Origin of the sequence: Leclercia adecarboxylata, from assembly GCF_023639785.1 — a bacterium.
Classification (GTDB): domain Bacteria; phylum Pseudomonadota; class Gammaproteobacteria; order Enterobacterales; family Enterobacteriaceae; genus Enterobacter; species Enterobacter adecarboxylatus_D.
Map to the genome: position 1 here is coordinate 1,777,789 of NZ_CP098325.1, position 54,014 is coordinate 1,831,802.

Sequence of the window (54,014 nt, forward strand, 5' to 3'; positions counted from 1 at the left end):
GGCGATGCCGCGTTTCAGAACAACCGGACGCTTTTGCCAGTAACGTTCGATAAAGTCGGGCCAGTTAAGGGCTAATTGATAATCCATATTTATATTCCGCAGGCTTTTACTAGCTCGGATTATAACGGAAGCACGGCCGCCTGCGTGTGAGAATCACGCTTTTTTCACCTGAGGGCTCAACTATCGTCGCTTGTCAGGTGCTGGCGGCCAAATATCGCCTCCATTCGGGCGCCGCCCAGCAGGCTGTCGCTGGTCTCGATCCGGCCGTCATACTGCTCCACAATGTCGCGGGCGACCGAGAGACCAACCCCCTGACCGGGGCGCAACGTATCGGCGCGCTGGCCGCGGTCGAAGACCTGGTCGCGTTTACCCTGCGGGATCCCGGGACCATCATCCTCAACAATAATGTACAGCCGATCTTCCCCCTGGCGGGCCGACACTTCGACAAACTCCAGGCAGTATTTACAGGCGTTATCGAGCAGGTTGCCCATCACTTCCATAAAATCGTTTTTCTCGCCCACGAAGCTGATTTCGGGCGAGATATCGAGGGTGATGTTCACCCCTTTGCGCTGATATACCTTATTCAGGGCAGAGGTCAGGCTGTCGAGCAGCGGGGCAACGGGATGCAGCTCCCGGCTCAGCAGCGTGCTGCCGGTTCGCATGCTGGCCCGGTGCAGGTAGTAACCGATCTGCTGGGAAATACGGCTGATCTGCTCCAGCATCACCGGCTCTGCTTCATCGGCGCTGAGCTTAGCGCTACGCAGGGATCGCATAGTGCTCTGCATCACCGCCAGCGGGGTTTTCAGGCTATGGGTCAGATCCGTGAGGGTGGTGCGGTACTTATCGTAACGTTCGCGCTCGCTTTTCAGCAGGCGGTTCAGGTTGCTCACCAGGCTGGTAAGCTCCCGGGTGGTGTTCGGGTCGAGTTTTTCCCGGTGATGTTCTTCCAGTTCACGCACCTCTTTCGCCAGCGACTCGATAGGGCGCAGGCTCCACCAGGCGGCCAGCCAGAGCAGGGGGATCACCAGCAGCAGGTTCGCGGCCAGCACGTACACGAACCAGTTCCACACCATATAAGAGCGTTTTAGCTCCACCGGAATAGTGTCGATGACCACAATCGTCAACTGGGGCATCTCTATCGTGGCGGGGTAGATGTTTACCGCCACCGAGTGGGTCAGCTCGCTGTCGTCATCATCCTCGCGGATCTCGGCCAGCTCCTGCTGCATATTGTGGTTGTCACCCACCAGCACGCTGGTGGCATCGACATTGGCCTCCAGTTCGTGAAAACCGTTGGTCCGTAGCCACTCGGGACGAATGCTTTTTATCAGCCAGGGGACGTCGCGCTGGGCCCACAGCAGTTTGCCTTTTTCATCGTAAATCAGGGACATGGTCGGGCTCTGGCGATCCAGATGCTCCGGCATATCAATGCTGATTTTACCGTCTTCCCATTTCGCGAGGGTATAGAACAGATTGCTCTCCCCGCGCAGCAGGCGGAAGGTGGTTTTGTCGAAGCTGACGCTGTAGCCCACCAGCGCCACCATCCCATAGGCCAGTGAAAGCACCAGCACCACGACCGCCGTCGCCAGCAGGAAACGAAACCGCAGCGACAGAGGCAGAATGTGACGCAGGAATTTTTTCATTTAGCGTAATTCGAAAAGGTAGCCCTGTCCGCGCACGGTGGTGATGACATCCTCCGGGTACTGGGCCTGAATTTTCTTGCGCAGACGTCCCATCAGAACGTCGATGGTGTGGCTTTCGCGCAGCTCCGCGTCAGGGTAGAGCTGGAGCATCAGGGAATCTTTGCTCACCACCTTGCCGCTGTTGCGGATCAGCGTCTCCATAATGGTGTACTCAAAGGCCGTCAGCCTGATCACTTCGTCATTGATCGAAAGTTCGCGACGGGAGAGATCGACCTGAAACGGCGGAATGGTGATCACCTGCGAGGCCAGACCGCTGTTGCGGCGCATCAACGCCTGCATGCGGGCGGCCACCTCTTCGATATGGAAAGGTTTCGTCACGTAGTCATCAGCACCGGCGCTGAGCACTTCTACCTTATCCTGCCAGCCTTCGCGGGCGGTTAAGACCAGCACTGGCAAAGAGACATCGTGGCTGCGCCAGCGGCGGATCAGCGACAGGCCATCTTCATCAGGCAGACCCAGGTCAACGATGGCGATATCGGGAAGGTGTTCATTGAGATAGTAATCGGCTTCTTTGGCATCTTCGGCATCATCCACCTGATGCCCCATTTCCTGAAGCTGAACTTTCAGGTGATGGCGTAGCAACGCATTATCCTCAACAACCAGAACGCGCATCATCGCTTCTCCCTAATATTAATGGTCAGAGTAGTTTAACGCTGATTATGTTGTGGCGGGGATAAACATTTCGTAAACCGGAGGGGAGGAACCCTCTTTCCGGGCGGAAAGAGGGTCAAAAGCGTTATTTCAGCTCATCAACCATCGTAATGGCGCGACCGATGTAGTTTGCAGGGGTCATCGCCTTCAGACGGGTTTTCTCTTCTTCTGGCAGGGCCAGACCGTCGATAAACTGCTTCATGCCTTCGGCGTCAACGCGTTTGCCGCGGGTCAGCTCTTTCAGTTTTTCGTACGGCTTTTCGATACCATAGCGGCGCATCACGGTCTGGATTGGCTCCGCCAGCACTTCCCAGTTGTGATCCAGCTCGTCAAGCAGACGCTCGCGGTTGACTTCCAGCTTGCTCACGCCTTTCAGGGTGGATTGATAGGCGATCAGCGCGTAGCCGATGCCCACGCCCAGGTTACGCAGCACGGTGGAGTCGGTCAGGTCACGCTGCCAGCGGGAAACCGGCAGTTTGCTGGCCATGTGTTGCAGCAGCGCGTTCGCCAGACCCAGGTTGCCTTCGGAGTTTTCGAAGTCGATTGGGTTGACCTTGTGCGGCATGGTGGACGAACCGATTTCGCCGGCGATGGTCTTCTGCTTGAAGTGGTTCAGGGCGATATAGCCCCACACATCGCGGTCGAAGTCGATCAGAATGGTGTTGAAACGCGCGATGCAGTCGAACAGCTCGGCAATATAGTCGTGCGGCTCGATCTGGGTGGTGTACGGGTTCCACTGAATACCCAGAGAGGTCACAAACTCCTCGCTGAACTGGTGCCAGTCCACTTCCGGGTAGGCGGCGATGTGCGCGTTGTAGTTACCTACGGCGCCGTTGATTTTACCGAGGATCTCCACCTGCTCCAGCTGGCGGTACTGACGCTCCATACGGTAAGCGACGTTAGCCATCTCTTTACCAATGGTGGACGGGGTCGCTGGCTGACCGTGGGTACGGGAGAGCAGCGGGATATCGCGATACTCCACCGCCAGGGCTTTCACCGCGTCGATGATTTTGCGCCAGTACGGCAGGACCACTTCTTCACGTGCGGTTGAGAGCATCAGCGCATGGGAAAGGTTATTGATATCTTCTGAGGTGCAGGCGAAGTGAATGAATTCAGACACCGCGTGCAGCGCCGGGATGCTGGCCACTTTCTCTTTCAGGAAATACTCAACGGCTTTAACGTCGTGGTTAGTGGTGCGCTCAATGGTTTTGATGCGCGCGGCATCTTCTTCATTGAATTCTGCGACGATTTTATCGAGGTAATCGTTTGCCTGGCTGTCAAAAGCAGGAACTTCCTTGATTGCTGCCTGCGCGGCCAGCTTTTGCAGCCAGCGTACTTCAACCTGTACACGGAATTTCAGCAGACCATATTCGCTGAAGATCCCGCGCAGCGCGCTGACTTTATCGCCGTAGCGTCCATCGACAGGGGAAACGGCGGTCAGTGAGGATAATTCCATAGTTCGCAACTCCGGGAGGTTAACAATGAGCAAGAATTTGTTTTGCCTGAGTCGTCAGGCGATTACGATAAAACATTAACTGCAAACGGCCACCGCCGACCTGCTGCCACAGCACCGCGGCACGAATACCGGCCAGCAGGGAGGCGCGCACTTTGGCCTGCACCTGTGGGCTTTGCAGAATGGCAGGGGAGCCTGTGACCTGGATACGCGGCCCCAGTGGACTGATAACATCCACATAAATGCCCGCCATGGCGCTGAGTAAGGTATCGGATTGCAGCTCAAAATGGTCGAGCTGGCGCTGCAGGCCGGTAATGCGATCGCCGAGGGTGTCCATCGCCCCTTTGGCGGCATTCAGCTTGCGCTCCAGCACCATCATGCTGAGGGTATAACGCGTCAGTTCGGCGTTCAGCCCCTGACGGCTGCTGGCATTTAACACGCCGAGCAAGGTTTCCAGGCCAAGGCGAAGATTCGCTTCGCTACCACCGAAAACGCCGAGGGTTGAACTGGGGTTCAGATCGACGACGCTGTTGAGCGAAACGTGCAGCGCGTCAGCATCACAGTGACCCTGATGTGCCAGCTGTTGCACCAGACGGGCAGACTGGCAAATTCCCGCCAGCGCCAGGGTGATGTCATAAAAGTTCTTCGCCACACTTGCTCCTTTCTGTGTGTTATCGCATTACACCGCGGTCAGCGGCAGGCGTTGTTCGATGATGCCGCCGCCAAGGCAGATCTCGCCGCTGTAAAAGACGGCTGACTGACCCGGGGTCACGGCGGCAACCGGCTCGTCAAAACGCACTTCGATGCGTTCGTCGTCCAGCGCGGTAACGGTGCAGGGAATATCAGTCTGACGGTAGCGGGTTTTCACCGTGCAACGCAGCGTGCCTTTCAGCGGCTCGCGATCGACCCAGTGCAGCTGTTGTGCGATCAGGCCGACGGACATCAGGCGTGGATGGTCATGCCCCTGCGCCACAATCAGAATATTGTTTTCAACATCTTTATCGACGACGTACCACGGATCTTCGCTACCCTCTTTGATGCCGCCGATACCCAGGCCCTTACGCTGGCCGAGAGTGTGATACATCAGACCCTGGTGCTCGCCGATGGCATCGCCATCCACAGTGATAATTTTACCCGGCTGGGCAGGGAGGTAGCGGCCAAGGAATTCACGGAATTTGCGCTCACCAATAAAGCAGATGCCGGTTGAGTCTTTTTTCTTCGCGGTGATCAGATCCAGCTCTTCGGCGATTTTACGCACTTCCGGTTTTTCCAGCTCGCCCACCGGGAACAGGCTTTGGGCAATCTGTTCGTGGCCGAGGGTATAGAGGAAGTAGCTCTGGTCTTTATTGCCATCGAGCCCGCGCAGCAGCTGGCTTTTGCCGTCGACATCCGCGCGGCGCACGTAATGGCCGGTGGCGATGTAGTCAGCATCCAGATCTTCAGCGGCGAATTCGAGGAAGGCTTTAAATTTGATCTCTTTGTTGCACAGAATATCCGGGTTCGGCGTGCGGCCGGCTTTGTATTCTTCGAGGAAATGCTCGAAGACGTTATCCCAGTACTCTGCGGCAAAATTGACGGTGTGCAGTTCAATGCCAAGTTTGTCGCAGACCGCCTGGGCATCAGCCAGATCCGCGGCAGCCGTGCAGTATTCCTCGCCATCGTCCTCTTCCCAGTTCTTCATGAACAGGCCTTCAACCTTATAGCCCTGTTGCAGCAACAGCCAGGCAGAGACGGAAGAATCGACGCCGCCGGACATGCCGACGATCACTTTTTTTTGGCTTTCAGACATTGGAATACTCACGACATTGAACTTCAAGGCGGCGTATTCTATCACGCGCCCCCGGCATTGACACCCTCTGTAAACGGCCAGTTAAATTCGCCGATGGTCTCCAGCGGCAGACGCTGGCCGGAAAGGTAGCTGCGGATACTCTCCGCCACCAGCGGCGAGCGCAGATTTGTCGCGGCCAGAATGGTGTCGGCATCTACCCACAGGCAACGGTCGATGTCGCTGTCATGGGGCTCGGTGGCGCACGTTTCGCTAAGCTCGATGGCAAACAGAAAACGGATAAACGGCGTTTTGTCCGGGGCAATCCACTGATGCACCCGGATGAAATGCTGGGGCTTAGCCTGAATGCCGGTCTCTTCCCACAGCTCGCGCTCTGCCGCCTGAACCAGGGTCTCATCGGCTTCAAGGTGACCAGCAGGCTGGTTCCACAGCGCTTTGCCGTTGATGGTCTCTTCCACCACCAGGAATTTGCCCCCGGCGTGAACGATGGTGGCCACGGTGACATGCGGCTTAAACATAAGGCTCTCCTTGTTAAGTAACGTCCCGCCACTCACCGTTGACGAGGCTATCCAGCGTATAACTGCCCATGGCGTAGCGGATCAGGCGCAGTGTCGGATGGCCGACATGGGCCGTCATGCGACGCACCTGGCGGTTGCGGCCTTCATAAAGGGTAACTTTGATCCACGAAACGGGAATAGATTTACGCTCGCGGATGGGCGGGTTGCGCGGCCAGAGCCACTCTGGTTCATTGACCAGCTCAATGCCTGCGGGCAGGGTAGGACCGTCGTTCAGCGTCACGCCATTACGCAACGCCGTCAGCGCCGCCTCGTCCGGCACGCCTTCAACCTGCACATAGTATATTTTGCCGGTGCGCTTACCGGGCTGGGTTAGCCTGGCCTGCAGTTCACCGTCATTGGTGAGCACCATCAGCCCTTCGCTGTCGCGATCGAGTCGGCCTGCGGCATAGACCCCTTCTACAGGGATGTAATCTTTCAACGTGCTGCGCCCGGCTTCGTCGGTAAACTGCGGCAGGACATCGTAGGGTTTATTGAACAGAATGACGCGTGTCGGCGCGCGTTGCTTGCGCGGTCTGGACGCTTGTCGTGTGCTGAATCGTTCAACCCGGTGATTTCTAAAAGAAGTTTTCTGCATGGTATTTTCAGACGTTATCAATTGCCGCATTATAGCCTAATAACGAATACCTTTCATGGCGCCAGACATTCAGGTACTATCGATAGGCTCATTACAAATTATTAACATAAGATCAGTAACAACCAGAAGCGCTCGAAGGAGAGGTTAATGGAAAGCAAAGTAGTAGTTCCGGCGGAAGGTAAAAAGATCACCCTGCAAGACGGTAAGCTGAACGTCCCACACAATCCGATTATCCCGTTCATTGAAGGCGACGGTATCGGTGTTGACGTAACCCCAGCGATGCTTAAAGTGGTGGATGCCGCCGTTGAGAAAGCCTATAAAGGCGAGCGTAAAATTTCCTGGATGGAAATTTACACCGGTGAAAAATCTACCCACGTTTACGGCCAGGACGTCTGGCTGCCAGCGGAGACGCTGGACCTGATTCGTGACTACCGCGTTGCCATTAAAGGCCCGCTGACTACCCCAGTCGGTGGCGGTATTCGCTCCCTGAACGTTGCTCTGCGTCAGGAACTCGATCTGTACGTTTGTCTGCGCCCGGTACGCTACTACCAGGGTACGCCGAGCCCGGTTAAACACCCTGAACTGACCGATATGGTTATCTTCCGTGAGAACTCCGAAGATATCTATGCCGGTATCGAGTGGAAAGCAGACTCCGCAGAAGCAGAGAAAGTGATCAAATTCCTGCGCGAAGAGATGGGCGTGAAGAAAATTCGCTTCCCTGAACATTGCGGTATCGGCATCAAGCCGTGCTCCGAAGAAGGCACCAAGCGTCTGGTTCGTGCAGCGATTGAGTACGCCATCACCAACGACCGTGACTCTGTGACTATCGTTCACAAAGGCAACATCATGAAGTTCACCGAAGGCTCGTTCAAAGACTGGGGTTACCAGTTGGCGGCAGAAGAGTTCGGTGGTGAACTGATCGACGGCGGCCCATGGCAGAAGATCAAGAACCCGAACACCGGCAAAGAGATCATCATTAAAGATGTGATCGCTGATGCGTTCCTGCAGCAGATCCTGCTGCGTCCGGCTGAATATGACGTTATCGCCTGTATGAACCTGAACGGTGACTACATCTCCGACGCCCTGGCAGCGCAGGTTGGTGGTATTGGTATCGCCCCTGGCGCGAACATCGGTGACGAGTGCGCGCTGTTCGAAGCGACCCACGGTACGGCGCCTAAGTACGCTGGCCAGGATAAAGTGAACCCAGGTTCTATCATCCTGTCCGCAGAAATGATGCTGCGTCACATGGAATGGTTCGAAGCCGCAGACCTGATCGTTAAAGGTATGGAAGGCGCGATCAACAACAAGACCGTGACCTATGACTTCGAACGTCTGATGGAAGGCGCTAAGCTGCTGAAATGTTCAGAGTTTGGTGACGCGATCATCGAAAACATGTAATCCAGATTCTGGGTTGTATGCGAACGGGAGCCTGTTGGTTCCCGTTTTTATTATTAGCTTTCGAACGGTTATCAAAAATTTATCAAAATTAGTTATCAAAATAATTGAACATCAGTGCTGTAGCACGCACAATGAGAAGACATAAGTTCTGAAATGGAATTTTCATTAAGGAAAGCTCATGCTATGAATACTAATGATATCCCACGTTTAAAAAAAATAAAAACCCCTGGTTCTACAGAACGCAAGCGCCTTAAAAACATAATATGGTTATTAACTTGTATTATTATTGGATTAATAATCTATACACTTTCTGATAAAATAGTGTTTAATAGTGAAGGTTTTTTGTTTTCAATTTTAGGGAACGTTAAATATGCAGTTGCTGTTAGCGCATTAGGAGTCATAGGTACAATTTTAATTACTTATGTTAATAAGGATATTGGCAGCGTCAGATCTGATATCGATAAATTAGACCAATTGTTTGACCTAAGAAATGAAGTGAATTCATTGAAATCGAAAGTTGATGAATTGGCACAGTTTGGTTCGAATGAAATTCAGAAGATTGATTTGGAACCTATTGAAAAAACTGAATTAATTGAAAGCGCAAAAAAGCGGATTATAGGGAATACGCTGTTATTAGCTGATGCTAGCCTAAAAGATGAAATAAACTCATTAAGACATCAAGTTGATATAAATCAGCATTACTCTGATATTGTATACCGGCTTGAAAATGAGATAGCACGCCTTAATCGTCGTGGTGGCGTTAACTTAGTAATTGGTGCAATTATTGCTTTAGTAGGTATTTTGTATTTGGGCTATACAGTAACTAATCAGGTGGCAATGAATGATAAACTAGATTACATACTTCATATGGCTCCAAGGTTATCATTTGTAATTGTAATAGAGTTATTTGCATATTTTTTCCTTAAGCTCTATAAAAATGGTTTTGATGAGGTTAAATATTTCCAAAATGAGTTGACCAACGTTGATTCTAAAGTGTTAGGAATTAAGTTTTTAAAAGATGTCAGAAACGAAGAGTTAATGAGTGAGGTAATTAAAAGTTTAATGGCCACTGAGAGGAATTTCATCTTGGAAAAAGGTCAGTCTACCGTGTCATTAGAGCAGCAAAAACTAAAAAGTGCGGAAGGGAAAAATGTATCTGAAGTCTTAAAGGAAATAACAAAAATTAGAAGGTAATTGGTTAACTTTTAAATCAAATGAAAGAAAGCATAGTGGGATATGCTTTCTTATAATCATTATGACAATGACTACTCTTGCTATGAGATATAGAGTTTAGAAAAATAATCATATAGCAATTGTCGTCCAGTCTTTACCCCGGTCATCATGATAGCGTGCAGTTTGGTTCGGAGATTTGTGGCCCAGCAGTTTTTGCGTATCGATTCCTTGAGCCTCATAAAGACGTTCTGCCAGTGATCTCTGTTCGTGAAACGTTGCAGGTGTGCCATCCCCCCATACTATTCCAGTCTTATCCCGCGCTTTGCTGAAATTCATCGTTATAGTATTCGATTTAACCTGCGCTCCTCGTTCAGATTGCGAATTTGCCCTGAAAAAATGAACCAAGTAAGGGCTGACTGCATAATCCCGACAGCGCGCTATAACATCTCGCAAACTCCAGTTTATTGCGTTCATACGAAGTGAAAGCGGTATCGCGATTTTGCTTCCGGTTTTCTCCTGAATTATGTGTAGGTGATCATCCCAGACATCGCTGAACTTCATATTGGAAATATCACCGAGGCGCTGGCCCGTTACCAATGCCAGCAGCATTGCATTCCCCATATATTGATGGGTGCTGTCTGCAATATCGAAAATCCTCTGCCATTCCTCTAGGCTAAGGCGCTGGCGGGTGATTTTTCGGCGGGGTTTTTTGGTCGCTGAGGCAGGATCGTAACCCGGAGGAACCTCACCCGCATGCTGCGCTTCTTTAAAAATATCAACCAAAACTGTCCGAACTACTTGTGCCATTCGCGGCTGGCCGGCTGTAACGTACTCATCGAGCAATTGGGCGATATCGCGGACATCAACTGATGGTAGCAACTTCATTCCGACACGCTCTCGCAACAACGAAACCGGCTTTCTTTTCTGTTTGAACGTGTTCAGCTTGATATCGCCCGTCGCCAGACGCTCTTCCTGAATCTTCCAGTAACGGTCGAGCCATGTTGAAACCGTGATCGCTTTGCCTTTGCTTGTGGCGATCCTGTCACTGATCGCCAAAATCTGCCGGGTTCTCTGTTCTGCCAGGCGCGCGTTTGCCTCAGTAGCAATCGCAATGGCCTCCATTTCGTCAGTGCCCAGCGCATGGAACTTGCCGGTGATTGGATGTTTATAGCGCCAGTAAACCTTATTCACCTTCCTGCTATAGAGAGGGTAAAGGTTCGGAACAGAAACATTGTTTTTACGTGGTCGAGCTGCCATCAGCTAGAATCCTCTGAAGTATTGGAGAGTCACTCTTTTGAATATTCGGCTTAGCCAATTCGCCTACAAGTTCTGCATCTTCCCTTACTCGCCACTTGCGACCCTGTTTCATGGCTGGTGGGGAAAAAAGATTTTGCTTAGCGTATCGGCGCAGAGTATTCAAAGCTGGCGGACTGCTCCGGTATTTCTCTGCTGCCCATTCCTCAAGCGTGAGCATTTGCTTCATGGCTTATTCTCCACTTTACCGGCTGCAACCGGTCACTCTTTAAAAATACAGGTCCCACAACCATTGCGGGCCCAGTTACAACAGTTAACATACAGATTTAATTATTTGGCTGAGAACCCTCTATCAGATAGGATGATGTGCCGTGAACAGAGCAGGAAATAATTACATTTCGGGCATGTTCCACATCACTATCGCCATATACGTTGTTTTTCAGCGCCGTATTCTCTGCAACCAACGCTTCGGCAATGTCACGAGTACGACGAAGTTCCATGACAGCTACCTGAACTGCATAAGCGAAGTTTGCAGAAGGGAAGTTGCGATCAACTTCAGCATCGCGCTGCATACGAACTGCAACTGCCATCAATTCATCCAACTGTTCACCGGTCATTGGTTTACTGCTAGTCATTATTCGCTTCCTGCTGAAGTTTATGCTGCTTAACGAAGTGGGCCACTGCTTTTGACTGGCTGGTAACCACACCGTTGAGGTTCACGTTCTTGCCGCGATAGATAGGGGCCGACCCGATCTCTTCACCACCGAGTGAAACGTGAAGGATTTTCCCGCGCACCTCAGCGGAAGGGATTGGCTGAGACAGTCGGTATGTTTCACGCGCTTCAGCAATCGCTTTGTGTTCGTCGATAATGGACAGCGCTTCAGCCAGCGCAGTACCCTGGATGGTAAATACCCCTTCGTCACTGATCTCAGCCTGGGCCATCAGTTCCACGAAACGACGCGCATTCTTGATGCTGAGTTCTGGAGCGATAGCGCTACGGGTAACTTTCGTTTTACCCTGGGCTGCTGCAACTGCTTTATCGTGCTGCAGAACCTCGCCAGCCTTTTCGCCGAACTCTCTTACTCGATCAACAGCAACATCGACGGATACCGCGCCGGATTTAACTTCCTGCTGAACGTCATAATTCGCGGTGCTGAGCGTCAGTAACTTTTCAACAGTACCGACTGACTTATTGACCAGCTTCGCAATCTCGCTAGTGGTCTGGTTGAAGGCGTTGTGCAGCTCCTGAATAACCGCAGCCTGCTCAATATCGGAAAGTGACAATTGGTTATTGCTGGTCATGATCCGCGCCAGGCGCTGAACATCGTTACCGTTAAACGGCATGATGTGAATGCGGTCTACTGGCTTGCCGGCTGCACGGCAGCGCTCATAACAGCGGCGGCGGCGGTGACCTTCAACGACCCAGACCCCACCTTCATCACGTGCGATAACTTCCAGTGGAGGAACCGAACCACCGTTCATCAGGTAGGTGAACAGTTCGTCATCAGCCTGGATGGTGCGTTCATCGTCGTCATGACGCTTGTTGAATCCTGCGCGAACGTGGATATCGTCGAGGCTGATGAACATGCCGGTATCAGTGCGCTTGATAGTCCCGTCGCGGGACATCTGCTTGAATGAGTTAGCCATTAGAGCGCCACCTCGTTATTGAGGCAAACGACCACCGAAGGCAATTCACGTAACTCACGCTGCGCTTCCAGTAAGTGCATATTGGTGGGCGTTTTGGTGTGGCGTTCTTCGATGCGGTCACACTCTTTGGCCCAGCTGGTTACGTCTTCACGAAGAGTAGCGTTCTGCGTGGCCAGCTCTTTACGCTGTGACATGGCTTCGCAAAGAGCGACGCTGGTATAGTCCAGACGGTTAGCCAGTTCAGTCATGATCCCGCGATAAGCCGGGGGAAGGAGAGGTGCCGCTTTACGGGCCGCGTCGATCAACTGCTCTCTGGTCATGCGTGGTTGTAACTCGTTGACGGTCTGTGCGTTCGTCATTGTTAGTTTCTCCGTTATATAAGCGTCCTGCACGACGCTGAATTTTGGTTGCACGAATCCCGCGCCTTACGGCGAGAAAAAAATTATTTGGGTTCGCTTTAATAAGCACCCAAGGTAGGGCGCTTAATGAAGCGGGCGACTGCCATCGCCGGTTAGTTCTCCACACAACTGGAAGCGCACTCCAGCGTTTTACACCTGTCACCCATAACTGGTTCGAAGGTATGCGTTACTATGTTGTGTTCATAACAATCTTTGATTTAATCTAAAATAACTTAGAAATCAGGTCAAGCAGAAAAGCTAAATTAATTTAGATTTTCTGTGGGGGAAGTGGCTACTTGCGGCGCATCATGCGTCGATGTTCAACAACTACTCCAATAACGTGAATCTTTTCTTTTGCAGAATTGCGAATGGCGTAGTCGTCATTGAGAGGCACGAGTTCAAAAATTTCATCGCCGGTTTCACTAACACCACGTGCTCGGTATTTTTTGAAGGTAGCTTCGTCACCGCCGTTTTTTGCGACAACGTAATCACCAGGTCCAGGATGCAGCTCAGGGTCAATGATGATTACATCGTCTTCGACAAACTCAGGTTCCATTGATTTTCCTTTAACCTTCAAGGCAAAAGTCGAATGAGAGTGAAACTCTGACGTCAAAATATATTCCACCGTTCCATCAAGATTCCTGGCATCGCACTCTGGTGACCAGGCCCCAGCCTGAACATAACTGATGATAGGGACTTGCTGAGCTGCTACTGGTGCAGCTCCCACGTTCGCTTCATCTTCCCGACCATATAAAAGAAACCCTTCGGTTACGCCGAGGTATTGAGCGAGCTTTGTAAGCGATTTCCCGCCCGGCACATTCAGATCTCTTTCCCAATATCCAATTGTCACATCAGAAACACCAAGCGCTTTGCCAAGTTGGCCTTGAGTTAGCTTTCTTTGTTTCCGTAATTCCTTTAACCGCGTGCCAAGTGTTCCCACGATTCAAACCCTTAGAAATGAAAACCTAAGTAATCTTAGTTTTTATTGACCTAAAAAAGATTAGATAATAATATCTAAATATTCTTAGGAGGACATCATGACTACGACTGAACTTGAGCAGTTTTTCGGTTCGCCAAACAAGGCGGCTGAATTTTTTGGGGTTTCGCCAGAAGCCTTCTATCAATGGCGTACTCGCCCAGGGCAACTAATTCCTAAAGGTCGCGCAGCAGAGGCGGCAGCACGCACTAAAGGAAAGCTTATGTTCGACGCTTCGCTTTACCAGAAGCGTAACGAGAAAGCGGCGTAGCGAAAACCACAGAATCAAGGAGTTAACCGTGGGTAATCAACACTGGCAAGTAGAGAAACAACCGGCCTGGCTGGTGGCAGCAATTAAGCGGACGATTTCCAGTCTTCCTGGTGGTTATTCAGAAGCAGCTGAATGGCTAGGAGTAACTGAAGACGCGTTGTTTAACCGCCTACGCAGTGGCGGAGATCAGATCTTCCCTATGGGGTGGGCAATGGTACTTCAGCAAGCCAGCGGAACTAAATACATTGCTGACGCAGTTTCTCGGCAGTCAAACAGCGTGAACGTCCCGCTGGTAGATGTTGATGACGTTGAGAACGCGGACATCAATCAACGCCTGATGGAGTCCATCGAATGGATTGGTAAGCATTCAACCTACATCCGTAAAGCAACCGCTGATGGTGTGATCGACGAGGCCGAGCGGGCGCAAATCGAAGAGAACAGTTATCAGGTCATGCAGAAGTGGCAGGAACATTTAACGCTGCTGTATCGCGTTTTCTGTGCGCCTGAAAAAAGTGACGCCCGCGAGTGTGCAGCTCCGGGCGTCTTGGCGTGTCGTATCAGTGGAGAAACTAACGCATGAGCAGTTTAACGGTAAATCACCGTCTGCCGCAACTACGTGGCGTTCCAGTCCATGGCGCCTCGTCGTTTCGGTATGAGCGCATGGTATCAGGCCGATGGGTTCCGTGTAACCACAGTCGGGCGATGGCAATCGTGGGGGTATGGCGTCGTAAAGCGGAGGTCTTATGCCAGAGCTTGATCGTAGATTCAGGGACCACTACGGCGTCCCGGTTCGGGTTATCCGGTGGGAGCCGGAGAGTCGACGCGTTATATACCTGCGCGAAGGCTACGACCATGAGTGCTTCAGCCCACTTGAGCAATTCCAGCGCAAATTTACAGATTTAAAGGACTGCCATGAGCCTGTTAATGCCATCCCGGCCAATAGTGATAAACCCTGACCTTGCGTACAGCATTGGCCTCAATGAGGCGATTGCGTTGCAGCAGGTAAACTACTGGCTGAAAGAGACAAACTCCGGCCTGGAGCGTGACGGCGTGCGCTGGATCTACAACACCAACGAGCAGTGGCTGGAGCAGTTCCCGTTCTGGTCTGAATCCACCCTGAAGCGCACCTTCACCCGCCTGAAGACTCTCGGCGTGCTCAAAATTGAGCAGCTGAACAAGTCCCAGCGCGACATGACGAACTACTACACGATCAACTACGAAAGCGAGCTTTTAGACGAGGTCAAAGTGACTAAATCCAGGAGTTCAAATTGCACTCGTCCATCAGGTCAAAATGAACCGATGGAACAGGTCATTGTGAAACGCTCCATCGGGTCAAAACGAACCGCTGTCATCAGGTCAAATTGCACTGATGTTCTTACAGAGAATACAACAGAGATTACTACAGAGAATAAAACCCCTTCTTGTCCGGTTGCGTCGCAACCCGACCGGGATGTGTTGATTACCGATCAGGCGAAACAGGTTTTGGTTCACCTGAACCAGGTGACCAACTCCCGTTATCAGGTTTCAACCACCTCGCTGCAGAACATCCGAGCCCGTATTGGCGAAGGGTTCACCGTGGAAGAACTGTCGCTGGTGGTGGACTACTGCAACGCCAAGTGGAGTGACGACCTGAAGATGTCCGACTATCTCCGCCCACAGACCCTGTTTCAGCCATCCAAGTTCCCTGGCTACCTGAAGTCGGCGAACAACTGGGATAACGCTGGCCGACCGCAGCGCATTAATGGCTCATGGGCTCGTGAAGATCCGATGTTCAAGTCAAGTTACCAAGACACTGATTACAGCGCGATTCCACATGGATTTCGGGGGTACAAGTCATGAGCCTTATGAAAACACTAGAAATGTTTATTGCCGATAACCCCGGCTTAACCAGCCGTGAGATTGCAGACGCTTTCGCAGATTACAGCATCGACTCTGTTCAGCGCACTGTATGCCGGCTGCATGATTTCAACTTCACCACCCGCGAATTGATTGGTTCTCAGTACCGCTACTACGCAGTGAATGCATCAGCTGGATGTGGTCAGCCCATTCAGCGCGTAGACACTGGGGCAGGCGATTTGATCAAGAACGCCAAAGCTCTACAGGAAAAGGGTCTGTACCGTCGCGCCGCCTCCCTCTGGTTTGAGGCATTCCAGCGTTCGGATGTAATCAACGAGCGTGAGCGTTGCCTGAAAGAGCGCCAGCGCTGTCTGCGTCAGGCCAAATCAACCTTAAAGCCAGAGGGCCAGTGGTTCCTGGCTGGTCAGTTCAATGGTGGCCACTGATGAAATATTCACTGATTTATGCCGATCCAGCCTGGGAATACGGGAACACCATCAGCAACGGCGCTGCCACTAATCACTACGGGACCATGAAGCTGATCGACATGAAACGACTTCCTGTCTGGGAGTTGGCTGCTGATGATGCTGTTCTGGCCATGTGGTTCACCGGCACCCATACCCGCGAGGCTATCGAACTGGCTGAGGCTTGGGGCTTTAAAGTCCGAACCATGAAGGGATTCACCTGGGTGAAGTTCAATCCTCTGGCAGAACAACACATCAACAAAGCACTTGCATCCGGCAATGTTGAGGACTTTTACGACTTCCTCGATCTGCTTAACGGTCAGACGAAGATGAACGGCGGCAACTACACCCGAGCCAACACCGAGGATCTTCTCATCGCCACCCGTGGTAAGGGGCTGGAAAGACTGAGCGCCAGCGTGAAGCAGGTTATCTACAGCCCATTGGGTGAGCATAGCGCGAAACCGGAAGAGGCCCGCTTCCGTCTGGAGAAGCTCTACGGTGACGTTCCACGCATTGAGCTTTTCAGTCGTTGCGGCGCACCTGGCTGGCACCACTGGGGAAATCAGGCCGAATCATCTGATGTTGAGCTTCTGCCTGGCTGGGTGGCGTCGATCAGCAAACCGGAGGAACGAGCAGCATGAAACTTTCAGCTGAGCAGGAGAATGCAGTACGCGATGTTGCGCGCCGCTGCTTCCGGGAGATAAGGGAAGTGCTGAAACAGAAGCCCAAACCAAGCTGGAACACTGCTGTTCCGCCGATCCTGAAAAAGTATCACGAACTGGTGAAGCCGATGGGCGTAACCCTGGTGAAGTTTAACAGTGAAATTGGTCGCCTGAACGGGCGCTATGGAGTGGAGTCATGATCGGATTAACACCACGTCAGAGTGAAGTGCTGGATGCCATCAACCTCTACAAAGAGCGTACAGGGTTCCCGCCAACGATATCAGAGCTTACCGGGCTGATTGGATGCTCATCTGGTAACACCGCCGCAGGCCATGTGAAATCACTTCAGAAAAAGGGCTACATCTCCGTTGCGCCTGGCGCGGCCCGAGGAATAACCGTCCTCAAATCTGAATGCGATATGGATGCTGCTTCGATCATCAGGGCGCTTGTTAACGGTGAACAAGGTGCCAGAGAAAGCGCTGTGGCCTGGCTGGAAGAGCGCGGGGTCAAGCCATGAAGCTAATCCTTCCTTTCCCACCAAGCGTTAACACGTACTGGCGAGCCCCGAATAGCGGCCCGCTTAAAGGTCGGCATCTGATCAGTGCGAAGGGCAGGGCATATCAGAGCGCAGCGTGTGCCGCCATCATTGAACAGCTTCGCCGCTTGCCTAAACCGTCAGCCGCAGCCGCAGCGGTAGAGATCGTCCTCTATCCGCCGGATTCCCGTCTCCGCGACATAGACAACTACAACAAGGCGCTATTCGACGCTCTCACTCATGCTGGCATCTGGGAGGACGACAGTCAGATAAAGCGAATGCTGGTGGAGTGGGGGCCTCAGGTGCCGGGTGGAAAGGTGGATATCACGATCACCAAACATGAACCATTGGCGGGTGCAGCCGCCTGATAAGTGGAGATACGTATGAACCAGACAAATGTATTCAACCTTTGCACTACACATCACGCGGCAGCCGCCAGCCAGATGATAACGATGTCCAGCCGGGACATCGCCGCGCTTGTCGGATCACGCCACTCTGATGTGTGCATTACGATTGAGCGACTGATGAGCAAAGGAGTCATTGGGAGGTATACGGCATTGCCGTACACCCATCCGCAGAACGGCCAGGAGTATCACCACTACCAGGTGAATAAGCGTGACAGTTATGTGATTGTTGCGCAGCTCTGCCCCGAATTTACTGCCCGCCTGGTTGACCGCTGGCAGGAACTGGAAAGCGGACAGCAGATGAGCGTTCCTCAGTCCTTGCCAGAGGCGCTGCGGCTTGCTGCCGACCTTGCCGAGCAGAAAGAGAGGTTGACGCTTGAACTCGCCGCAGCAGCACCAAAAGTCGAATTCGTAGATCGCTATTGCACCGCCAGCGGCTCACTCTCATTCCGCCAGGTGGCGAAACTGCTTAAAGCTAAAGAGACTGAGTTCCGCCTTTTCCTGATCGAGAACGAAATCATGTACCGTCTTGGCGGAACGCTGACGCCGCGGCATCAGCACATCGACGCTGGACGCTTTGAAGTTAAAACAGGAACATCAGTGGCTTCAAACCACGCATTCAGCCAGGCGCGATTTACCGCGAAGGGTGTGCGCTGGGTAGGCGGCCTGTGGGCTGAGCATATCGCTAAGGGGCAGATGGCGTGAGAGCATTACTGACACCAGAGATTGCACCTATTGCCGGGGTTGTGCTCTTCCGGCCCGGAAGCGAGTTGATGTGGCTGTTCCGTCAGGGGCGCGTTGTTATCGAAACTCCCGGCGAGCAGCTGGCGGATATGCCTTCCGGAGCCTTACCGAAATCCCATCTGCCCCTGGCCGAGGATGCCAGCTTGCTGCCTGTTTTCGAAAATCCCAGGGTGATCCAGCGTGCTGGTGGCCTGTCTGTTCTCGATGGCTGGCTGATGAAAAAACGAGAATGTCAGTGGCCTCATAACAACTGGCACGCAAGCGACTTCACCATCATGCGGCACGAACCCGGCAGCATTCTCCTTTGCTGGGGATGTGATAACCAGTTGCGTGATCAATCCACTGAAAGGCTGGCAGGCATTGCCCGCAAAAACCTGGTATCCTGGCTGCTGAAGACCGTTAGCGGTCAACTTGGCTTCAATGAAGACCATGTCCTTACGCTTCCAGAGTTCTGCTGGTGGCTTGTGAAGAACGACCTGGCAGATGTTATCCCGGAAAGCATGGCGATTAAGGCTCTGAGGCTACAGCCAGAACCCATGCAATCAGTAATGCGCGAAAGTGACATCACCCCCTCTTTACCAGCGGTTGAACTGCTGCAGGAGAAAGCAAAAAAGATAGTGGCGATGAAGGTTGATCCAGATACCCCGGAATCCTTCATGCTGAAACCCAAGCGCCGCCGCTGGGAAAATGAGAAGTATACGCGTTGGGTGAAAACTCAGCCGTGTGTCTGCTGTTCTAAACCGGCAGACGATCCCCACCACCTGATAGGCCACGGGCAGGGTGGAATGGGTACTAAGGCGCATGACCTGTTTGTGATACCTCTGTGCAGAGAGCATCACGACGAGTTGCACGCTGGCCCTATGGCATTTGAAGCGAAATACGGCAACCAGTTAACGCTGCTGTTTCGGTTTTTAGATCGTGCGCTGGCTATCGGCGTATTAGCATGAACAGTGGAGATAACATGCGCGATATGTATGAAGTTATGGATCTATGGGGTGCTTGGGCTGCTGCAGACAGTAGCGGTGTAGATTGGCAACCGATTGCCGCCGGGTTTAAAGGCCTGCTTCCACACGGAAAGAAATCACGGAATCAGTGTGATGAAGACACAGGCATTATGATCGATGGATGTGTCGCTCGTTTGCGTAAATATAAAACAGAAGAATATGAGCTTGTTATTGCTCATTTTGTGATTGGTATATCGTTAAGATCAATTGCTAAAAAGCGAAAGTGTTCAGACGGAACGATAAGGAAAGACCTACAAACAGCACTCGGGTTTGTCGAAGGATGTATGTCAATGTTAAAAGCCTAGAATGATCAATTAACTCGGGCTTTTTATGCCTAGGGAGCCCGAGGCGTAATCTTGGCGAAGAGTTGCTATTCTCATTTTTGTTTGCGAGTAGACCGCTTTTGCTTTCGCCTTTGTTTCCTCATCACAATGCACATCTTTAATGATTGCTAACTGTTCTTTTAAATCTTTTTTCAGAGCAGATCGCCAAGATACGACTGCTTGCGGCTCCATCCAGCGATTATAAGCATAGATACCTAGCCATGATATAAGCGAACTGATAAGGGGAACTAGAAGGGCGAAAATTTTACCCCAGTCCCCAGGCATGTAGCTGGATAATCCGATCAATATAGAACCTAGACTGGCTGTGGAACCTACAGCGGCTTTGACGCCTACAGCATTGTCATGAGGGACTGTGCTCATCGTGCTACCTTTTTGGCATCATTCAATTGCTGAACTAAAGGTGATTTTGAGTCCAGTTTGACCTCTGTCTCTTTAACTACCTTACCGTTTTCCATAAACTGAATGATTAGAGTCTCTCTCTTCTTGAGCTTTCCTGTGAGGTAGTATGACAAAGCACAGGCGAGGCGAAACACAAACGGAGAAAGGGTTAAAAGCCCCATCCATCCTATGAATTGTGCAATCGTTTGAATCGCCTCGGTTTCGTTCACTTTATAAAATCTTCCTTTCAGCTGATGCTCTGTGGCGTATGACCCGAGTAATAATATACTCAGTTTTTTGAGATCTGGCTGTTGTTTTCGAGACTATTGAAAGCGCCACCTCAAACATATCACCCTTAGTAAAGCTCTTTTCACTATCCTCTACTCTGGCCATGAATGAAGCATCATCCATACGTACGGCGATTTCCTTTCCATCGTAGAGCATCCTCCAGCCACGGCTTGAACCAAAGTTTACCTGAGTGAGGAGAACGTTCGTCGTGATGGCCTCCGTTTTCTCGCTAGAAAGTGATGCTTTTGGTAGTGGGGTGAAGTCTAAGACCTCTTCATCCTTAAACGATATTACTTCTTCGTCTTCAACTTTTATTTTAAACGATGGCTCTTCTTCGGAATTAAGAGGCTGAGTTATGATTTCATTCATGGCCTGACGGATCACAGGGTCTGACACCAAACGGGCTACGTGTTTATCAGCCGTTATTTCTTCACCATCTAAGAGTATCTTGGCTTTATCCGTTTTTGTATCAGTGTCAATGCCAAGAATTCTTTTGTCTTTCAGTTTCCTAACAATTCCGAACGCTGATCCCCCAACAATTGAGGCAGAAGCTGCGCTCAAACCGAGATATTTCATTACTTCTAGGGCGCCAGAGCTTTTGATAAGAAGTGCAAATTCAATAACCAAAGAACCTTCTTTGGCCGGAGCAGTCACCTCTAGTTCAAGAGTACTTTGGCTATTGATAATGTCATCTGCACGATTAACCATTTTGGCAAATTCAACAATCGACATACCGAGGTCATAAGCATTCATTTTATGCTTATCAAGGTCAGAACCTTTCGCAGCGCCATAGTGCACTGTAAAGCGTTTTACTTCTTGCTGTGCGGTCATTACCTTTTTCCTTTGGTAATAATATTATTGGTAAATCAACCAACAATCAGAACAATGTGGTTGATTTTCTGAAGAGTACAAAAAAGCTAACGCGTACGCAAAAACTATCGTAGTCTGTTAAGAGTGGTTTCTACGCCACGGACTTAAAACGATACACAAGCCTTGCTACGGCGGGATTTTTTATTATTAATAAATGGTAAATAAAATGTATCTTTTAAGATGTAGTCCACGTAGAGTGCCCGTGTGGTGAATCCCCCTCAGCGGTGGGGCGGCTAGGCAAAACGAGTCGGGTTTGTAAACGCGGTTCTGTGGTCTAGCACAGGGTCACCGGGAGGCACCCGGCACCACAACCTCAGTATCATCTATTTCCAGGGCTGTCGATTGGCGGCCTTTTTGTTTTACATGATTCTGGTCTTCATAGTACCGCCGATCTTTTTCGTTCTTACTGAATAAATAAACAGATAAAGTTAGCTTTATTGCAGGAAAGCGATTAGGCTGCGTCTGTGGTGAATCCCCCTAAGCGGTGGGGCGACTAGACTGGGAGGTGAATGACGCGATTCTGTGGTCTAGCATAGAGTCACCGGGAGGCACCCGGCATCACATCTTCAATATCATTTATTTCTAAGGCTGCCGATTGGCGGCCTTTTTGTTTTACATGACCCTGGCTAGCACAGCACTGTTGGTCTTTTTGTTCATACTGAATAAATATACAAATATAAATAGCTTTATGGCAGGAAGAAGACTAGGCTGTGCCTGTGATGAATCCCCCTATGCGGCGGGGCGACCAGACATGGCAGGTGTATAGAGCGCGGTTCTGTGGTCTGGCGCAGGATCACCGGGAGGCACCCGGCATCACAAATTCAGTATTAATTATTTCTAAGGCCGACTTTGGACGGCCTTAGAAATAGTGCCATTTTTATTAGCAATGCTATATTTGAATTAGCATTCGATAATGCTCTCACGAAATAACTAGAGTGACCTGGGCAACTGCCCACTATGTATACAACGGCGTTTCTGACCAGCATTCACTGCTGGTTTTTTTTACCGCCATTAGCTCAACCGGAGAAAGCACGGAGCTTCTACCTCTGTGGTTCGGGGTTCGAATCCTCGATGGCGGACCATTACATCGCTTCACTCATAATTAAGTATTTCTAACACCAGCCTGCAATCAGAATGGTTACTCTCTCTCCTCAGTGAGGGAGGGTGAGGTATGAGAGAAGGTTTTTACTGGATACAGCACAATGGCAGAGTTCAGGTTGCCTACTATACCCATGGAGAAACGGAAGACCTTGAAACGGGTAAGACCGTAACCGGTATCTGGCACCTGACGCAGGGGGATCCCATTTGTGATAATGGTGAAGCAGAAGTTCTGGAAGGTCCTCTTACACCATCATGAGATCGTTAGTCGTTTCGGAATTTGATGAAGGTAGTCGTTATTCGAATGCGTTCCCTGTAATTACAATTTAGGCGAATTTGGAATAACGCTCCTATTAACTGGCATCATCGCACTCCTGTAACCAGACTTAGTTTTCTGCTTACGACTGAAAGGAGCGAAATATGCCAATTAACCATGCTGAATGCATCGAGGCCTGCTACAAATGCGCGGCTGCCTGTGATTATTGTGCTGCTTCATGTCTGAAAGAAGAACAAGTGGATATGATGCGTGAGTGCATAAGACTCGATATGCAGTGCGCGAATATTTGTCGGCTCGCAGCGCAATTTATGACCTTTGATAGTGAATTTGCCAAATCGCTATGCCGGGTCTGCGCAGAAGCCTGTCAGAAATGCGGTGAAGAATGTGGGAAGCACGAAGCAGAACATTGTCAGAAATGCTCTGAAGCTTGTCTTCGTTGCGCAGAAGCGTGCCGCTCGATGGCTTAATGGAACTTGCTTCCAGTTTTCTGTTTGAGCATCGACACTTTAGAATTCTGACAAACTTTTGCTATTGTTAAGAGTCAGGTGAATCCCCCTGTGCGGCGGGGCAATCCAGTTAACTGCTAAGTGCAGATATGCTTGCGGCTCGTATAACTGTTAACGAGTCACCAGGAGGCATCCGGCACCTGTCTTATTCTCCATTTCTGAGTTAAATATCGCCTGCTAGTAAAGCAGGCTTTTTTGTATGCGCTTCGTTAGTAGTGCTATTATTTAATCGTGAGCCAAGCCAGAACCATTAACCGGACATCCTGACCGACCAGTAACGCTGCCCGACACAGCTGCTGTATGGATGATGGCGAGGTAAAATGCCTACCTACTTAGATTTCCAACTCAGTTAGGCCCGCTTAAAACGCGGGCCTTTTTTTATCTCAGGCTCCCGGAACCCCCATCAAGGTCCTGTCGTTAATTCATCCGGAGAGCCTGACCCCTTCCCATACGACACCCGCGAACAAGCGAGGTGAGAGACATGAAAATGAACAACGACCCTCACTCCTGGACGGAGTTAATTGATCTGCTCCATAGCTGGTGGCGTGGTGAAACACCCATTGGCGCCGTGCTGCTGTCAGTTGTGATGGCAGTGCTGAGAATTGCCTACGGTGGCGGTGGATGGAAAAAGATGCTGCTGGAAGGCCTGATGTGCGGCGCCATGACGTTAACGGCTGTATCTGCACTGGATTACGTCAACCTTCCTCAATCCCTCTCTATTGCGATCGGCGGGGCGCTCGGTTTTGTCGGTGTAGAGCAGGTCCGTTCGGTGGCAAACCGAGTTATCAACGTCCGCTTTGGTGGCGACACCAAGTAAGGAACCCTATGAATCAGGCACAATTTCAGAAGGCGGCTGGGCTAAGCGCTGGGTTAGCTGCGCGCTGGTATCCACACATCGACGCGGCAATGAAGGAGTTCGGCATCACCGCAGTTAACGATCAGGCCATGTTCATCGCGCAACTGGGCCACGAATCGGCAGGCTTTACGTCGATGGTGGAAAGCTTCAACTACTCGGTCGACGGCCTGAAGAAAACCTTCGGTAAACGCCTGACGCCGTACCAGTGCGAGATGCTGGGCCGGGTTGACGGTAAACAGACCGCCCACCAGCCGCAGATTGCCAACCTGGTATATGGCGATCGCATGGGTAATAACAGCCCGGGCGATGGCTGGAAGTATCGTGGCCGTGGTCTGCTGCAGATCACCGGACGCGAGAACTACACCAAATGCGGCGCGGCCCTCAAGCTGGATCTGGTGAGCACGCCTGAGCTGCTGGTGCAGGAACGACACGCTGCCCGTTCGGCGGCCTGGTTCTTCGCGTTACGCAGTTGTCTGCTGTATTCCGGCGATATTGTGCGTGTCACCCAGATCATCAACGGTGGGCAGAATGGGCTGGCTGACCGCAAGGTGCGTTACAACCGGGCGCAGGCGGCCCTGTCATGAAGCTGCGTTACGTTCTGCTGGCGCTGGTGGTCGCCATCTCTGTCACCGGTGCAATCGCCTGGCGTTCTGGCTGGAGCGCGCACGCTGATCATATCAACGCGCTGGCGGCGAAGAAGAAGGAAAAAGCCGAGAAGATTATTCAGCCGGTTGAAGAGAAAGCCGCCGCAGCCACCGCCGAGTCCAAAGTGATTTACCGAACCATTACCCGCAACGTGGTGAAATATGTTCAGTCTCCGGATCGTACTATGTGCCAGTTTGACGATGCTGCTGTGCAGCTGCGCCAGCGTGCCATCGACGCTGCCAACTCTATCAGCGGATTTGATGCAGGAGCCGTGCAGAGGAAGTAACGCTGGCACCAATAGCGATGACGATCTGCAGGCTGATATCGAAACTGCGGAATGCCTGCGCCAGCTGCGTTTAGATAAGTACCGCTGGCAGGCCTGGTATAACGCTGTAAAGTAAATGCCGAGCGAAGCTAAATTGCTGGTGGGCTTACTTGCTCTGAAAAATACCCCTTCCGAAATGAAATCCTGCAGTTCGGAAGGGAGACCAAGAGAGATCATCTTTACAAGGAGGATATGAATATAGCGCATGACTTATCAAAAATCTGAAGTATTAAAATAATAACGTAAATGACATTTTTTTCTGATTAGGCTAATACCTGCTTAATATTTATTAGCCCGACTCAGCAAAAAGTTTTATACAACTCACATTAAAAATTTTGGCATCAACTACATTCAAATTGCACGAGTGATTCGACATCTTTGCCATTTAAGCCAATCCCCCTAAGCGGTGGGGCAACCAGTAAAAGCTGGACGTATGCGAATTTGCTTACTGGAGTAAGTTCACCGGGAGGCACCCGGGGTTTGAGGGAAAGACTGAAGGAACAGGCATAACGTCGAACTTTGTGCAAAAGCTATCTACATTGCTGTATGACCCTGACCAGTTCTGTCCGAGCTGGTCTTTTTTTGGCAAAAAAAAAGCCCCCTGGAGAGAGGGCAAGACATGCTATGGACGGATGTTTCTGAGTGTACTCATGCGGGTCATGAGACAGTTCCATGGGATTCCCTGGTGCAGGTAGGAGCCTTGCAGGGAGTTATAAATATGGTCCGTGGTTCTGATTCAACAAGCGGAAGCGGTAACACCAGGATGATTCTTAATACATAAAAGTAAACGTCCTGATATAGGGTCATATGCTTCGTTAAAGTCTTAACCCTGAGGCCCGGACACCGTCTCCTCTGAACTTTAAGCATAGAAAATTCTTAGCCTCAAAATCGAGAGGCTTTTTAATCACCGAGGAATAAGCATGACAGTAGTTCTTACAGCAAAACAGATTGAGGACCTGGCAGCCTTCGCTAAAGAGGACGGCCAGGCACAATACACCATCACCACTGTGACAATCCCTGAGTTCGAAGCGGATGATGGTGAGGTTACCCCTGAGTATACCGGACTGATTGCTTACTCCGATTCACTTGAACATGGTGTGCTGCAACTCGACGACTAAGTAACCATTACAAAGCTCATCTGCTGGTGGGCTTGATAATGTTAATGAGAGTTTAACAAGGAAAAAAACCGGAAGATGAGACATCATCACCCCCGGCAACCTGACACATATTGTTGTATTTATTTCCCGAAGAAATCATGGCTTATTAAGTACATATGGGCAAGATTACAAAACATTAAATTAACTTAAGTGAAACATTTCATATTTATTTAATCGTGATTATCAACCCGAAATTGCGCGTGTGAGCATCTTCGTATGGGGATATGAAAATGAGACTGCCACCATAAGCGAGGAGGGTAATGCTGAAGTCTTTAAAAAAAGAAGCCTTCACCTGTAGGGCCACTGGAGTCTCAGTATCAATGCTCTTTTTATTGATGTTTCCCCGATGTTTCTCCGGAGTTGGCATTCTGCGCATTAGAGTCCTTTACAGCCTTGCACTGGGGCGAGTAACAACAAGCGTAAGCGTGAGATATTAAGAATTTCCTCAGGCATCATCATCATGACCAGACCCATCATCATGGCAATAACGGATAAATCGCAGATAAGCCTTTAGGGCATAAGCTGTGTTTATCGGTAGGCATGCACTCTTACCGGGCGATAATGCTTTACTAAATAGTTTTAAGATTTATCCTAATTGCTCTTTTTGAATGGAGTTAGGTCAATGAAATTCCTGTGGGCAATTTGTGTTGTATTCGGGGTAATTGGTTTTATAGAGGGTATCGTCAGCGTGTTTGGCGCTGTTAGCGCGCCTCAGCAGGCGGCTGGGGCAGCAATGGGCGTTGCATGGGCAGTAATTCCATACTGCATCTGCCGTGCTATCCAGCAGATGAGACCGCAGGAAGTTGTAATCAAAAAAGACGAATAGACTCAGACATTCCATAAAATATAGCCCCGCTTATACGGGGCTTTTTTATGTGCCTCATACGCGCTTCAGAGAGAGACTTTCAGTAGTGAGCATATTTATATTGTAAATGATAATCAATATCATTAGTGGGTCCTTTCCGGCATATCGGCCTGTTACGGGGCGGCGACCTCGCAGATTCTCGCTATTTATGAAAATTTTCGAGAATTTGCCGTTTCCGTTCTTCTTCTGACTATCTTACTGTTTTTACTGAAAACACCCCTTCAAAAGAAAGGAAATGATGAAGCCCAAGAAATGGTGATTTGGCATTTATCATTTCCTTTCTCTGTTTTATGCCAGGAGTGAGCAATGGAGGTTAATAAAAAACTCTTATCCGAGATTTTCGGCGTCAGCGTACGCACGATTCAGAACTGGCAGGATCAGGGGATGCCGGTAGCGCGTGGAGGCGGGAAGGGGAATGAGGTGCTGTATGAATCCGCCGCCATTATCGAATGGTATTCAGCGCGGGACGCTGCGATAGAAAATGAAAAATTACGGAAGGAGGTTGAAGACCTGCGGATTGCTTCAGAGTCAGACCTTCAGCCAGGCACGATTGAATATGAGCGGCACCGTCTCACCCGAGCCCAGGCTGACGCTCAGGAACTTAAAAATGCAAAAGAGTCCGCTGAGGTGGTGGAGACCGCATTCTGCACGTTCGTGCTGTCGCGGATAGCCGGAGAAATTGCCAGTATTCTCGATGGAGTACCTCTGTCGGTTCAGCGGCGCTTCCCGGAGCTGGAAAACCGACATATTGATTTCCTTAAGAAGGACGTCATTAAGGCCATGAACAAAGCAGCTGCGCTGGATGAAATGATACCGGGGTTGCTGAGTGAATATATCGAACAGTCAGGTTAAGGGGCTGCAGCACTCTGCGAACGCTGGGCTCCGTTCATTGTACCGTCCGGAGCCGCAGACAGCTGTTGAGTGGGCAGACGATAACTACTATCTTCCGAAAGAGTCTGCATACCAGGAGGGGCGCTGGGAGACGCTGCCATTCCAGCGTGCAATCATGAATGCCATGGGCAACGACTATGTTCGTGAAGTGAATGTCGTGAAATCTGCCCGAGTTGGCTATTCAAAAATGCTGCTCGGAGTTTACGCATATTTCATCCAGCATAAGCAGCGAAACTCCCTTATCTGGTTGCCGACTGACGGCGATGCCGAAAACTTTATGAAGTCGCATGTCGAGCCGACAATTCGTGATATTCCCTCGCTCCTGTCCCTTGCTCCCTGGTATGGCAAGAAACACCGTGATAACACACTCAGCATGAAGCGATTTTCCAATGGGCGTGGATTCTGGTGTCTAGGGGGGAAGGCCGCAAAAAACTATCGTGAGAAATCCGTCGATGTGGCGGGCTATGACGAGCTAGCCGCCTTTGATGAAGACATTGAGAAAGAAGGTTCTCCAACTTTTCTGGGCGATAAGCGAATTGAAGGCTCGGTCTGGCCCAAGTCCATCCGTGGATCCACGCCAAAAGTCAGGGGTACCTGCCAGATTGAGCGTGCCGCGAAAGAATCGCAGCACTTTTTGCGGTTCCACGTTCCTTGCCCGCATTGTGGTGAGGAGCAGTACCTTAAATTCGGCGATAAAGAGACACCGTTCGGGTTTAAATGGACGCCAGGTGAACCTGCCAGTGTGTTTTACCTTTGCGAGCATAATGCCTGCGTGATTAAGCAGCAGGAGCTTGATTTTTCGGAGGCCCGTTACATTTGCGAAGAGACGGGGATCTGGACGCGGGACGGTCTGTGCTGGTTTTCATCATCCGGTACCGAAATTGATCCGCCTGACAGCGTCACCTTTCATATCTGGACCGCTTATAGTCCCTTCACAACTTGGGTGCAAATCGTCAAAGACTGGGTCAAGACAAAAGGGGATACCGGCAAGCGTAAGACTTTCGTTAATACCACGCTTGGTGAGACATGGGAGCCGAAAATTGGTGACCGTCCTGATTCGGACGTTATGGCCGAACGTAAGGAGCACTTTGGCGCCGCGGTTCCGGAACGGGTGGCCTACCTCACAGCCGGTATAGACTCTCAGCTTGATCGTTATGAAATGCGGGTCTGGGGCTGGGGGCCGGGCGAAGAAAGCTGGCTTATCGACAGGCAGATCATCATGGGCCGTCATGACGATGAAGCCACTCTGCTCAGGGTCGATGAGGTCATCAACCGGATCTATACCCGGCAAAACGGGGTGGAAATGACGATTTCACGCATCTGCTGGGATATCGGGGGTATCGACCCGACCATCGTCTATAACCGTTCGAAAAAGCACGGGCTGTTCCGCCTGATACCCATTAAAGGGGCGTCTGTTTACGGTAAACCCGTTGCCAGCATGCCGCGCAAACGCAACAAAAACGGTGTTTATCTCACGGAAGTGGGGACCGACACTGCAAAAGAGCAAATCTATAACCGTTTCACCCTGGTGCCTAAGGCCGACGAACCTCTCGCTGGCGCGGTGCATTTCCCGAATGATCCTGAAATCTATGATTTAGCTGAAGCTCAACAGCTGACAGCTGAGGAGCAGGTCGAAAAGTGGGTAGACGGTAAAAAAAAGATCGTCTGGGACAGCAAAAAGCGACGAAATGAGGCGCTCGACTGTTTTGTCTACGCACTTGCGGCCCTACGGATCAGCATCTCGCGATGGCAGCTTAATCTCGATTCTCTTCTGGCAAGTCTGCTGGAGGAAGACAGCGGGCGTAAAAATAACAAAACCCTGGCGGATTACGCCCGGGCATTATCCGGAGAAGAATAATGGCGACACAGGCTGACCTGGAGACAGCACGCGCTGCATTACATGACCTCATGATGGGTAAGCGGGTTGCGACGGTACAGAAAGACGGCCGCAAAGTGGAATTTACCGCTACTTCTGTCTCTGACCTCAAAAAATACATAGCTGACCTTGAATCTCAGGTTGGTTCCACTTCACGACGCCGGGGGCCGGCAGGGTTTTACGTATGAGATTACCAGCTTTAGTAGGGCCGGACGGTAAAACATCCCTGCGGGACTATGCCGGTTATCACGGCGGTGGCGGGGGCTTTGGGGGCCAGTTACGGGCCTGGAATCCACCGAGTGAAAGCGCAGATGCCGCACTTCTTCCCAATTTTTCGCGCGGTAATGCCAGGGCTGATGATCTGGTCAGGAATAATGGCTATGCAGCTAATGCCGTACAGCTTCACCAGGATCACATCGTTGGGTCATTTTTCCGCTTAAGCCATCGCCCAAGCTGGCGTTTCCTCGGTATTGGTGAGGAGGAGGCGCGGGCGTTTTCACGGGAAGTCGAGGCAGCATGGAAAGAATTTGCTGAAGACGACTGCTGCTGCATTGATGCTGAACGCAAACGCACGTTTACCATGATGATCCGTGAAGGCGTTGCAATGCATGCTTTCAACGGTGAATTATGTGCTCAGGCAACCTGGGACAGCAGTGCCACGCGCCTTTTCCGCACGCAATTCAAGATGGTTAGCCCGAAGCGTGTCAGTAACCCGAATAATATGGGGGACAGCCGAAACTGCCGTGCCGGTGTGAGCATAAACGATGCTGGCGCAGCGCAGGGCTACTACGTCAGCGAGGACAATTATCCTGGCTGGATGGCGCAGAAATGGACGTATATTCCTCGCGAACTGCCCGGGGGCAGACCATCGTTTATCCATGTGTTCGAGCCGCTTGAAGATGGTCAAACCCGCGGTGCTAACTTGTTTTACAGCGTGATGGAGCAGATGAAAATGCTCGACACCCTGCAAAATACGCAGCTGCAGAGCGCGATCGTGAAAGCAATGTATGCAGCCACCATTGAAAGCGAACTGGATACGCAGACGGCAATGGACTTTATTCTCGGCTCTGACAGTAAAGACCAGCAAAGCAAAATGACAGGCTGGCTGGGTGAGATGGCATCGTATTACACCGCGGCGCCGGTTCGACTCGGTGGTGCCAAAGTCCCGCACCTGATGCCTGGTGATTCACTAAATCTGCAGTCAGCGCAGGATACGGATAACGGTTATTCAACCTTTGAACAGTCACTACTGCGCTATATCGCCGCCGGACTGGGGGTGTCATACGAGCAGCTCTCGCGTAACTATTCCCAGATGAGTTACTCCACCGCGCGGGCCAGCGCCAACGAGTCCTGGGCCTATTTCATGGGACGCCGCAAGTTTGTCGCATCACGCCAGGCCAGCCAGATGTTTCTTTGCTGGCTGGAGGAGGCAGTCGTTCGTCGGGTCGTCACTCTGCCTTCTAAAGCTCGCTTCAGTTTCCAGGAGGCGAGAAGTGCCTGGGGTAACTGCGACTGGATTGGATCAGGGCGAATGGCAATTGACGGACTGAAAGAAGTGCAGGAAGCCGCCATGCTGATTGAGGCGGGGCTCAGTACCTATGAGAAGGAGTGCGCCAAGCGAGGTGAAGACTACCAGGAGATATTTGCCCAGCAGGTGAGAGAAACAATGGAGCGCCGGGCTGCGGGTCTTACCCCTCCGGCATGGGCGGCATCCGCCTTTAAATCTGGTCTGAAGAAATCACATGAGGAGGAGAAAGATGACGCCAGAGCTGCGTAATCTCCCGCATATTGCCAGCATGGCCTTTAATGAGCCACTGATGCTTGAACCCGCCTATGCGCGGGTTTTCTTTTGCGCGCTGGCAGGTCAGCTGGGCATCACCCGTCTGACGGACACGGTGTCGGGCGCAACGCTTGGTGCTGAGCAGATTGCCGAACCGCTGGCGCTCTTTGGCGATGATGAGGAAGTGGGACCCCGGACAGCGCGCAGTTACCAGATAACGAACGGCATCGCGGTGCTGCCCGTTTCCGGCACGCTGGTCAGTAAAACCCGGTCGCTGCAGCCTTACTCCGGCATGACGGGATATAACGCCATTATTGCCCGCCTGCAGCAGGCCATGAGTGATCCCGGGGTCGACGGCATTCTCCTTGATATGGATACGCCTGGCGGGATGGTGGCTGGCGCATTCGACTGTGCCGACATTATTGCGCGTATGCGCGATATCAAACCCATCTGGGCGCTGGCAAACGATATGAACTGCAGTGCCGGGCAACTTATCGCAAGCGCCGCTTCCCGCCGGCTGGTCACCCAGACCGCGCGTACGGGCTCTATCGGCGTGATGATGGCGCATAGCAACTACGGTGCCGCCCTGAAAACGCAGGGCGTCGAGGTCACCCTGATTTACAGCGGGGATCACAAGGTTGATGGCAACCCCTACGAAAAACTACCGAAAGACGTTCGCGATGATTTTCAGACGCGAATCGACGCTACGCGCCGGATGTTTGCCGAAAAGGTTGCTTCTTATACGGGCATGTCCGTGCAGTCCGTGCTGGATACCGAGGCGGCTGTATTTTCCGGTCAGGAATCGGTGGATGCCGGTCTGGCTGAAGAGCTGGTTAATAACACTGACGCGCTGAACGTGATGCGCGAGTCACTTAACAAACGAAAAACGATCACCCCTGGAGGGAATATGGAAAAAGTAACCACCGCATCAGCCGCAGCTGCGAATGCAATTCAAGCCACCGCGCCAGCAGAACCGACTAATACTGTCGAATCCGTTGCTGCAGTTGTTGCTTCCCCGGCAGAGGTCAGTGCCCGGGTTGCCGCAGCGGTGAGTGCCGAAAATGGCCGAATTATGGGGATCCTGAACTGTGACGAGGCAAAGGGGCGCGAATCACAGGCGCGCGCACTGGCCGAAACCCCTGGCATGACGGTTGAGAGTGCGCAGCGCATTCTTGCCGCGGCACCGCAAAGCGCACAGGCGCGTTCCGATACGGCACTGGATCGCCTGATGGAAACAGCACCTGGTGCGCTATCGACAGGTAATGCATCTGCTGGAGCAGGTGACGATTTGTTAAATACCCCCGTTTAAGAGGCTCTTATGGCAACGACTGAAGTTTTTACCCATCTACAGCCGCTCGGCAACAGTGACCCGGCACATACTGCGTATGCACCCGGTGAACTGACTGCCTCCACGCCGGCCATGACACCACTCATGCTGGATGCCGATACGGGCAAGTTAACGGTCTGGGACGGCACTCACGCTGGCGCGGCATGCGGTATTCTGGCCGTAGCTGCAGACCAGAGCAGCGTGGAGCTGGCATTTTATAAATCCGGCTCATTCCGCATTGAAGATGTTCTCTGGCCTTCAACTGTGACCGATGAGCATATCAAGCGTAATGCGTTTACCGGCACGGCCGTCAGCATCATCTAAGCCCTTTATTAACACTCACTTTCATCCATAAAAGCCGCCTGTGCGGCTTTTTTTACGGGAAAAACCTATGTCGATTTATACCACTGCCCAGTTGCTGGCGGTCAATGAGAAGAAATTTAAGTTCGATCCGCTTTTCCTTCGCATTTTCTTCCGCGAAAGCTATCCCTTCAGCACTGAGAAGGTGTACCTGTCGCAAATCCCGGGCCTGGTTAACATGGCGCTCTATGTCTCGCCTGTTATTTCCGGCAAGGTCATCCGCTCCCGCGGCGGTACAACTTCAGAATTTACGCCTGGCTATGTCAAGCCGAAGCACTTAGCATGGCTTTCTGAGGCTTTCACGTAGTTGCTGTCCTTTGCATTTAATCTACTGATTATTAAGAATAAACCTTTCCTCCTCTTTCACTGGATTTTCCTCGTTATCTGTGCGTTGCAATCACCTCTGTATTGCAGCTTGTATTGCTTTTTGGGGGCTAAAAATGGCAGGCGAGAACAAACTGAGCGACAAAGCGCTCAAGGGGTATCTGGGTAAACCCAGAGAAAAACAGGTCACAGTTGCTGATGGGAAAGGGCTCTCTGTTCGGGTGAGTACGAAGGGGGCCGTTAGCTTTGTTTTCTTCTACAGATTGGCTGGTGGGCTGACTGCTCCTGTCTGGTTAACTCTCGGTAAGTACCCGGACATGTCCCTGAAACAAGCCAGAGAAAAGCGTGATGAATGCCGTGCATGGCTGGCTGACAAGCGTGATCCGCGTATTCAGATTAAGATTCAGGCTGAGGAACGTTTAAAGCCAGTAACCGTGGAAGATGCGCTTAACTACTGGTACGAAAATTACTGCAAGGTTCGCCGCAAAACCCACGCAGTAACGCTGGGCCGTTTTCGAAAGCATATCTTCCCTTATATCGGCCACCTACCCGTAAACGATACCCATCTGTATGAATGGTTGGATTGCTTTGACCGTATTAAGCGTACTGCGCCAGTCATGGCTGCTTATGTATTCTCTGATACTAAACTGGCACTGCGCTTTTGCAGGGTACGCCAGTACGCCACCTGTGATGCCCTTAAGGACCTGCGTATGACAGATGTAGGGCAGGTTGCAGGAAAGAGGGATCGCGTATTGAGTGAGAACGAATTAGGCCAGCTATGGAAAGCGATTTTTGTCGAGCCTGACATAAAGCTGATGTCTGAATACACCAGGAAGATGTTTGTACTGTGCACTATTTTTGGATGCAGAATGAGTGAGGCCCGCTTATCAGAATGGAACGAATGGGATCGTGAATGCTGGATATGGACAGTACCGAAAGAACATTCAAAAACGGGTGTGGAAATTATCAGGCCAGTTCCTGAGGTTTTACGGCAATGGATCACAGACATTCACGAGGAAACAAAGCATACCGGCTATGTGTTAGGTAGTCTGCGTATCAGGGAAAGCGTGAGTAAAATCGGCGGGAAAATCGGTAAGCGTCTGGGCCATGAAAAACAATGGTCGCTGCACGATTTGCGGCGAACTCTTTCAACACACCTCACGGATCTGGGTACTGAGTTTCATGTTGTGGAACAGCTGCTGGGCCATGCGTTGCCCGGAGTGGCTGGTGTATATAACAGAAGTAAATTCATGCTTAAAAAGTTAGAGGCGTTAGAACTCTGGTCAACTTATCTCAACAGCATTTCCGATGCTGATTCAAACGTGACAATTCTCAAACAAAAGGTTGGTTAACATGAAAAAAATCGCTGTTGTTGATAAAAAGGGTCTGGAGTACATTCCTAACATCGACCGTATGATCCGTGAGAAAGAATGTCGAGAACTTACTACCTTGGCGAACAGCACGCGCTGGAAGCTGGAGAAGGAAGGAAAGTTTCCCAAACGGATCAAAATTGGAGCCACTGCTGTGGCGTATCGACTTTCAGAGATTCAGGCATGGATACGCGGCGAGTGGCAGATTCAAATATGAAATAATAAGGATGATGAGATGGTAACGAGGAAAAAAACAAACCCACATACCAATGGTGTTTGTGAATTACTCATATCTAGGGAGGATATGAACGACAAAATTCAGGAAAGAATACAGAAAGGATTGTCGCTTTATCAAAAAAATATTAATACTAATCGTGCGTTAGAAGAATTTAATGCAGAATATAGGAAGTGGAGTGATTTTAATTCTGAGCTTTTAAAGAGGTGTTTCACAAATGAAGATTTTGAAAACGAATATGAGGGTAGTGGTTTCTCTGGTGTTTTCTTATTAGATCCATCGTTAAGTGAGCAAATAAAAGATTCAAAAGATAGTTTGCAAAGTAAAATAAGAAAGCTGGAATCTATAATGGAACGCCTTGAGTTGATTCCTATATCTTCTTCAATTGTTGAGGAAAATGCAGTAACTCAATCAACTTCAAGTACAGCTGTGAAGACGAAAAGAGTTTTTATCGTTCACGGGCGTGATGACATCTCAAAAACTAATTTAGAAGTCTTTCTAAGAGAAATAGGTTTAGAACCTATTGTGCTTCACAGGCAAGCAGATGTTGGTCAGACAGTTATTGAAAAATTTGAGGCTAACAGTGATGTAGGATTTGCTTTTATTCTTCTTACACCTGACGAAATTGCTTATTTGAGTCCTGATGATAGTTTGCCAGATTCTGAACGTAAAAAAGAATTAAGAGCTCGGCCCAATGTGATGTTTGAATTCGGATATTTTGTTGGGAAATTAGGGCGTTCTAAAGTATGCTGCTTATATACGGGTGATGTGGTAATCCCCAGTGATTTAAATGGTCTCATTTATAAAAAATATTCATCAACGATAGAAGAAGTTGCATATAGCATTTTGAAGGATTTAAGAGCTACGGGTTACGCAGTATAGGAATGTTTTTTTCTTAAATCTATAACTTATTAAAGAGCCATTGTCGATATAATGGCTCTTTAAGACAGGTATGAATCAACGTAACATTAATTTTTAACTTCAAGTCCACGCTGTAGTAATTCTTTTCGAATAATCCTTTTAATCCAAGCTGCTAAAGATTCATCTCCGTCTTCCTGCTGAGCAATTTCCATTAATTGCCTGAGTTCTGGATCTAACCGAAATTGAAATGGAGGATTACCACGTCTTTCGTTTTTGTGTGTTGACACGTCAATTACACCCGTTGTAATGTGTTTATGTGTAATGACACATTACATACAAGTTTTGTAAAATGCAACGCCTCGAAGTGCGGGAACACGAACGAGGCGTCTAACCAAACCGTTAACTGGAGTAACGACTATGGCTGGAACACAGCATACCCAAACTCATCCCAAATTTACATGGCTATTCCTGGCCACCCCAGAACTACATCCTGAATGCTCACCAGTAGTCCTGAGATGTGATGCAGATTCGGAAGAGGATGCGCGAGCAACCTTTCCTGAGTGGCAACTTACTTTTGCTGCAAAAATCCGCACTGAAAGTCCTTACTCGTTTACTTGGACAGATGCAAACCGAGCAACTCTCTGGTCAATCATGGGAGGAGAAATCAGCCTTCCACTGGAGGCTCGATATGTCTAAGTCAAAACTGCTGTATATCGCGGATCTTAAAAACCTGGAAGAGCATGAAGAAGAATTGCGCGTTGCCTCGCTGAGTGCAGAACAAGCAAAAATCGTAGCCACAATGCTCGTCTGTTATCCCAATGCAATGGAAGACAATGAAATAACCGCAATCGGTCAGTTATTTGAGTCACTGGCCACGAATGTGGATAACTTCCTGAAAGCAGAACGCGAGCGTTTTGAAAATAGTTCGGAGGTTCGACCATGATTAGCAACGTCAAATTCAACGAACTGGAAAAACGCGTGGATCTACTGGTAGAAAAGATTTTGCACCTTGAGGCTCAGGTTAAGTCGCTCGCCGATAGCCAGGGGGGAGAAATACCTCCGGGTATGACACCAGTAGCTACGCTAGCTGCTGAATATGGTATCTCTACTAAAAAAGCCGAGGAGCTGGCGAAAAACACGGGTGTAATGCTGGTTAAGCTGAAATCAGGCGGATTCGTTGTACCTGATGAAAAGTTCAGGGAAGCTGCGCGACTGGTGCTGCGAAGTGCTAAGCGCAAATATGGCTCAGCGTACTGGTTCCATCCTCTGATCGGCAAGTTCCAGATGAGCGGAGGTATTCCACAATGACTGTTCAACTGACGGCAGTAGAAGTGGTTTCCGATGCGCTGTTTGCCTGCTCGTATCTTTGGTCACATGGTCGCCCTTATAGTCGTAGCGATCTGGATAAAGCCATCCACCAGCATAAAGACACGAGTACGCGCTACGGCAAGCTGGTGGCAAAACTCACCCAGCTTCACGGCATGACCTATGAAGAGTTGTGTGATGCTGGTTATTTGGGCAACGATGCCGGGCAGGTTAACGAGCTGCGCCGCGAAGCGCTGGTGGAAGTGATAGGCGAAGAAGAGCTGAAAGCTTGGCTCACGGATGCGCAGCGTATACAGCGCGTGTTTCCTTCCACGGAAATACAGTCCCGGCGTACCCGGCTTCCGTTATCTCGTGGATCTGAGGGATACGATGCCCGACAGGATTTCGTGATCAAACATTTCTTACCGGCGCAGTCACTTTGCAGCATCTACGGCCCCAGCGGTTCGTATAAAAGCTTTCTGGCGGTTTCATGGGCCTGCCATATAGCGACAGGCCAGGTATGGGCTGGTAAGAAGGTGGCTCCTGGCGCCGTTCTGTATGTGGTTGGTGAGGGTGGTGTCGGCGTTCCTCGCCGTATCAGAGCATGGGAGCAAATAAAAGGTCTACAGGCCGATAATCTTTATCTGGTAAACCGGCCGGTATTTCCGGTTCGATCGTCAGAGGTCAATGAAGTGCTGCTGGCGGCGCGGCAGGTGGAGGCCGAATGTGGTCTGCCTGTTAGCCTAGTGGTGATCGATACGCTGGCGCGTTGCTTTGGTGGCAATGATGAAAACGATGCCCGGGATATGGGAGCGTTTATCGAAGGGTGCGACACTATCAAGCAGAAAACAGGAGCTACAGTGCTGGTGGTGCATCACTCTGGTAAGGATGAGGCAAAGGGTGCGCGCGGGTCCAGTTCGTTCCGGGCAGCGCTGGATGCAGAATTCAATGTTAAGCGTGAAGGGGAAGGTAAAGCGTTGATACTCTCATGCACAAAGATGAAGGATGCTGAGGAGCCGGAGCGTAAAGCATATGATCTACTCACAGCAGAACTCTACACAGACGAGGATGGTGAGCCTATATGCTCTTTGGTCGTCAGAGATGTGCCCAGAGAAACGAAAGAAATCGATCCGGAACTGGCGGGTGTAGCAAAACTAAGTGATAACCATACTGCGTTATGGCAGGCCATCAGAAGCAGAACGGCACGTGGGGATGTGTGCACCAGGGCAGTTATTCGGGATGATCTGAAAGCTATGGGGCTGGATGCCAGTAAGCACTTTTCACGCTGGCTACAAAAGCTGGCTGAGTCAGGGCTTGTTGCTCTGGATGGTGAGCATATTCATATTCAAAACCTACGCGATGTGGGAGAGTAAGTGGGTAGATGATGGGGGATGTGGGGAGAAGATATCCAAATTCCCCACATGAGTCATGTATACACGGGCAAAGTGGGGAGTTCGCCACAAACCCGCGTCATTACTGGTTGGAACACTCATCCTTATAATTGCTGGTGGGGAGCAAGTGGGGATTTCGTAAAGTGGGGAGCAAGTGGGGAATTATGAGCGGTAAAAGAAAATATTTGTCTGAATTTTCAGTCACAATAACCTCAGAACGCTGGCTAATGTTTACACCAGAGCAACTTCATGCAGAAGGGGTAATGAGAGCAGAACATAAAGATATTGCTGACAATTGCCATATTTATATGATTTGCAAGCGACCTAAAGCTACCTGTAGCTCTGAACCTCCAATTATAGATAACGGCATTATGACAGGCTTTTTGACTAGTCGCGTAGATGGAAAAGAACTCATTTCTTCATACAAACTTCCCTTTCAGTTTGAGGATGAAGAAGAAAAAATAGTTGTAGCTGAATATCCACATAGAAAAATCTATACAGTGAACAATCAAGGTGAAGGAGTAAGATACTGGCCTGGCGATTTTTTGGCGTTTCATACTGGAAATAGAATTTTTAAAGATCTTGAAGTGCTTTACATTGGGCAAGCTTATGCGGAAGGTAAACGAACAGCTCTCGATCGCTTGAGAAGTCATTCTACGTTGCAAAAAATCCTAGCGGATACAATGTATAATTTTCCAGATGACCAAGTTTTTATAATAGCGGTGGAATATGATGATTATTTTATAGCCTCTATGTTCAATAGGATGGAAGAAGGAGTTATAAGCGGCGAAGAAGATGATATTAGGTTAAAAAGCGTGTTTGAAAACCCTCTTTCACAGAAGGAAATAATTTGTTTGTCTGAGGCAGGGTTAATTAGATATTTCAAGCCTAAATATAATAAAATTTACAGGGATAATTTTCCTGCAGCAGATCAAAGTGTCTTGTCTGGTTGCTTTGATTTAGATTTCTCTGGCTTGTCGGTTGAAATAGAACTTTATGATACTGGGTTAAGGTTATTTTCAGATAGTGCAAGTGCTCAACATCATCATATTGCAATGTTCAACTTAGTTGATGAGACTGAACGGCTAGGTTTCTTTACATTTAGTGATGGGGTAAATGCACCGTTCACTGTGGATGGAACTATCCTTATGAAGAAGTAGTGTACTAAAGAAAAGCGGGCCCACCCAAGCCCGCTTTGACAATTACTGAAGTGTCATCTGGAGGAAATAACAGGAGCAACAATATCAAATATAAAGGACGGTGAATTACCTTAAACACACTTTATACATTATTGCATCCCATTACACACCGTTGCATACATTCAATATCGTTTTCGCAGTGATAGCATTATCCCTGCAACGAACTCTGTTCGCATTTTTAATGAGGTAATATATGCCAGGTTTACACACGCCAGCAGCACTTATCCGGGTTGTAAGTGCTGAGGATATCCAGAAACAACTCAAAACCCTTTTCACTGATTTATTCTTTACCCGTGCCGCAACGTTCGAAACCCGCGATATCATTCTGGACACTATCGACGACCCCAATATACCGATCGCTGCATTCTGTTCACCAATGGTGGGCAGTAAGGTGGCCCGTGACGAGGGGTATGAATCGAAATCCATCCGTCCGGGTTACATGAAGCCCAAGAGCAGCATAGACCCGAATAAGCTGGCTGTTCGTCCTGCAGGTGTTACACCGGAGCAATACAGCACGCTGGATACCCGCAACATCAAGGTTAAACAGGCCCTCCTTAAACAGTCTGTTGCTATCCGGGCTCGTATTGAATGGCTGGCAGTTCAGGCTGTAACGACAGGGAAAAATATCATCCAGGGGGAGGGCATTGAACGCTACGAACTGGACTGGAATATTAAATCCCAGAATATGATCACTCAGGCTGGTGGCGCTGCATGGTCAGGTAAGGACAAAGCGACATTTGATCCGAATGACGACATTGAAACCTACTCAGAACTGAGCGAAGGCGTTACCAACATCATCATTATGGGCGGGAACGTCTGGAAGAAATACCGCTCATTCAAAGCGATCAAGGACGTGCTCGATACACGCCGTGGCTCTAATGCTCAACTTGAGACAGCGTTAAAAGACCTGGGCGATTCAGTGAGCTTTAAGGGCTATATGGGTGATGTAGCAATCGTGGTTTACAGCGGCCGCTATACCGATGAAGACGGCACTGAAAAACATTTCCTCGATCCGGATTTGATGGTGCTGGGCAATACGGCCCTACAGGGCATTGTGGCTTACGGCGGTATTCAGGATCCGGAGCTTGTCCGCGACGGGATTACCAAAGCTGAGCTTGCACCGAAAAACTATATCGTACCGGGTGACCCGGCGATTGAGTATGTCCAGACCCATTCCGCGCCGCAGCCAATTCCTGCCCGTATTAACCGCTTTGTCACCGTTCGTGTGGCCTGAGGAGCAATCATGACTACAAATTACACTGAGCTGGTGGCCGGCACAGAGGCGCTGGTATCTACTCTGGGCATCTTTGCTGGTGGGAAGGGAGTAATCCCGGCGCTGACCCCGCTGATGCAGGACGCCACTAACGGCGCTCTTGTCGTATGGGACGGGGAACATGCAGGGCAGGCGGTCTATGTGTCGTGCTTCGCTGTTGATACTGCAAGCCAGACGCAGGCACAGGTCTACAAAGCGGGTGTACTCAATGTAGACGCACTCAACTGGCCGGACGCGGTGACAACGCTTTCCGCTAAGGTGGCCGCATTCGTTGGCTCAGGTATTTCAGTTCAGCCGCTGGCACGGGTATAAGGGGATCACAATGCAGAACAAAGATAACAGCCTGATGGCTACCGCTAATTCACTCTGGCCTGATCCAGAGGTGAAAGAGCTGCAGGAGCTGGCGGACAAGATGAATATGAGTGAGCGCCTGGTTGATATGAATCAGGTCATGGAACTCACCACACTGAGCCGTCGCACTCTGCTGAACCTCGAAGCACGTGGTGAATTCCCGGTTCGTGTGCAGGTCACTGAGGGCCGTAAAGCCTGGTATCTGAGCGAGGTAGTGGAGTGGATCAACAACATTCCCCGCAGCTCTGAAACCTGTCAGGTGCCCGTTCCTGCCAGTCCTGACACCGCGCTATGCCTCAAAGCTGAACGGGTACGCCGTCAGGCGCGGGCCGGAAAAAGCCAGCTGATCGGCTGACAGGACGAGCCCGGTAGACCCGCCAGCAGTGCGCGGGTCCTTCCGGGCGATCCGGCCTGTTACGGGGCGGCGACCTCGCAGATTCGCGCTATTTATGAAAATTTTCCAGCAAACATACCCCACCACCACTAGGTCAAAAAATGAACAAAAGGCAAAACTCATTGGACTTTATGACTCAGGCTGAACTTGCAGGCGCACTGGGTGTTGATCGAACCACTGTCGGTACATGGACCAAAAAAGGATTACCGTTTATCAAAGGCGATCAGGGAAAGCCCCATACATTTCATTTTCCGTGCAGTATGTGGTGGATGCTGGGTAAAGATTTTACCGAAAGAAGAGGGATTTCAGGGCTGACGGCCGTCCAGCAGATTATTTTCGCCAGAGCCATCGCTGATGAAATAGATCCCGGCGATGATATGGCAGGCGAAGAATGGATGATCCCCATGCTGGCAGAAATTGGCATTCCTGAAAGCACTGTTAAAAGTGAAATCGCGTATGTCAGGGGGTTAATGGCCGGGGTAAAAATATCTGGTCACAACAGGAAGAAACGCAAACGGAGCAAATGGCTTTCCCGTGATGAAATGAAGGAATAGATAATTCTGGTTGTTATATCGTGATGTTAAGGATCCCTTCTAAACCAGTTCATTCAGGGGGCGCAATGAAACATGAAACTATCGAGGCGACTAGTAGGTAAGGGTAGGCTTTTCAGTTAAATGTGATATGTAGCAGTAAATTAATGCTACATATCACATAGTTGAATTTTTTATAAGGTGGTTTTAGGCTTAAAAATTTCAAGGTGCTCGAGCATAGTCATTTTTTTGGCGATAGTCTTACTTCCTTTGAAAAGTTTAAAGTCTTTCTGATTTGTAAATATTTTCCCTCTATTGCTTAAAATACTATCTGTAATAGGATCTTTGAATTTGGGAATTGCTTGTATGCTCCCCTCAAGATTGTTGCTCACTAAAAAATAGCTTATCCATGATATCAGATACTTGTTTCTTTGTTCATCCAATGATAATTCCGTGAAATACTTACATAAGTAAGTCACAATTTCATTGTGTTTCTTTTTGCCATTACTGCTTTTCAAAATTGACTCAATGATTGCGATTATCTTTGGATAGGTTTTTACTCTTAGTCGCCCAAGCATTAACAACATACTAATGACTTTCTGTAGATTGTTTTTTTCTATTTTTACTTTTAGCTTCCCTTTCTCGGTGATTATGTCCGCCAAGAATCTATCGATTACCCCTGTACCTGGGATAAGTTTATCTATATCAACTACAGATAAGTAGAGTTCTCTGAATTCCTTCCATTTAAAATGAGCTTTTTTTCGCGGATAAACAGCGTGATATTTCGATGCCCATTCACGGAAGAGTCCGGATGGAAGAGGGTAAATATTAGTTTTATCGTCATTTAATTCTAAATTATATTCTTTTAATGAGCTTTGCAATGATTTGATAATGCGTTTAGCGTCTTCTTCAGATTTAACTAAAATCCTGTAATCATCTTTAAAGCGTACAGCGCGGCAATCAATATCATCTCGTTCTATGTCTTTTGTAAGCATGACATCAACGGCAGAAGCTATCACTTCCGAAATCAGGTCTGAAACGACAGGCCCTATAGGTAGGCCATTAGTGCAACCATCATTAGCATTTTGGAATAATTTATCTAATCGGTTGCCAAAAAAATTAAAGTTTTGTCTATTTTCGGGCTTTCTTATGACGTTTTTCCCATGTATTGCCCAAGAAATACTATGCGTATAGATTGAAGGGAAGAAGTTTTTTATGTCCGCTTTTAATATATAATTATATCTATATGCAACAGATGCTAGATCATCATCTGTCATTTCTATAAATTCATAAATCATTCTTCCACTACGTAAGTGACCAATCCTTCCTTTAGCCTTTTTATTTATTGGTATAGGGAAACTATAAGACGTAACTTTACTATCCTTTGGTATCGCCGCAGCGACAATTTTTTTCCAGTTTCTTGCGATATGATAAGAAATATCGTTATGTATTTTAGGATGGATAATGCCAAACGTGCGGTCGGTTAGGTCTGTCTTTGGGAAATGTACCTTAACTAACTCGCAAACTTCAGGGAAATATTTATTTTTTTTGACTTTGTAATACACAGTAGGTTTGCTAGGTATTCTGTCGACTCGAAAGCATGGGGGCAAAACGTAGCTTTCGGGGAAATAACCATTTTTGAGCAGCCAGTAAAATACTTCTACACGATTTAGCGATAGGGCCAATTTTCGAGTAATTCTACGATGTTCTTTGATGGGATCTGTTGTAGCCATAACTTGTCCTAATGATGCCTACTCAGCTGAAATTTGGCATGAGAAACTTTCCAACCTATCCGCCTATCTTTAGGGCAACTCTCATGAATTTAGTGGGGCCGGTAAGGTTCGCACTACCAATACAGCGAAGAAAAAGATAATTAGCTTCATCGAAGCTCAGCTCAATTAATCAAATGGTTAGGCTTTGTATTGCAGACTGTATTGCAGTAATACCTAATCCAAAACACTTTTAAACTTTTTTTCTTTCTTAGTCAATCGCATAGCATCGCACTTGACTCATGTAGCCGAAGCACGAAGTAAACCCGCAGATGACCCTGCGTCGCCTGCCGGATGAAGATCCACAGAACCTGGCTGATCCTGCCTATCGCCGCCGCCGTATCATTCTGCAGAACATGAAAGATGAAGAGCTGGCGATTGCGCAGGTTGAAGAAATGCAGGCCGTATCCGCCGTGCTTAGCGGTAAATATACCATGACCGGGGAGGCGTTCGAGCCGGTGGAGGTGGATATGCAGCGCAGCGCCAGGAACAACATTGTTCAGGCGGGTGCTGCAGCCTGGTCCGCCCGGGACAAAGAAACCTATGATCCGACCGATGACATCGAGACGTATGCGGTGAATGCCAGTGGCGTGGTCAACATCATCGTGTTCGATCCAAAGGGCTGGTCACTGTTCCGCTCCTTCAAGGCCGTCAAAGACAAGCTGGATACCCGCCGCGGCTCTAACTCTGAGCTGGAAACCGCACTCAAGGATCTCGGTCAGGCGGTTTCCTACAAGGGTATGTACGGCGATGTGGCAATCGTCGTGTATGCCGGACAGTACGTTGAAGGGGGTGTGCAGAAGAATTACCTGCCGGATAACACCATGGTACTGGGCAACACACAGGCGCGCGGTCTGCGGACCTATGGCTGTATCCAAGATGTGGACGCGCAACGCGAGGGCATTAATTCGTCCGCACGCTATCCGAAAAACTGGGTGCAGACCGGTGACCCGGCCCGTGAATTCACCATGATCCAGTCTGCGCCGCTGATGTTGCTGGCCGACGCGGACGAGTTTGTATCCGTCAAACTCGCGTAACTTCCACCCGGTGGCCCTTCGGGGCCAATTCTTCGGAGTAGCTTCCATGACTGAAAAAGAAACACTCATCGCCCGGCTGAAAGAGCTGGGCAAAATGCTTGGCCGCGACGTGAATACCAGCGGCACTATCCAGGAGCTGTCGATGCGTATTGCAGAGCTCGAAGAAGAACTGGATGAGGGGAGTGAAGTTGCTACGGGCGATAGCAACGGGCAGGGCGAAGCCGGTATTGTGGCTGGTGCGGGCGGAAATGTTCCCCCGGTAACAGCCGATACCACTGACGCAACCTTATCCGGTGATGGTGAGCTGGTGGCGGTTGAAACGCTGGTCACCCTGCATATTGACGCGTTGCACGCCGCGCGAAATGAGCCTGTATCAATTGTGGAGCCTGGCGTCACGATCCTCGTTACCGGGAATGAGGCAGGCTATCTGATTTCTCATGGACTGGTCCGCGACATCTGACAGGGGGGACAGTGGCTGATTTCGAAAATCTCTTTGATGCAGCTATGTCACGGGCGGATGACACGATTCGCGACGTCATGGGCGCTGATGTAATGATGACGTCCGGTGCATTGTCGGGCGTCACGATTCACGGTGTCTTCGATGATCCTGAGAATATTGGTTATGCCGGGGCAGGGGTCCGGATTGAAGGAACCAGCCCGTCTTTATTTGTGAAATCAACCACTGTTCAGCAGCTGGAACGCATGGACACCCTGATGATTAACGGGCGGGCATTCTGGGTTGATCGTCTTGGCCCTGACGATTGCGGCTCCTGTCATATCTGGCTGGGCAATGGGAGCCCGCCCGCCGGCACCCGCCGTCGTTAAGGAGGCTGCATGTCCATTAAAGGCCTTGAGCAGGCGGTAGAGAATCTCAACAGCATCAGTAAAACTGCGGTTCCGCGCGCGTCAGCGCAGGCTGTTAACCGTGTGGCAAACCGGGCCGTCAGCAGAAGCGTGACTGTTGTATCAAAAGCTACACGGGTCCCACGAAAGCTGGTGAAGCAGAGAGCCAGGGTGAGGCGGGCGACGGTCAAAAAGCCGCGAGCATTCATCCGCGTTAACCGCGGCAATTTACCGGCCATAAAACTCGGTACCGCCAGCGTGCGCCTCTCCCGCAGGAAGCGTGACCAGAAAGGGGCCAACAGCGTGCTGCGCATTGGTCCTTTCCGTTTCCCGGGCGGATTCATTCAGCAGCTTAAAAACGGCCGCTGGCATGTCATGAGGCGAACAGCAAAGCCCCGCTATCCGATCGAAGTAGTAAGCATTCCTCTGGCTGCCCCTTTAACCACAGCATTCAAGGTTGAGCTGCCGAAGCTCATGGACTCAGATATGCCCAAAGAGCTCCGGGCATCCCTTACAAACCAACTCAGGTTGATTCTGACAAAATGAAACACAGTGATATCCGACAGTTGATTCTTGACACGCTGGAAAACGCAATTGGTACTGACGCCATTTATTTTGACGGCAGGCCAGCAGTGCTCGAAGAGGGAAATTTCCCGGCCGTCGCCGTTTATCTCACCGACGCGGAGTACACCGGGGAAGAGCTGGATGCCGATATCTGGCAAGCCACTCTTCATGTTGAAGTCTTTCTTCCTGCCCAGGTGCCTGATTCGGAGCTGGATGAATGGATGGAAGCGCGTGTTTACCCGGTTCTGGCGGAGATCCCGGGGCTTGCATCCCTTATCACCAACATGGTGCAGCAGGGCTATGACTACCAGCGCGATGATGATATCGGACTCTGGAGTTCAGCCGATCTGAAATATTCCATCACCTACGAAATGTGAGGACGCTATGACCACACCTAACCCGCTGGCACCGACGAAAGGGGCCGGCACCACCCTCTGGATTTATACCGGAAGCGGCGATCCCTACGCCAGTCCCCTTTCGGATGTTAACTGGCTGCGTCTGGCAAAGATCAAGGATCTGCAGCCAGGCGAACTCACCGCCGAATCAGAGGACGACACCTATATCGATGACGACAACGCCGACTGGGCTTCATCCATGCAGGGGCAGAAATCAGCAGGCGACACGAGTTTTACTCTGGCATGGCTGCCGGGTGAAAGTGGTCAGCAGGACCTGGTAAACTGGTTCGATGACGGCACGGTTAAAGGATACAAAATCAAATACCCGAATGGCGCCGTCGATGTCTTTAAAGGCTGGGTGAGTAGCCTTGGGAAGACCGTTTCGGCTAAAGAAGTGATGACCCGAACGGCAAAGATCACCAATAACGGCAAACCCTCTCTGGCAGAAGACAGCGGTATTGCGGTAATTGGCGTGACGGATATCAGCCTGGATAAATCCACTGCAGCGGTCGCTGTCGGTGCGACCACGCAACTGGCAGTAACGGTCCTGCCAGCCAGCGCTTCAGATGCTTCCTTCCGCGTGGCGACTTCTGATCCGTCGAAAGCAACAGTGACGGTCAGTGGTTCAACGGTGACCGTCACCGGCGTGGCGGCGGGCTCCGTTGAAATTATTGTCATGACCAATAGCGGTAACTTTGCGGCAATCTGCAAGGTGACCGTTTCCTGAATCCCGGGGCGTGAGCCCCGTACTCCGGAGTAAATATGTTTCTTAAAACTGAACCGCTCGAGCATAACGGCAGCAGCGTGACGCTGTACCAGCTGTCCGCGCTGCAGCGCATTGAACATCTCGAATACCTGAAAAAGCTGGAAGCGGTTGAAGAAGATGATTTCCAGACCGCTATCACCCTCACCGTGAAAAATGGTGCTTACCTGGTGGCGTTGTCGCTCTGGCATGGTCATACGGTGAAAGGTACGCTTCCTGAGGGCGCGCCGGCGGAAGTGACGAAAATTCAGGATGAAGTCCTGCAGACCTGGCCGACGGAGCTTATTGCTGAAGCGGATTTTAAGGTGAAACTCCTCTCCGGCATGATTGAACCGCAGCTGGAGGATCCGCAGGTTGGCATCAGCGAACCTGCAGAACCTGTTACGGCGGAAAAGCCCTCGCCAGTGAGCTGACGTTTGTCCTGAAACTGGCGCGTGAGTTCGGTCGCCCTGACTGGCGCGCCATGCTTGCTGGCATGTCCTCTTCGGAGTATGGCGACTGGAAAATCTTCTACCGGGATAATTTCTTTCATGATGCGCAGCTGGACGCCCACTTCTCCGGCCTGCTCTACACCATTTCAACCCTGTTTTTTGCCGATCCGGAGCTGACGCCTGCCTGCTTCAGTATTCTTTCACCGGCATCTGAATCCATCGAGGTAGCAGAGCCGGACGACGATGCGCTGATGGCGAAGGCGGAAGGTATTTCTGGAGGTATGCGCTATGGCCCAGACGGCAGTCGGTGATCTGGTCGTTAATCTTGACGTCAACTCGACGAAATTTAACGAGCAGATCAACTACGTCAAAAAAGAATTCAGGCAAACGGGAGACGCGGCGAACGATTCAGCTTTGCGGATCCAGCAGTCATTCAGCCGTCAGGAGAGCGCTGCCCGCAAGGCAGGCATCTCTGTCGGTCAGTATACCGCGGCGATGCGCATGCTCCCGGCGCAGTTTACTGATGTGGCAACGCAGCTGGCAGGTGGTCAGAACCCCTGGCTTATTTTGCTCCAGCAGGGTGGGCAGGTAAAAGATTCCTTTGGCGGTGTTATTCCAACGTTTCGTGCGCTATTGGGATCTATCTCGCCGGTTATGCTTGGTATTGGTGCGCTCTCTTCAGCGACGGGGGCACTGTTATATACCTGGTACGCCGGGTCGTCCACATTATCCGATTTCAATAAAACGCTGGTGCTCTCCGGTAACACTGCGGGGCTGACTGCCGATCGGATGCTCACGCTGGCGCGAAGCGGCCAGTCCGCTGGACTGACGTTTAATCAGACGAGCAAGGCACTGACGGAGCTGATCAACGCTGGAGTGCGTGCCGGTGCCCATTTTGATGACATGAGTCAGGCCGTGGCCCGCTTCACCGAAGCATCGGGTGTACCAGTCGATAAGGTTGCCGCTGCGTATGGTAAGCTGACAACTGACCCGACATCCGGGCTCATTGCAATGGCCCAGCAATTTCACAACGTCACTGCCGAGCAAATCGCCCATGTTGCACAGTTGCAGCGCGCAGGCGATGAGGCCGCAGCACTTAAGGCGGCAAACGACGCGGCCACCGCCGGTTTCAACGATCAGACCAAATCCATACGGGAAAATATGGGGTCGATTGAAACTGCTGCCGATACGCTGAAACGCGCGTTTAAGTCAATGTGGGATGCGGCGCTTGACGTTGGTCGGCCTGATACTGTCCAAGAGATAGTCAGAAAGGCCGAAGCGGCATTTAAAAAAGCCAATGAGATATGGAACCTCCGGAAAGATGACCGTTATGTAAATGATGAAGCACGTGCGCGGTTCTGGAATGACCGCGAAACGGCCAGGCTGGCGCTGGACATGGCGCAACAGCAGGCGGGGATTTCCAAAGCGAATGAGGTGAATGCCTCCCGCGAAGCGACAGCGGAATCGGATCGTCAGAAGTATGCCGCGCAGGCGCAGGCAAACTATGCCAAAACCCAGACCGCGCTGGAAAAATACACGTTACGTCAGAATGAACTTAACAGGGCGCTGAAAGAGGGACGGATCCTTCAGGCTGACTACAACATCAACATGGCGGTGGCGAAAAAAGAGTATGAGGACTCGCTGAAGAAACCGACGAAAGGCAGGACGCCCGGAGGCGCAAAACTCACCGACAGCACCAGTGCGCAGACACTGGAGTTGCAGACGCAGATTGAGGTTTTGCGTCAGCACAGTGATATCAATGACACGATTAGCCAGCAGCGCCAGCAGTTGTGGAAAGAGCAGGCCAGATTTACGATCCTTGAGCAGGCTGCCAGAACCCGGGCACTGACGGAAGATGAAAAGTCCCTGCTCGCCAGCAAGGATAAGGTGCTCGCTCAGGCTGAAATCAATGCAAAACTGGGTGACCAGATCATCAAGCAGGAGCGCCTCAACCGTCTGCAGGACACATCGCAAAAATATGTTACCCAGATGGGTGAAAAAACCCGGGCGCTGGCGGAAAGCGCGGGGATGAGCAGTCGTGCGGCACAGCGGCGCAATGAGGAGGCTCAATTACTACAGGGCTGGAAAAATGGCGGCGGGTCTGAAAAAGATCAGGGCTACCAGAAGGAGCTGCAGGCGCTACAGGGATATTATCAGGAACAGGATAAAGTGCGCGGTGACTGGCTGTCTGGTGGGAAATCCGCCTGGGCTGATTACGCCGATTCTGCGGGTGACGCGTACGGCCAGATGAAAAATGTAGCAGCCAGCACCTTTGACGGAATGACGCAAAATCTTGCCGACATGCTTACCACCGGTAAAGCAAAGTGGGGTGACTTCACCCGCTCAACGCTTTCGATGCTGGCGCAAATCGCCCTTAAACAAGCGGGGGTAGGGATCGTGGGCGCTGTCAGTTCGGCTATCGGATTTGCCGGAGGCGGCTATACCGGATCGGGCGGTAAATATGAACCTGCCGGGGTGGTTCATCGCGGAGAGTTCGTTTTTACCAAAGAGGCGACCAGCCGGATCGGGGTGGGGAATCTGTACAGCATGATGCGCGGTTATGCGTCCGGCGGACTGGTGGGTGGCGGCAGTATGCCCGCTGCGGCCGCGGGGGGGATCAGCGTCTATGCGCCGGTCAGTATCAGTCAGGAGGGGGGTGGCGAGTCCAGCCAGGCGGACACCATCGGAACAGCGCGGCAGCTTCAGGGCATTGTTCAGCAGACCATCACCGACCGGCTTAAAAAGGAGATGGGGCCGGGTGGTGTACTTTACCCAAGGAGATAGCAGTGACAGACACATTCAGCTGGCGCACCCGTAAAACAGCCCGGGGAACGGAAAGCGCCCGTACGCTTCAGTCCCAGTTTGGCGACGGGTATAAACAGGTCGCCGGGATGGGGATCAATGACAGGTCTGAAGTCTGGGATCTTGACTGGACGGGAACACGAAGCGAGGCCGCAGTGCTGCGTGCGTTTCTTATGTCGCACATCACTAAATCGTTCTGGTGGACGAACCCCTGGGGGGAGAAGAAGCTCTACCGGATGAAGGCTGATTCCTTCAGTGTTTCGTTCCCCTCCGGGATAAAAGCGACAGTAGCGTTCACGTTCGAGCAGTCCTTTGCTCCCTGAATATCTTCAAATCCAGAATGACTGACCGCCTCCGGGCGGTTTTTTTATGGGGCGAATATGAGTTTCACGCAGGATATACAGCAGCTGGAACCGGGCCAGTTAGTCCAGCTGATCGAAATAGACGGCACCGAATTTGGCATGGATACCGTGCTGCGCTTTCATGCCCACAATATTGCTTCTGCAGGCTGGACTGCATACGCGGCTGACAACCTGCCTGCCATTATCTGGCAGGGTCAGCAGTACGACCCTTACCCTTACGAGCTGAAAGGCCTGGAGCTGTCCAGCACCGGGGCACAGCCCACACCCACGCTTTCCGTTTCGAACGTCGGCAACTACGTGACTGCGCTGTGTCTCGAGTACGACGACCTGGCGAGGGCAAAGGTGAAGATCCACACCACGCTGGCGAAGTACCTGGACGCGGCCAACTGGACAGCCGGCAACCCGAACGCCAGCCCGGCCGACGAGCGCGTACAGCTTTTTTACGTCAATGCCAAAACCGCTGAAACGCGGGTGCAGGTCGACTTTGAACTGTGCTCACCCTTTGACATCCAGAACCTGCAGTTACCCACCCGGCAGATCACGCCGGTCTGCACCTGGTGCACGCGCGGCTGGTACCGAACCGGTACCGGATGCGACTACAACGGGAACCGCTATTTTCTAAAGGACGGCACCCCCACGGATAACCCGGCGCTGGATATGTGCGGCGGCCAGATGCAGGACTGCGAAGCGCGGTTCGGGACCGGTAACCCGCTGCCGTTTGGCGGCTTCCCGGCGGCAAACCTTCAGGGTAAATGACCATGCGAAAAAAACTGATGGATGCGATCCGCGCTCATGTTGCCGCGGAATATCCGAACGAGGCCTGCGGCGTGGTGGTGCAGGCTGGACGGGCGCAGCAGTACATTCCGTGCCGGAATATTTCAGCAACGCCCACTGAGGCCTTCACGATCTCGCCGGAGGATAAGCTGGCAGCATCGGAGCAGGGCGAAATCATTATGGTTATCCACTCGCATCCTGATGTGGTGCAGCTTGTGCCGTCCGAAATGGACAGGGTGCAGTGCGACTGGTCCGGAATGGAATGGGGCATCATGAGCTGGCCGGACGGGGATTTCTGCACGCTTGCCCCACGCGAAGACCGGGACTACGCCGGGCGCCGCTGGGTGCTGGGCTTTGCCGACTGCTGGTCGCTGATCCGTGAGTGGTTCCAGCGTGAGCACGGCATTACCCTGGGTGATTACTCGGTACCGTACGAGTGGTGGGAGCAGGGGGAAAATCGCTACGACGATAACTGGGAGGCAGAAGGTTTTATTCAGGTGGACCCGGCTGATATGCGGCCCGGCGATATGATCATGATGCGCATACAGGCGCCGGTAACCAACCACGCGGCCGTTTACCTCGGTCACCACGAGCACCAGGACAATATTATGCTGCACCACAATTTCGGCAGCCTCTCTGCCCGGGTGCCGTACGGCAAGTATTACCGTGACCGCACCGTTCGGGTGGTCCGGCACAGGGAGCTGATGAATGCTGAAAACACTGATTCTTGAAGGTCGCATGGCTAAAAAGTTCGGGCGTGAACACAAATTTCACGTTGAGGATCTGCGCGAGATGTTGCGGGCCATGTGCAGCCAGGTTCCCGGTTTTAAACGCTACCTGTCAGAAGGACATATGCAGGGGATCCGCTTTGCCTTCTTCAATGGCAAAAACAACATCGGCCTTGACGAGTTTGACATGACCCGCGGCGGTACGGTGTACCGGATTTCGGCCATTACCGAGGGCTCAAAGCGCGGCGGCGTGCTGCAGATCGTTATCGGGGCAGTGGCTCTCGTGGCCGCGTATTTTACTGCTGGCGCCTCGCTGACAGCGATAGGTCTGAGCACAGCTGCCGCAACCGCGACAACAACGGCCCTGACTGGTCTCGGCCTGTCAATGATGCTGGGGGGCGTCGTTCAGCTGTTGACTCCCCAGCCAAAATACAATGTCGGCGCCTCATCCAGTACGGACAACAAACCCAACTACGCCTTTGGCGCGCCGGTGAACACCGTGGCTGTGGGTTATCCGGTCCCCGTGTTTTTTGGTGAGCGCGAGATCGGCGGGGCAGTCATCAGCGCGGGGATCTTCTCCAGCGACCAGCAGTAAATTTTATTGCAGCTACAGGCCACCTCCGGGTGGCTTTTTTTATGGGTGAAATATGCGACTTCTCGAAGATGAAACCCTTATTCAGGGACGTAAAGGCGGTAGCGCTAAACAGCATACCCCTGTTGAAGATCCGGATGACCTGCTGTCGACAGCAAAATTAAAAATGCTGCTGGCGATCGCTGAAGGTGAAATCCAGGGCGAGCTGACGGCACAGAACATCTTCCTTAACGACACCCCGCTGGCGAACGCCGACGGCAGCTACAACTTCACTGGCGTAAAATGGGATTTTCGCCCGGGCACTCAGGATCAGGATTATATTCAGGGGTTGCCGGAAGTCGACAACGAAATGTCGGCCAACTTGACAGTG

68 protein-coding genes, 1 tRNA gene and 5 pseudogenes (2 of these 74 only partly in view) are annotated in these 54,014 nt (G+C 50.9%); 55 read left to right on the forward strand and 19 right to left on the reverse strand.

The features are described from left to right. From NB069_RS08320 to rluE, 8 genes are all read right to left on the reverse strand, one after another. Window positions 1-87, reverse strand: partial view of a cupin domain-containing protein gene (locus NB069_RS08320; RefSeq protein ID WP_250588916.1) — the 5' end (the start) only. 1,035 nt of this gene lie to the left of the window's left edge; 87 of the gene's 1,122 nt are visible here — the first part of the coding sequence; its start codon is at window positions 85-87; its stop codon lies beyond the left edge, outside the window. Between the two features lie 89 nt (window positions 88-176). Continuing rightward, window positions 177-1,640 carry a two-component system sensor histidine kinase PhoQ gene (gene phoQ, locus NB069_RS08325; protein WP_250588917.1) on the reverse strand — a complete coding sequence of 488 codons (1,464 nt, stop codon included), beginning with the start codon at window positions 1,638-1,640 and terminating at the stop codon, window positions 177-179. Continuing rightward, window positions 1,641-2,312, reverse strand: a complete 672-nt coding sequence (phoP, locus tag NB069_RS08330; RefSeq protein WP_250589476.1) for a two-component system response regulator PhoP — start codon at window positions 2,310-2,312, stop codon at window positions 1,641-1,643. It lies immediately after the preceding gene. Between the two features lie 124 nt (window positions 2,313-2,436). Beyond that, entirely contained in the window at window positions 2,437-3,807 is a 1,371-nt protein-coding gene (gene purB / locus NB069_RS08335; protein WP_250588918.1) for an adenylosuccinate lyase, read from the reverse strand. A 19-nt stretch (window positions 3,808-3,826) separates the two neighbouring features. Beyond that, a complete protein-coding gene (gene hflD, locus NB069_RS08340; protein WP_250588919.1) occupies window positions 3,827-4,456 on the reverse strand; it encodes a high frequency lysogenization protein HflD in 630 nt (209 codons plus the stop codon). 27 nt (window positions 4,457-4,483) lie between these two features. Beyond that, window positions 4,484-5,593: a tRNA 2-thiouridine(34) synthase MnmA gene (gene mnmA / locus NB069_RS08345; protein WP_250588920.1), complete on the reverse strand. Its 1,110-nt coding sequence runs from the start codon at window positions 5,591-5,593 to the stop codon at window positions 4,484-4,486. A gap of 41 nt (window positions 5,594-5,634) precedes the next feature. Beyond that, on the reverse strand, window positions 5,635-6,108 hold the full coding sequence (locus NB069_RS08350; RefSeq protein ID WP_250588921.1) for an NUDIX hydrolase: 474 nt from the start codon (window positions 6,106-6,108) through the stop codon (window positions 5,635-5,637). A 13-nt stretch (window positions 6,109-6,121) separates the two neighbouring features. Beyond that, complete coding sequence (gene rluE / locus NB069_RS08355; protein WP_250588922.1) at window positions 6,122-6,772, reverse strand: 23S rRNA pseudouridine(2457) synthase RluE; 651 nt, start codon at window positions 6,770-6,772, stop codon at window positions 6,122-6,124. A gap of 117 nt (window positions 6,773-6,889) precedes the next feature. Here rluE and icd point away from each other — a divergent pair, with 117 nt between their 5' ends. Beyond that, complete coding sequence (gene icd, locus NB069_RS08360) at window positions 6,890-8,140, forward strand: NADP-dependent isocitrate dehydrogenase (RefSeq protein ID WP_250588923.1); 1,251 nt, start codon at window positions 6,890-6,892, stop codon at window positions 8,138-8,140. Window positions 8,141-8,323: 183 nt separating this feature from the next. After that, on the forward strand, window positions 8,324-9,334 hold the full coding sequence (locus NB069_RS08365; RefSeq protein ID WP_250588924.1) for a hypothetical protein: 1,011 nt from the start codon (window positions 8,324-8,326) through the stop codon (window positions 9,332-9,334). A 108-nt stretch (window positions 9,335-9,442) separates the two neighbouring features. On the opposite strand, the gene NB069_RS08370 is transcribed toward NB069_RS08365, so the two are convergent. From NB069_RS08370 to NB069_RS08395, 6 genes are all read right to left on the reverse strand, one after another. After that, window positions 9,443-10,570, reverse strand: a complete 1,128-nt coding sequence (locus tag NB069_RS08370) for a site-specific integrase (RefSeq protein WP_250588925.1) — start codon at window positions 10,568-10,570, stop codon at window positions 9,443-9,445. Beyond that, window positions 10,551-10,796 carry an excisionase gene (locus tag NB069_RS08375; protein ID WP_250588926.1) on the reverse strand — a complete coding sequence of 82 codons (246 nt, stop codon included), beginning with the start codon at window positions 10,794-10,796 and terminating at the stop codon, window positions 10,551-10,553. Before NB069_RS08375 ends, NB069_RS08370 begins: the two co-directional genes overlap by 20 nt. Before the next feature lie 97 nt (window positions 10,797-10,893). After that, window positions 10,894-11,202 (reverse strand): hypothetical protein, encoded by a 309-nt coding sequence (locus NB069_RS08380; RefSeq protein ID WP_250588927.1) that lies wholly within the window; start codon window positions 11,200-11,202, stop codon window positions 10,894-10,896. Next, entirely contained in the window at window positions 11,195-12,214 is a 1,020-nt protein-coding gene (locus NB069_RS08385; RefSeq protein ID WP_250588928.1) for a chromosome partitioning protein ParB, read from the reverse strand. Before NB069_RS08385 ends, NB069_RS08380 begins: the two co-directional genes overlap by 8 nt. After that, window positions 12,214-12,573 carry a hypothetical protein gene (locus NB069_RS08390; RefSeq protein ID WP_250588929.1) on the reverse strand — a complete coding sequence of 120 codons (360 nt, stop codon included), beginning with the start codon at window positions 12,571-12,573 and terminating at the stop codon, window positions 12,214-12,216. Before NB069_RS08390 ends, NB069_RS08385 begins: the two co-directional genes overlap by 1 nt. 331 nt (window positions 12,574-12,904) lie before the next feature. Further along, a complete protein-coding gene (locus tag NB069_RS08395) occupies window positions 12,905-13,552 on the reverse strand; it encodes a LexA family protein (protein ID WP_250588930.1) in 648 nt (215 codons plus the stop codon). Window positions 13,553-13,649: 97 nt separating this feature from the next. On the opposite strand from NB069_RS08395, the gene NB069_RS08400 reads away from it, so the two are divergent. The 12 genes from NB069_RS08400 to NB069_RS08455 all read left to right on the forward strand — a co-directional run bounded on the left by NB069_RS08400 (window position 13,650) and on the right by NB069_RS08455 (window position 19,813). Next, complete coding sequence (locus NB069_RS08400; protein WP_250588931.1) at window positions 13,650-13,859, forward strand: Cro/CI family transcriptional regulator; 210 nt, start codon at window positions 13,650-13,652, stop codon at window positions 13,857-13,859. A gap of 28 nt (window positions 13,860-13,887) precedes the next feature. Continuing rightward, window positions 13,888-14,439: a YmfL family putative regulatory protein gene (locus tag NB069_RS08405; protein WP_250588932.1), complete on the forward strand. Its 552-nt coding sequence runs from the start codon at window positions 13,888-13,890 to the stop codon at window positions 14,437-14,439. Window positions 14,440-14,602: 163 nt separating this feature from the next. Further along, a complete protein-coding gene (locus NB069_RS08410) occupies window positions 14,603-14,815 on the forward strand; it encodes a DUF4222 domain-containing protein (protein ID WP_250588933.1) in 213 nt (70 codons plus the stop codon). After that, on the forward strand, window positions 14,772-15,698 hold the full coding sequence (locus tag NB069_RS08415; RefSeq protein ID WP_250588934.1) for a conserved phage C-terminal domain-containing protein: 927 nt from the start codon (window positions 14,772-14,774) through the stop codon (window positions 15,696-15,698). The genes NB069_RS08410 and NB069_RS08415 overlap by 44 nt, the downstream gene beginning before the upstream one ends. A 5-nt stretch (window positions 15,699-15,703) precedes the next feature. Continuing rightward, window positions 15,704-16,141: a PerC family transcriptional regulator gene (locus NB069_RS08420; RefSeq protein ID WP_250588935.1), complete on the forward strand. Its 438-nt coding sequence runs from the start codon at window positions 15,704-15,706 to the stop codon at window positions 16,139-16,141. Beyond that, on the forward strand, window positions 16,141-16,800 hold the full coding sequence (locus NB069_RS08425; protein ID WP_250588936.1) for an MT-A70 family methyltransferase: 660 nt from the start codon (window positions 16,141-16,143) through the stop codon (window positions 16,798-16,800). The genes NB069_RS08420 and NB069_RS08425 overlap by 1 nt, the downstream gene beginning before the upstream one ends. Continuing rightward, entirely contained in the window at window positions 16,797-17,021 is a 225-nt protein-coding gene (locus NB069_RS08430) for a hypothetical protein (RefSeq protein WP_250588937.1), read from the forward strand. The genes NB069_RS08425 and NB069_RS08430 overlap by 4 nt, the downstream gene beginning before the upstream one ends. Beyond that, window positions 17,018-17,338 carry a LexA family transcriptional regulator gene (locus tag NB069_RS08435; protein ID WP_250588938.1) on the forward strand — a complete coding sequence of 107 codons (321 nt, stop codon included), beginning with the start codon at window positions 17,018-17,020 and terminating at the stop codon, window positions 17,336-17,338. Before NB069_RS08430 ends, NB069_RS08435 begins: the two co-directional genes overlap by 4 nt. Beyond that, the gene (locus NB069_RS08440) at window positions 17,335-17,724 is read left to right on the forward strand and encodes a RusA family crossover junction endodeoxyribonuclease (protein ID WP_250588939.1); all 390 of its coding nucleotides are present in this window, start codon (window positions 17,335-17,337) and stop codon (window positions 17,722-17,724) included. Before NB069_RS08435 ends, NB069_RS08440 begins: the two co-directional genes overlap by 4 nt. A gap of 15 nt (window positions 17,725-17,739) precedes the next feature. Further along, window positions 17,740-18,465, forward strand: coding sequence for a phage antirepressor KilAC domain-containing protein (locus tag NB069_RS08445; protein ID WP_250588940.1), 726 nt, complete (start codon window positions 17,740-17,742; stop codon window positions 18,463-18,465). Then, window positions 18,462-19,451: a DUF968 domain-containing protein gene (locus tag NB069_RS08450; protein ID WP_250588941.1), complete on the forward strand. Its 990-nt coding sequence runs from the start codon at window positions 18,462-18,464 to the stop codon at window positions 19,449-19,451. Before NB069_RS08445 ends, NB069_RS08450 begins: the two co-directional genes overlap by 4 nt. A 14-nt stretch (window positions 19,452-19,465) precedes the next feature. Further along, window positions 19,466-19,813, forward strand: a complete 348-nt coding sequence (locus tag NB069_RS08455; protein WP_250588942.1) for an antiterminator Q family protein — start codon at window positions 19,466-19,468, stop codon at window positions 19,811-19,813. 9 nt (window positions 19,814-19,822) lie between these two features. Here NB069_RS08455 and NB069_RS08460 read toward each other — a convergent pair whose 3' ends face one another. Genes NB069_RS08460 through NB069_RS08470 form a run of 3 tightly spaced genes read right to left on the reverse strand, consistent with a single transcriptional unit; the run spans window position 19,823 to window position 21,349 of the window. Then, window positions 19,823-20,212, reverse strand: a complete 390-nt coding sequence (locus NB069_RS08460; protein WP_151585288.1) for a hypothetical protein — start codon at window positions 20,210-20,212, stop codon at window positions 19,823-19,825. After that, window positions 20,209-20,460: a hypothetical protein gene (locus NB069_RS08465; RefSeq protein WP_151585285.1), complete on the reverse strand. Its 252-nt coding sequence runs from the start codon at window positions 20,458-20,460 to the stop codon at window positions 20,209-20,211. The genes NB069_RS08460 and NB069_RS08465 overlap by 4 nt, the downstream gene beginning before the upstream one ends. 1 nt (window position 20,461) lies before the next feature. Beyond that, entirely contained in the window at window positions 20,462-21,349 is an 888-nt protein-coding gene (locus tag NB069_RS08470; protein WP_151585282.1) for a hypothetical protein, read from the reverse strand. A 1,044-nt stretch (window positions 21,350-22,393) separates the two neighbouring features. Between NB069_RS08470 and NB069_RS08475 the strand changes: the two genes are divergently transcribed. The 18 genes and pseudogenes from NB069_RS08475 to NB069_RS08560 all read left to right on the forward strand — a co-directional run bounded on the left by NB069_RS08475 (window position 22,394) and on the right by NB069_RS08560 (window position 36,162). After that, window positions 22,394-22,470 (forward strand) — tRNA-Arg (locus tag NB069_RS08475). Window positions 22,471-22,559: 89 nt separating this feature from the next. After that, a complete protein-coding gene (locus tag NB069_RS08480) occupies window positions 22,560-22,745 on the forward strand; it encodes a hypothetical protein (protein ID WP_114387378.1) in 186 nt (61 codons plus the stop codon). Between the two features lie 161 nt (window positions 22,746-22,906). Next, the gene (locus tag NB069_RS08485) at window positions 22,907-23,230 is read left to right on the forward strand and encodes a four-helix bundle copper-binding protein (RefSeq protein ID WP_250588943.1); all 324 of its coding nucleotides are present in this window, start codon (window positions 22,907-22,909) and stop codon (window positions 23,228-23,230) included. Window positions 23,231-23,750: 520 nt separating this feature from the next. Continuing rightward, a complete protein-coding gene (locus NB069_RS08490; protein WP_039028981.1) occupies window positions 23,751-24,086 on the forward strand; it encodes a phage holin, lambda family in 336 nt (111 codons plus the stop codon). 8 nt (window positions 24,087-24,094) lie between these two features. Continuing rightward, window positions 24,095-24,709, forward strand: coding sequence for a glycoside hydrolase family 19 protein (locus NB069_RS08495; protein ID WP_250588944.1), 615 nt, complete (start codon window positions 24,095-24,097; stop codon window positions 24,707-24,709). Continuing rightward, on the forward strand, window positions 24,706-25,056 hold the full coding sequence (locus NB069_RS08500; RefSeq protein ID WP_250588945.1) for a hypothetical protein: 351 nt from the start codon (window positions 24,706-24,708) through the stop codon (window positions 25,054-25,056). Before NB069_RS08495 ends, NB069_RS08500 begins: the two co-directional genes overlap by 4 nt. Before the next feature lie 959 nt (window positions 25,057-26,015). Next, window positions 26,016-26,213 carry a hypothetical protein gene (locus NB069_RS08505; RefSeq protein WP_032617985.1) on the forward strand — a complete coding sequence of 66 codons (198 nt, stop codon included), beginning with the start codon at window positions 26,016-26,018 and terminating at the stop codon, window positions 26,211-26,213. Between the two features lie 661 nt (window positions 26,214-26,874). Further along, entirely contained in the window at window positions 26,875-27,078 is a 204-nt protein-coding gene (locus tag NB069_RS08510) for a hypothetical protein (protein WP_250588946.1), read from the forward strand. A 345-nt stretch (window positions 27,079-27,423) separates the two neighbouring features. Further along, the gene (locus tag NB069_RS08515) at window positions 27,424-27,969 is read left to right on the forward strand and encodes a terminase small subunit (protein ID WP_250588947.1); all 546 of its coding nucleotides are present in this window, start codon (window positions 27,424-27,426) and stop codon (window positions 27,967-27,969) included. Further along, a complete protein-coding gene (locus tag NB069_RS08520) occupies window positions 27,944-29,866 on the forward strand; it encodes a phage terminase large subunit family protein (RefSeq protein WP_250588948.1) in 1,923 nt (640 codons plus the stop codon). Before NB069_RS08515 ends, NB069_RS08520 begins: the two co-directional genes overlap by 26 nt. Further along, window positions 29,866-30,072 carry a phage head-tail joining protein gene (locus NB069_RS08525; protein ID WP_103823772.1) on the forward strand — a complete coding sequence of 69 codons (207 nt, stop codon included), beginning with the start codon at window positions 29,866-29,868 and terminating at the stop codon, window positions 30,070-30,072. The genes NB069_RS08520 and NB069_RS08525 overlap by 1 nt, the downstream gene beginning before the upstream one ends. Then, window positions 30,069-31,661: a phage portal protein gene (locus tag NB069_RS08530; protein WP_250588949.1), complete on the forward strand. Its 1,593-nt coding sequence runs from the start codon at window positions 30,069-30,071 to the stop codon at window positions 31,659-31,661. Before NB069_RS08525 ends, NB069_RS08530 begins: the two co-directional genes overlap by 4 nt. Then, window positions 31,642-32,973 carry a S49 family peptidase gene (locus tag NB069_RS08535; RefSeq protein ID WP_250588950.1) on the forward strand — a complete coding sequence of 444 codons (1,332 nt, stop codon included), beginning with the start codon at window positions 31,642-31,644 and terminating at the stop codon, window positions 32,971-32,973. The genes NB069_RS08530 and NB069_RS08535 overlap by 20 nt, the downstream gene beginning before the upstream one ends. Before the next feature lie 9 nt (window positions 32,974-32,982). Next, window positions 32,983-33,315: a head decoration protein gene (locus NB069_RS08540; protein ID WP_250588951.1), complete on the forward strand. Its 333-nt coding sequence runs from the start codon at window positions 32,983-32,985 to the stop codon at window positions 33,313-33,315. Window positions 33,316-33,382: 67 nt separating this feature from the next. Then, window positions 33,383-33,628: pseudogene (locus NB069_RS08545) on the forward strand (major capsid protein); the annotation flags it as partial. A 163-nt stretch (window positions 33,629-33,791) separates the two neighbouring features. After that, window positions 33,792-35,027 carry a tyrosine-type recombinase/integrase gene (locus tag NB069_RS08550; RefSeq protein WP_250588952.1) on the forward strand — a complete coding sequence of 412 codons (1,236 nt, stop codon included), beginning with the start codon at window positions 33,792-33,794 and terminating at the stop codon, window positions 35,025-35,027. 1 nt (window position 35,028) lies between these two features. After that, a complete protein-coding gene (locus NB069_RS08555) occupies window positions 35,029-35,262 on the forward strand; it encodes a helix-turn-helix transcriptional regulator (protein ID WP_250588953.1) in 234 nt (77 codons plus the stop codon). 87 nt (window positions 35,263-35,349) lie between these two features. Further along, window positions 35,350-36,162 carry a TIR domain-containing protein gene (locus NB069_RS08560; protein WP_250588954.1) on the forward strand — a complete coding sequence of 271 codons (813 nt, stop codon included), beginning with the start codon at window positions 35,350-35,352 and terminating at the stop codon, window positions 36,160-36,162. Between the two features lie 86 nt (window positions 36,163-36,248). Here NB069_RS08560 and NB069_RS08565 read toward each other — a convergent pair whose 3' ends face one another. Beyond that, window positions 36,249-36,428, reverse strand: coding sequence for a hypothetical protein (locus NB069_RS08565; RefSeq protein ID WP_250588955.1), 180 nt, complete (start codon window positions 36,426-36,428; stop codon window positions 36,249-36,251). A gap of 130 nt (window positions 36,429-36,558) precedes the next feature. On the opposite strand from NB069_RS08565, the pseudogene NB069_RS08570 reads away from it, so the two are divergent. The 9 genes and pseudogenes from NB069_RS08570 to NB069_RS08610 form a co-directional block, all read left to right on the forward strand. Then, window positions 36,559-36,675, forward strand: a pseudogene (locus NB069_RS08570) (host cell division inhibitor Icd-like protein); the annotation flags it as partial. Window positions 36,676-36,679: 4 nt separating this feature from the next. Beyond that, window positions 36,680-37,084, forward strand: a complete 405-nt coding sequence (locus tag NB069_RS08575; RefSeq protein WP_250589566.1) for a hypothetical protein — start codon at window positions 36,680-36,682, stop codon at window positions 37,082-37,084. Beyond that, window positions 37,081-37,449 (forward strand): hypothetical protein, encoded by a 369-nt coding sequence (locus NB069_RS08580; RefSeq protein ID WP_250588956.1) that lies wholly within the window; start codon window positions 37,081-37,083, stop codon window positions 37,447-37,449. The genes NB069_RS08575 and NB069_RS08580 overlap by 4 nt, the downstream gene beginning before the upstream one ends. After that, on the forward strand, window positions 37,446-38,819 hold the full coding sequence (locus NB069_RS08585) for a helicase RepA family protein (RefSeq protein WP_250588957.1): 1,374 nt from the start codon (window positions 37,446-37,448) through the stop codon (window positions 38,817-38,819). Before NB069_RS08580 ends, NB069_RS08585 begins: the two co-directional genes overlap by 4 nt. A gap of 182 nt (window positions 38,820-39,001) precedes the next feature. Then, window positions 39,002-39,997, forward strand: a complete 996-nt coding sequence (locus tag NB069_RS08590) for a hypothetical protein (protein ID WP_250588958.1) — start codon at window positions 39,002-39,004, stop codon at window positions 39,995-39,997. 232 nt (window positions 39,998-40,229) lie between these two features. Further along, on the forward strand, window positions 40,230-41,270 hold the full coding sequence (locus tag NB069_RS08595) for a major capsid protein (protein WP_250588959.1): 1,041 nt from the start codon (window positions 40,230-40,232) through the stop codon (window positions 41,268-41,270). Between the two features lie 9 nt (window positions 41,271-41,279). Further along, window positions 41,280-41,621 (forward strand): head decoration protein, encoded by a 342-nt coding sequence (locus tag NB069_RS08600; RefSeq protein WP_250588960.1) that lies wholly within the window; start codon window positions 41,280-41,282, stop codon window positions 41,619-41,621. 10 nt (window positions 41,622-41,631) lie between these two features. After that, window positions 41,632-42,015, forward strand: a complete 384-nt coding sequence (locus NB069_RS08605; protein WP_250588961.1) for a helix-turn-helix transcriptional regulator — start codon at window positions 41,632-41,634, stop codon at window positions 42,013-42,015. A gap of 140 nt (window positions 42,016-42,155) precedes the next feature. Beyond that, a complete protein-coding gene (locus tag NB069_RS08610; RefSeq protein ID WP_250588962.1) occupies window positions 42,156-42,608 on the forward strand; it encodes a hypothetical protein in 453 nt (150 codons plus the stop codon). Between the two features lie 170 nt (window positions 42,609-42,778). On the opposite strand, the gene NB069_RS08615 is transcribed toward NB069_RS08610, so the two are convergent. Beyond that, window positions 42,779-44,317, reverse strand: a complete 1,539-nt coding sequence (locus NB069_RS08615) for an RNA-directed DNA polymerase (protein ID WP_250588963.1) — start codon at window positions 44,315-44,317, stop codon at window positions 42,779-42,781. A 284-nt stretch (window positions 44,318-44,601) separates the two neighbouring features. Here NB069_RS08615 and NB069_RS08620 point away from each other — a divergent pair. The 14 genes and pseudogenes from NB069_RS08620 to NB069_RS08685 form a co-directional block, all read left to right on the forward strand. After that, window positions 44,602-45,390 (forward strand): annotated as a pseudogene (locus tag NB069_RS08620) (major capsid protein); the annotation flags it as partial. Between the two features lie 46 nt (window positions 45,391-45,436). Beyond that, entirely contained in the window at window positions 45,437-45,850 is a 414-nt protein-coding gene (gene gpFI, locus NB069_RS08625) for a DNA-packaging protein FI (protein WP_250588964.1), read from the forward strand. Window positions 45,851-45,861: 11 nt separating this feature from the next. Beyond that, entirely contained in the window at window positions 45,862-46,215 is a 354-nt protein-coding gene (locus NB069_RS08630) for a head-tail joining protein (protein WP_250588965.1), read from the forward strand. A gap of 9 nt (window positions 46,216-46,224) precedes the next feature. Continuing rightward, window positions 46,225-46,779 carry a phage tail protein gene (locus tag NB069_RS08635; protein ID WP_103823779.1) on the forward strand — a complete coding sequence of 185 codons (555 nt, stop codon included), beginning with the start codon at window positions 46,225-46,227 and terminating at the stop codon, window positions 46,777-46,779. Next, the gene (locus NB069_RS08640) at window positions 46,776-47,174 is read left to right on the forward strand and encodes a phage minor tail U family protein (RefSeq protein ID WP_250588966.1); all 399 of its coding nucleotides are present in this window, start codon (window positions 46,776-46,778) and stop codon (window positions 47,172-47,174) included. Before NB069_RS08635 ends, NB069_RS08640 begins: the two co-directional genes overlap by 4 nt. Before the next feature lie 7 nt (window positions 47,175-47,181). Further along, a complete protein-coding gene (locus NB069_RS08645; protein WP_250588967.1) occupies window positions 47,182-47,919 on the forward strand; it encodes a phage tail protein in 738 nt (245 codons plus the stop codon). A 35-nt stretch (window positions 47,920-47,954) separates the two neighbouring features. Beyond that, window positions 47,955-48,368: a phage tail assembly chaperone G gene (gpG, locus tag NB069_RS08650; RefSeq protein ID WP_250588968.1), complete on the forward strand. Its 414-nt coding sequence runs from the start codon at window positions 47,955-47,957 to the stop codon at window positions 48,366-48,368. Next, a pseudogene (locus tag NB069_RS08655) lies at window positions 48,365-48,691 on the forward strand (phage tail assembly protein T); the annotation flags it as partial. The gene gpG and the pseudogene NB069_RS08655, both read left to right, overlap by 4 nt. Further along, a complete protein-coding gene (locus NB069_RS08660; RefSeq protein ID WP_250588970.1) occupies window positions 48,675-51,170 on the forward strand; it encodes a phage tail tape measure protein in 2,496 nt (831 codons plus the stop codon). The pseudogene NB069_RS08655 and the gene NB069_RS08660, both read left to right, overlap by 17 nt. A gap of 2 nt (window positions 51,171-51,172) precedes the next feature. Beyond that, window positions 51,173-51,511: a phage tail protein gene (locus tag NB069_RS08665; protein WP_250588971.1), complete on the forward strand. Its 339-nt coding sequence runs from the start codon at window positions 51,173-51,175 to the stop codon at window positions 51,509-51,511. Between the two features lie 57 nt (window positions 51,512-51,568). Further along, window positions 51,569-52,306 (forward strand): phage minor tail protein L, encoded by a 738-nt coding sequence (locus NB069_RS08670; protein ID WP_250588972.1) that lies wholly within the window; start codon window positions 51,569-51,571, stop codon window positions 52,304-52,306. A 2-nt stretch (window positions 52,307-52,308) separates the two neighbouring features. After that, entirely contained in the window at window positions 52,309-53,055 is a 747-nt protein-coding gene (locus NB069_RS08675) for a C40 family peptidase (protein ID WP_250588973.1), read from the forward strand. Continuing rightward, on the forward strand, window positions 53,033-53,647 hold the full coding sequence (locus tag NB069_RS08680; RefSeq protein ID WP_250588974.1) for a tail assembly protein: 615 nt from the start codon (window positions 53,033-53,035) through the stop codon (window positions 53,645-53,647). Before NB069_RS08675 ends, NB069_RS08680 begins: the two co-directional genes overlap by 23 nt. A 52-nt stretch (window positions 53,648-53,699) precedes the next feature. Further along, window positions 53,700-54,014: pseudogene (locus NB069_RS08685) on the forward strand (host specificity protein J); its annotated part runs 2,149 nt beyond the window's last position; the annotation flags it as partial.

What these genes read in the sequence shown, in the direction of transcription:
- NB069_RS08505 (WP_032617985.1), top strand. Translation starts at nt 26,016, where the DNA reads ATGACAGTAGTTCTTACAGCAAAACAGATTGAGGACCTGGCAGCCTTC.
- NB069_RS08455 (WP_250588942.1), top strand. Translation starts at nt 19,466, where the DNA reads ATGCGCGATATGTATGAAGTTATGGATCTATGGGGTGCTTGGGCTGCT.
- NB069_RS08615 (WP_250588963.1), bottom strand. Translation starts at nt 44,317, where the DNA reads ATGGCTACAACAGATCCCATCAAAGAACATCGTAGAATTACTCGAAAA.
- NB069_RS08640 (WP_250588966.1), top strand. Translation starts at nt 46,776, where the DNA reads ATGAAACACAGTGATATCCGACAGTTGATTCTTGACACGCTGGAAAAC.
- NB069_RS08350 (WP_250588921.1), bottom strand. Translation starts at nt 6,108, where the DNA reads ATGTTTAAGCCGCATGTCACCGTGGCCACCATCGTTCACGCCGGGGGC.
- NB069_RS08430 (WP_250588937.1), top strand. Translation starts at nt 16,797, where the DNA reads ATGAAACTTTCAGCTGAGCAGGAGAATGCAGTACGCGATGTTGCGCGC.
- NB069_RS08485 (WP_250588943.1), top strand. Translation starts at nt 22,907, where the DNA reads ATGCCAATTAACCATGCTGAATGCATCGAGGCCTGCTACAAATGCGCG.
- NB069_RS08525 (WP_103823772.1), top strand. Translation starts at nt 29,866, where the DNA reads ATGGCGACACAGGCTGACCTGGAGACAGCACGCGCTGCATTACATGAC.
- NB069_RS08495 (WP_250588944.1), top strand. Translation starts at nt 24,095, where the DNA reads ATGAATCAGGCACAATTTCAGAAGGCGGCTGGGCTAAGCGCTGGGTTA.
- NB069_RS08585 (WP_250588957.1), top strand. Translation starts at nt 37,446, where the DNA reads ATGACTGTTCAACTGACGGCAGTAGAAGTGGTTTCCGATGCGCTGTTT.
- NB069_RS08555 (WP_250588953.1), top strand. Translation starts at nt 35,029, where the DNA reads ATGAAAAAAATCGCTGTTGTTGATAAAAAGGGTCTGGAGTACATTCCT.
- rluE (WP_250588922.1), bottom strand. Translation starts at nt 6,772, where the DNA reads ATGCGGCAATTGATAACGTCTGAAAATACCATGCAGAAAACTTCTTTT.
- icd (WP_250588923.1), top strand. Translation starts at nt 6,890, where the DNA reads ATGGAAAGCAAAGTAGTAGTTCCGGCGGAAGGTAAAAAGATCACCCTG.
- NB069_RS08635 (WP_103823779.1), top strand. Translation starts at nt 46,225, where the DNA reads ATGTCCATTAAAGGCCTTGAGCAGGCGGTAGAGAATCTCAACAGCATC.
- NB069_RS08590 (WP_250588958.1), top strand. Translation starts at nt 39,002, where the DNA reads ATGAGCGGTAAAAGAAAATATTTGTCTGAATTTTCAGTCACAATAACC.
- purB (WP_250588918.1), bottom strand. Translation starts at nt 3,807, where the DNA reads ATGGAATTATCCTCACTGACCGCCGTTTCCCCTGTCGATGGACGCTAC.
- NB069_RS08480 (WP_114387378.1), top strand. Translation starts at nt 22,560, where the DNA reads ATGAGAGAAGGTTTTTACTGGATACAGCACAATGGCAGAGTTCAGGTT.
- NB069_RS08550 (WP_250588952.1), top strand. Translation starts at nt 33,792, where the DNA reads ATGGCAGGCGAGAACAAACTGAGCGACAAAGCGCTCAAGGGGTATCTG.
- NB069_RS08415 (WP_250588934.1), top strand. Translation starts at nt 14,772, where the DNA reads ATGAGCCTGTTAATGCCATCCCGGCCAATAGTGATAAACCCTGACCTT.
- NB069_RS08645 (WP_250588967.1), top strand. Translation starts at nt 47,182, where the DNA reads ATGACCACACCTAACCCGCTGGCACCGACGAAAGGGGCCGGCACCACC.
- mnmA (WP_250588920.1), bottom strand. Translation starts at nt 5,593, where the DNA reads ATGTCTGAAAGCCAAAAAAAAGTGATCGTCGGCATGTCCGGCGGCGTC.
- NB069_RS08575 (WP_250589566.1), top strand. Translation starts at nt 36,680, where the DNA reads ATGCGCGAGCAACCTTTCCTGAGTGGCAACTTACTTTTGCTGCAAAAA.
- NB069_RS08490 (WP_039028981.1), top strand. Translation starts at nt 23,751, where the DNA reads ATGAAAATGAACAACGACCCTCACTCCTGGACGGAGTTAATTGATCTG.
- NB069_RS08605 (WP_250588961.1), top strand. Translation starts at nt 41,632, where the DNA reads ATGCAGAACAAAGATAACAGCCTGATGGCTACCGCTAATTCACTCTGG.
- gpG (WP_250588968.1), top strand. Translation starts at nt 47,955, where the DNA reads ATGTTTCTTAAAACTGAACCGCTCGAGCATAACGGCAGCAGCGTGACG.
- NB069_RS08435 (WP_250588938.1), top strand. Translation starts at nt 17,018, where the DNA reads ATGATCGGATTAACACCACGTCAGAGTGAAGTGCTGGATGCCATCAAC.
- NB069_RS08365 (WP_250588924.1), top strand. Translation starts at nt 8,324, where the DNA reads ATGAATACTAATGATATCCCACGTTTAAAAAAAATAAAAACCCCTGGT.
- NB069_RS08370 (WP_250588925.1), bottom strand. Translation starts at nt 10,570, where the DNA reads ATGGCAGCTCGACCACGTAAAAACAATGTTTCTGTTCCGAACCTTTAC.
- NB069_RS08420 (WP_250588935.1), top strand. Translation starts at nt 15,704, where the DNA reads ATGAAAACACTAGAAATGTTTATTGCCGATAACCCCGGCTTAACCAGC.
- NB069_RS08375 (WP_250588926.1), bottom strand. Translation starts at nt 10,796, where the DNA reads ATGAAGCAAATGCTCACGCTTGAGGAATGGGCAGCAGAGAAATACCGG.
- NB069_RS08400 (WP_250588931.1), top strand. Translation starts at nt 13,650, where the DNA reads ATGACTACGACTGAACTTGAGCAGTTTTTCGGTTCGCCAAACAAGGCG.
- NB069_RS08675 (WP_250588973.1), top strand. Translation starts at nt 52,309, where the DNA reads ATGCGAAAAAAACTGATGGATGCGATCCGCGCTCATGTTGCCGCGGAA.
- NB069_RS08510 (WP_250588946.1), top strand. Translation starts at nt 26,875, where the DNA reads ATGAAATTCCTGTGGGCAATTTGTGTTGTATTCGGGGTAATTGGTTTT.
- NB069_RS08680 (WP_250588974.1), top strand. Translation starts at nt 53,033, where the DNA reads ATGCTGAAAACACTGATTCTTGAAGGTCGCATGGCTAAAAAGTTCGGG.
- NB069_RS08530 (WP_250588949.1), top strand. Translation starts at nt 30,069, where the DNA reads ATGAGATTACCAGCTTTAGTAGGGCCGGACGGTAAAACATCCCTGCGG.
- NB069_RS08595 (WP_250588959.1), top strand. Translation starts at nt 40,230, where the DNA reads ATGCCAGGTTTACACACGCCAGCAGCACTTATCCGGGTTGTAAGTGCT.
- NB069_RS08380 (WP_250588927.1), bottom strand. Translation starts at nt 11,202, where the DNA reads ATGACTAGCAGTAAACCAATGACCGGTGAACAGTTGGATGAATTGATG.
- NB069_RS08470 (WP_151585282.1), bottom strand. Translation starts at nt 21,349, where the DNA reads ATGACCGCACAGCAAGAAGTAAAACGCTTTACAGTGCACTATGGCGCT.
- NB069_RS08610 (WP_250588962.1), top strand. Translation starts at nt 42,156, where the DNA reads ATGAACAAAAGGCAAAACTCATTGGACTTTATGACTCAGGCTGAACTT.
- NB069_RS08670 (WP_250588972.1), top strand. Translation starts at nt 51,569, where the DNA reads ATGAGTTTCACGCAGGATATACAGCAGCTGGAACCGGGCCAGTTAGTC.
- phoP (WP_250589476.1), bottom strand. Translation starts at nt 2,312, where the DNA reads ATGCGCGTTCTGGTTGTTGAGGATAATGCGTTGCTACGCCATCACCTG.
- NB069_RS08445 (WP_250588940.1), top strand. Translation starts at nt 17,740, where the DNA reads ATGAACCAGACAAATGTATTCAACCTTTGCACTACACATCACGCGGCA.
- NB069_RS08580 (WP_250588956.1), top strand. Translation starts at nt 37,081, where the DNA reads ATGATTAGCAACGTCAAATTCAACGAACTGGAAAAACGCGTGGATCTA.
- NB069_RS08535 (WP_250588950.1), top strand. Translation starts at nt 31,642, where the DNA reads ATGACGCCAGAGCTGCGTAATCTCCCGCATATTGCCAGCATGGCCTTT.
- NB069_RS08390 (WP_250588929.1), bottom strand. Translation starts at nt 12,573, where the DNA reads ATGACGAACGCACAGACCGTCAACGAGTTACAACCACGCATGACCAGA.
- NB069_RS08660 (WP_250588970.1), top strand. Translation starts at nt 48,675, where the DNA reads ATGGCCCAGACGGCAGTCGGTGATCTGGTCGTTAATCTTGACGTCAAC.
- NB069_RS08410 (WP_250588933.1), top strand. Translation starts at nt 14,603, where the DNA reads ATGCCAGAGCTTGATCGTAGATTCAGGGACCACTACGGCGTCCCGGTT.
- NB069_RS08440 (WP_250588939.1), top strand. Translation starts at nt 17,335, where the DNA reads ATGAAGCTAATCCTTCCTTTCCCACCAAGCGTTAACACGTACTGGCGA.
- NB069_RS08425 (WP_250588936.1), top strand. Translation starts at nt 16,141, where the DNA reads ATGAAATATTCACTGATTTATGCCGATCCAGCCTGGGAATACGGGAAC.
- gpFI (WP_250588964.1), top strand. Translation starts at nt 45,437, where the DNA reads ATGACTGAAAAAGAAACACTCATCGCCCGGCTGAAAGAGCTGGGCAAA.
- NB069_RS08460 (WP_151585288.1), bottom strand. Translation starts at nt 20,212, where the DNA reads ATGAGCACAGTCCCTCATGACAATGCTGTAGGCGTCAAAGCCGCTGTA.
- phoQ (WP_250588917.1), bottom strand. Translation starts at nt 1,640, where the DNA reads ATGAAAAAATTCCTGCGTCACATTCTGCCTCTGTCGCTGCGGTTTCGT.
- NB069_RS08560 (WP_250588954.1), top strand. Translation starts at nt 35,350, where the DNA reads ATGAACGACAAAATTCAGGAAAGAATACAGAAAGGATTGTCGCTTTAT.
- NB069_RS08500 (WP_250588945.1), top strand. Translation starts at nt 24,706, where the DNA reads ATGAAGCTGCGTTACGTTCTGCTGGCGCTGGTGGTCGCCATCTCTGTC.
- NB069_RS08515 (WP_250588947.1), top strand. Translation starts at nt 27,424, where the DNA reads ATGGAGGTTAATAAAAAACTCTTATCCGAGATTTTCGGCGTCAGCGTA.
- NB069_RS08385 (WP_250588928.1), bottom strand. Translation starts at nt 12,214, where the DNA reads ATGGCTAACTCATTCAAGCAGATGTCCCGCGACGGGACTATCAAGCGC.
- NB069_RS08600 (WP_250588960.1), top strand. Translation starts at nt 41,280, where the DNA reads ATGACTACAAATTACACTGAGCTGGTGGCCGGCACAGAGGCGCTGGTA.
- NB069_RS08540 (WP_250588951.1), top strand. Translation starts at nt 32,983, where the DNA reads ATGGCAACGACTGAAGTTTTTACCCATCTACAGCCGCTCGGCAACAGT.